The following is a 57,128-nucleotide window of genomic DNA, read 5'->3' as shown; positions in this document are numbered from 1 at the left end:
CATGACCTTGTTCTGATCCGGATCGGCAAAATAATCCTCTCCCGCGAACGCGATCTGCCCGCGTGCGCCCGACAGCAGCGGCGCAAAGGAAGCGCGGATGTCATCCAGCCCGCGAAACACATTGCCCAACCCGTCATCATAGACGGCATCAGCGGTGAAAAAGCGCATGACTGCGTCCAGATCGTGACGGTTGAACGCCTCGACAAATCCTTTGGTCAGCTCCTGCAGCTGTGTTGCACGTTGCATCATTTGGGTCCTCCAAATTCCATGGCCCATCTGTGGCCGTCATGAATGGCCATTGCGATTGGTCCCGGCGCCACGCAATCTCCGATGCGCGAGACAGACCGGACGCCTGCCGCCGCACAATCTGCCTTGCGGGCCTCCAGATCATGAAACACGTCGGAGGCGGTGTCGCGCATTGTCACCATGACGATGTCGGCCCCTTCGATCACCTTGGGTGTGCCGGTCCAGGCGTGGGCCAGCTCGATCCGTTCAGGCGAGATGCTGGTCAGGTTGTGGGTGGGCAACAGTTCGATCTCCAATTCGACCAACCGGCCCAGAACATGGCCGTATTCCTGCGCGAACTTGCTGTAGTTGGCGAATTCGGCCACCGGCGTCACCAGCGAAACGTCGCAGCCCGCCAGTTTGAGTTTTTCGGCAATCACCGACCCCATGTAATAGTGGTCATCATCGAACACCACGACCCGGCCCGAGGGGCAATTCCCCGCCATGATGTCATCAGGCGTATAGACATTCCCGGACTCCCACCCCGGCACCGGGCTGGAGTACTGCCGCCCCATGCCGTTGCGCCGCCATGGGCCGCCAGTCGCAAAGACCACGTTGGGAATGCCGAACTCCAGGATCTGTTCGGCATCCAGCGGGCTTTGCAGATAGGTGTTCACATTCGGCATCTGCGCCAGCTGACCAATCCGATACTCTGCCACCGCCCGCCAGGCCGCCAGACCCGGCAGCGCCGCCTCTTGGATCACCCGTCCCCCCAAGGCGTCGCCCGCTTCGGCCAGGGTCACATCATACCCCCGCTTGCCCAACGTCAGGGCGCATTCCAATCCCGCAGGCCCGCCGCCGACGACCAGAACACTGTCCTGCGAACGGCGCACAGGCACGGTTTCAGGGTGCCAGCCATCAACCTCTTTGCCAATGGTCGGGTTCTGAGTGCAGCGGATCGGAACCGACAGCAGCACGTTGGTGGTGCACATGTTGCAGCCGATACATTCGCGGATGTCGTCAATCTGCATGTCCCGGATCTTGTTCGGCAGGAACGGGTCGGCAATCGACGGGCGCGCGGCCCCAATCAGATCGAGCCGCCCCTTTTTGATGTCCGATACCATCCGGTCCGGGTTCACATAGCGCCCCACTCCCACAACCGGTTTGGTGGTCACCGATTTCACAAAATCGGTGTATTCACGCTGATAGTCTTCCTCGAAAAACCGCGACACGCCGGAATCGTTTGACCAATCGCTGACATTCACGTCCCACAGGTCGGGGAGCTCGGCCAGCATTTCGACCACCTCGCGGCCTTCGTTCTGCCACTCCAGCCCGCCCGGTCCCATCATCTCGTCCACAGCAAAGCGTACGGCCACGGCGCATTTGTGGCCCACGGCCTCTTTCGTGGCTTCGATCATCTGCCGGAACAGGCGCACGCGGTTTTCCAGCGACCCGCCGTATTCGTCGCTGCGCCGGTTGTAGCGCGGCAACAGAAACTGCATCGGCAGTGACAGATCATGCGCGGCATAAACATAGACAATATCCGCCCCTGCCGTCATCGCCCGCCTGGCCGCATCGGCCTGTGCCTGGATCACACGGCGAATGTCGGATTTGTCGGCGGTCTTGGCCACATAAGGTCCAAACGACCAATAATGCGTCTGCGACGGGGCCAGCGGATATTCCCGCGTCAACTTGTTGGCCGCTGATTTGCCCGCATGACACAGTTCGACCGCGAACAGCGCGTCATGCTCGTGCACCGCATCCGCCATCCGCGCCAGAAACGGGATATCCGCATCGGACGCCAGCCGCATATGCGGGGAGGGCGAATGGTCAGAATTGCTGTCGATCATGCATTCTTCGGTGGCGACAACCCCCCAACCGCCCTCGGCCTTGGTTTTCCGATAGGCAATCGCGTGCTCCGGATAGGTAAAGCCCATGCCCGTCGCATGGGGCGCCTGAAAGAACCGGTTCTTTGCCGTCACCGGGCCGATTTGGACGGGCTCGAACAAAAGCGAGTAAGGATGCCTTGAGTTGGACATGCGGCGGAACCTGTTCTTGGTTTGGCTATTTGAACCCGGCGTCTTCTTGGAAGCACTGGCGAAGACGCCGGGTGACGCGCAGGGAGAGGGCGCGCGCTGTTGGATTTCAGGGCGAACCGGCCAGCGCCGCAAAGCGACGCCGCCGGATCAGTGAAGCAGTTGTAAGGGCGCGCGTCATATGCGGCATGCGTTTTTAGTCCTTGAAATGCGGCGCAATGCGTTCTGCGCGGCGCAGCAAAGCAGGCCATTCGAAGACCGACGGAGCCGACTCCGCCTCGTCCTGGGCTGCGGTTTTTGCCGCCAGAGCCTCGCTCAGGGGCACAAAGGGACGTCCCATCGCATAAAGACTGGTCACGATGCGGCAGCAATAAATCAGCCAGTACATCCGCACAAAGGCCTCTCCCACGCTGCGCCCGGTGGTGATCAACCCGTGGTTCTTCAGGATCAGGTTGTTCTTGTTTCCCAGCGACCGCGCAATTCGGCTTTGTTCGTCCAGATCCAAAGAGACACCTTCGTAATCGTGATAGCCGATGTCTTCGTGAAAATACGCCGTCTCGCCGCAAAGCTGTGGCAAGCCGTCCTTAAGACAGGACAAGGCAACTGCCTCTGGCGTGTGCATATGCATCACGCAATCGATGTCATGGCGGGCCTGATGAACCGCACCGTGGATGACAAACCCGGCAGGCGAGGTTTCGCCCTCGCCGGCCAGTTTTTCGCCCTTCGTATCCACTTTGACTAGGTTCGATGCTGTGATTTCATCATACATCAGACCAAGCGGATTGATCAGGAACTGATCCTCGGTCCCCGGCACCCGAGCTGAAATATGGTTCCACACCAGCATGGTCCAACCGAAATGCTCAGCCAGCTGATATGCGGCCGCCAGATCTATACGTTGCTGTCGTTCCTCATCAGTCATCGGGGTTTCCTTGCGTTTCAGCCACTGTGCGCCACATAGGCGTTCACGATAAGAGAGTTGAAAAACAACACCGCTTCCTCACGGTCCGGCAGGAGGCGATTGCGCTCCAGCGCATGGGTCCGCAGGCCTTTTTGCTGCATCGAGACCGCCTCGCCATCCTCCGCAAAGGTTTCCTCCCAAAGCTCGATCCATTGCTGCACACGTTCAGGGCTCGTGCCCTTCTGTGCAAAATAATCCACGCGCTGTTCCGTGGTTTCCGGCCCCAGGGGGCGCATCTGGGACAGGATCATCAGATCGTCATGCTGAAGCATCAGCAATCCGGGGAAGATGTTGAAAGAGCGGTAGTTTCCAGCACGTAACTCGGTTTTTGACTTGCGATCTTTGGGCGGAAACTGACTGCTCATGAACGTGCCCAGAAACCGTGTGTTTACAAGTTTCGGATCAGCTTCATATGCGGCGGCAAAACTGCCGCGATGGATGTTTTCACAATGGTAGCATTCGACAAAATTGTCGTACCAGACCTTCCAATTGCTTTCGACACTGTGATTTGTGCTGTGGGTCCAGGTGTAGCTATCTTCGCTGAAGTCCATGCCAACCTTGTTTCTTTCACCGGCAATCTCGGGGTGACTGTCCAGGAAAGACGGCGCGTCCATGTCGTAGTTGACGAAAATGCCCGGGCCCCATTCAAAGACCTGAACAGGTTTCAGACCCAGTTTCTCCTCTGGGAAATCCTTTTCATCCTGACATCCGGGCGCATACATAAACGCGCCGTTCTGATGATAGGACCAAGCGTGATAGCGACAGACCAGACGGTTGCAGTTCTTCTGATCCTTGGTCGCCACGGGAAAGCCGCGATGACGGCACATGTTGACGAAACCATGCAAAACCCCTTCGTCATCGCGAATGACAACCACCGGGATGTCACCGACATGACCGATCGTCGAATTGCCGGGTTCCGCGACCTTTACAGCCGGGCAGAAGTACTGCCAGGATTTGCGAAAGATCGACCTCAGGTCCAGGTTCAGCGCATCTTCGCCGCGGTAGAAAGACAGCGGCAGGCCCCAGTTTTGTTCCAGATCGCTCTTCAGATCGACAGGCGCATAATCATTGATCGTTTTCTCATGCAGGCTCATGGGTCTGCTCCCTTTTTTTGACGCGCTTGGCAACGCCGTCCTTGTATGCCTGCAGGATCAACCGGTTGATGAAGATCGTCGGCTCCTCGCGTGAGGCCACGTATTGGAACACTTTGGCATGGGGGGACGTCATGTTGGCCTGCTGGACTTCGGCCACCTCGCCGTCTTCTTCGAAAGTCTGATGCCACACATCAATCCAGCGATCGACGCGGGCCTGGTCCGCTGTCTTTTCCTTCATGTAGAACACGGTCACATCACAAGAATCCGGCCCCGTGGGCGTCATGCGACCGAGCACCATCAGATCATCCTGCTGGATCAGCTGAAGCCCCGGAAAGATCTGATATGAGGCATAGGTCAGGCTGCGCAGCTCATCCCCCAACAACTGCTCGGTCGAGGCAAAGGAATAGGATGTCATCCCCCCTTCCAGCTCGAAGGAATAATTCCCTTCGCGTACGTCAAAAGCCTCACCGAACGATGCGGAATGAATTGTGTTGCAGTGATAGCATTCGGTGCCGTTGTCGTACCACAGCTTCCAGTTGCTCTTCTGGCGGATCGTCTTTTCGACGTATTCCTCGTAATGGTTCGGATCGGTCTGAATGCCGTTTTTCTCGGCCCAGCTTTTGATCTGCGGGTGCTCTTCGAACAGGCTGCGGGCGTTCGGGTCGGTGTTGACCATCACGATGGGACCCCATTCCGCTACCGAAATGGGGATCAACCCGTGATCGCATTTCTGGAACCCCGGTTGATCCTGGGTGTCAGGTGCGGCGCGCAGCTCTCCGTTCAGGTCATAGGCCCAGGCGTGATAACGGCAGCGGATCAGCTTTTGACCCGATGTGTTGTTTTCAACCAGTTTGAATCCACGATGGCGGCAGAAGTTCAGAAAACCGCGCAGCTCGCCATCCTGATGGCGGGTTACAAACACATTGCTGCGTCCGATCCGTCCTTCATAGATGTCACCGATGTTCGCCACTTTGGCCACCGGGCACAGGAACTGCCAAGTGCCTTCAAAGATCGTGTCGATCTCAAAATCATAGATGTTTTGATCGGTATAGGTGTGGATCGGCAAACCCCGGAACTGCGCAAAATCCTGATCGATCTGATCAAAGTCCAGGTTCAGAGCATCGATATCGTGGCTCATCGTTTTCACCCTTCAGCATCGAACAATTGGCTTTGAAAGTTTAGTCAGGTAAAACATTAGTGGAAAAATATGTCACTTCAAAATGATTTTCTCACCAAGGGAGAAATTTTTTGCCTAATGATAAAGCCGGAGAGATTCCACCCCATCAGAACACGCAACGGATCTGCCGGGAAATCAAAGCCCTGCGCAAAGCCAAGCGGCTTACCCTGCGGCAGCTGGGCGAGAGATGCGGACGCACCGCGGGATATTTGAGTCAGGTCGAAAACGGCACAGTGGTCCCGTCGATTGATTCGATCAGCCGCATCGCCGAAGCTCTGGGTGTCGAGACCAACTGGTTCTTCCCTGCCACAACCGGCGCCTCTGATGCCGAGGCCGCCATCGTCGTGCGCAACCAGGGGCGTCGCCGGATCAGCCACAGCTACAGTTTCGACACACAGGAACTGGGTTATCAGGATTTTCTGCTATCGGCTGACCTGACCCTTGATCTGATCATGGGCATGACCCGCCTGGAACCGGGCGGGAAATCGCGCGGGGTTCCAACAAAGGGGCAGGGCCATTTCTGCGGTTTCGTCAAAACTGGCCGGGTCAACCTAACCGTCGGGCAAGAACAGTTCGTTCTGGGCGAAGAAGACAGCTTTTCCTTTGACATGACCATCGCGCATGATTTCGCCAACGCCCATGACGACGTGACTGAAGTTGTCTGGACGGTAACGCCCGCGCATCTGGATTTTTAACGGCTGCGCCGCAAAAGCGTCACCCGCGCCTGAAGCCCGCCTTCCTTCGCTTGCAACACGGTTTCCCGTGTCACCAGACGCCACGCGCCTGTGTCACACAAAGCTGTGAAAGCCGCGTCAAAACCATGCTGATCCCAAAAAATCTCATTGATGGAAATGCAGGCCAGCCCGCCGATTTTGACAGGAGCCAGCGCCGGCTGCAACGCGTCAGGGCCCAAGGGTCCGAAGGTACCCACGGATATCACCGCATCATAGCTGCCATCCTGAGCCGCCAATCCCTGCAACAGGTCTTCGCTCTTGAGATCCCGGTAGGCCCCGGTTTCTCGACAGCGCGTGATCATCTTTTCCGAAAGATCGGTTCCATCCACATTCCCCGCGCCAAGCTGCGCAAGCGCCACACCGACAAGCCCGGTTCCACAGCCGATATCCAGCACCGCAGCCGCGCTAAGTTCAAGATGCTCTGACAGAACCCGGGCGGCATTGGCGGGACCGACATATCCAAAACCCTGCGTGTCCTGATCATAAGCCTCGGCCCAGACATCATAATGGTCTTGGACGGATGCGGTGTCGGTATAGTCCATCGCATAGGCTTTCTTGAGCTCGTCGGTTTTACTCATTTGTCTGTCACCTTCTGGAACGCCGCTCTGCCAGCATATTGGTCAGCCAATCCGGATCCATGTCCGGGACCGATGACAGCAGCTCTTCGGTATAGGGATGGTAAGGCGGTTCAAACAGCGCCGCCTTGTCTGAATGTTCGACCACCTTGCCGGACTTTACGACAATCACGCTGTCGGCAATCGCCTTGACCGTCGCCAGATCGTGAGTGATGAACATATAGGTCATCTTCAATTCCTGCTGCAGCTGGTCCAACAGGCGCAGGATGCCCTCGGCCACCAGCTGGTCCAGGGCGCTGGTGATCTCGTCGCAGATGATCAGCTTTGGCTCGGCCGCCAGGGCCCGCGCGATGCCCACGCGCTGCTTTTGCCCCCCCGACAGTTCGGGCGGCAGGCGATGGCCGAACTTGTCAGGCTCCAACCCGATCATATGCAGCAGCTCGTCCACCCTGTCCCTTTTTGCCTTCCCTTTCAGGCCCAGGTAAAACTCGACCGGGCGGGCCACGATGTCGCGAATGGTCTGGAACGGGTTCAGCGCCGTGTCCGCCATCTGATAGATCATCTGCACATGCCGCAGATCTTCGCGGTTGCGGTTCTTAAGCGCATTGGGCAGCACCCGCCCGTCCAGCTCGATTGATCCGGTCTTGGGCGGCAAAAGCCCGGTGATGCAGCGCGCCGTAGTCGATTTGCCCGACCCGGATTCACCCACGATGGCAACGGTTGTCCCCTCGTAGACGTCCAGGCTGATGTCATCCAGCACCGTGACGGCCCCGTAGTTCGCCGAAACATTCCTGACCGACAACAAGGGCTTGGCGTCGACCTCAGGCTGGGGTTTGGGCTGGGCCCGGAACTCTCGCACCGCCCACAGGGATTTGGTGTATTCCTCACGCGGGGTGGACAGCATCTGACGGGTCTCGGCCTCTTCGACCTCGTGGCCGTCTTTCAGCACTTTGATCCGGTCCGCCATTTGCGCCACCACTGCAAGATCATGGGTGATATAGACGGCGGCTGTGTTGAATTCGGACACGATGTCACGAATGGCGCCCAGAACCTCGATCTGGGTGGTCACATCCAGCGCCGTTGTCGGCTCGTCAAAGATGATCAGATCAGGCCGGCACGCCATCGCCATCGCGGTCATCGCGCGCTGCAACTGCCCGCCGGACACCTGATGCGGATAGCGAAACCCGATCTCGTCGGGGTCGGGCAACTGGATCTTGGCATAGAGTTCCCGCGCGTCGCGATAGGCCTCTTCCTTGGTCGCGGTTTTGCGCAGCACCGGAAATTCGGCGTATTGGTCGATCAGCCGATAGGCAGGGTTGAAACTGGCCGCAGCCGATTGCGCGACATAGGCGATGCGGCTCGACCGCAGCTTCCGCCGCACCCCGCGCGAGGCCCGGCGCAGATCGACGCCGTCAAAATTCACCTCGCCATCGGAAATGCGGCACCCGTCGCGGGTATAGCCCATCATCGCAAGACCAAGGGTCGACTTCCCTGCCCCGCTCTCGCCGATCAGCCCCAGGATCTCGCCGCGATTAACATGCAGATCGACGCCTTTGATGATCGGGTTCCAGCCCTCGGACGACTGCCCCTCGATACGCAGGTTTGTTGCCGACACCAGAAGATCGTTGTTCTCAGCCATGGCTTAATCTTTCAATCCGCTGGAGCGATGCAGCATCCAGTCAACGACAAAGTTAATCCCCACCGTCAGCAGGGCAATCGCGGCAGCAGGCAGCAGCGGCGTGACATCCCCCCATGAGATCAGCGACGCATTTTCACGTACCATGGACCCCCAGTCCGCGCTTGGCGGCTGGATCCCAAGGCCCAGAAACGACAGCGCCGCAATGTTGAGGAAGACAAAGCAGAACCGCAGCCCCAGCTCAGCCAGCAGGGGGGCGGTGGTGCTGGGCAGAACCTCGCGCCGGATGATCCAGAAAAGACCCTCGCCGCGCAGGCGGGCGGCCTCGACAAAATCCATCACCACGACGCCAAGTGCCACGGATCTCGCCAATCTGAACACACGGGTCATATCGACAACAGCAATGATGATGATCAGCGACGTGATCGAGGTGCCAAAGATCGACAGCAACAAAAGCATCAGGATAAGCGCCGGGATCGCCATGACCAGTTCGACCAACCACGACAGCACCATGTCCACCCGGCCCCCCACAGTTGCGGCAATCAGGCCAAGCCCCACTCCGCTTAGGAAGGCCAGCATGGTTGCAATCGCCGCAATCGCCAATGTGTTGCGGGCGGCAAAAAGCAATCGCGACAGCATATCCCGTCCCAGGCTGTCAGTGCCCAGCAGGAAGGTATCCGACCACGCTTCATACGCGCCGCCCACAATCTCACGCTCGCCATAAGGAGCCAGAGCAGGAGCGAAAATGGCAACAAAGATATAGGCCGCGATCACCAGCAGACCAAATTTGGCAGTCAGAGGCGCACCGCTCAGCACCGAGAGTTTAGAAGACGCCATTTCGTTACCTCGGATGCAATAGACGGGGATCCGACACGATGGTGATGACATCGGCGGCAAGATTCAAAAGGATGTAGGTGGCTGCAAAAAACAGGCAGGATGCCTGCACCACCGGAAGGTCGCGCTTGGCCACGCTATCGACCAGCAACTGCCCCAGCCCCGGGTAGACAAACACCACCTCGACCACCACGACACCAGTGACCAGATAGGCCAGGTTCAGCGCCACAACCGAGGCAATCGGCGCCGCGGCATTGGGCAGCGCATGCACCAGGATCATCCGCGCATTGCCCGCCCCTTTGAGCCGCGACATCTCGATATATGGCCGCGACAGCAGGTTCACCAGCGAGGCACGCGCCATCCGCATCATATGCGCGGTCACAACCATCGTCAGGGTCAGCGCCGGAAGGATGATCTCATAGACACGCTCGCCGAACGTCATGTTTTCGGTGACATCGGACACGGTTGGGAACCAACCCGCCGAAATGCCCAGAACAAAGATCAGGATATAGGCGATAAAGAACTCAGGCACTGAGATCGACGACAGCGTCAGGGCATTGGCCATGCGGTCAAACACGGTGTTGCGCATCAATGCGGTCAGAATGCCAAGCATCAGGGCCAGCGGCACCGCAATGGCTGCGGCGACGGCGGCCAGGAAAAAGGTGTTGCCAATCCTGACCAGGATCAGATCGGACACCGGGCGGCCACTGGTCACCGCAACCCCCAGATCCCCGGAAAAGACGCCCGTGGCCCACTCCCAATAGCGGACATATCCCGGCCTGTCCAAACCCAGCTTTTCCCGCAGTGCCGCCACGGATTCCGGCGTTGCGGCCTGTCCCAGAATGTTCTGGGCCAGATCACCCGGCAGCAGTTCAACAGAAAAGAAGATGAACAGAGAGATGATCCACAGGGTCACGAACCCACGCAGCAGGCGTTTGCCTATCAACTCAAGAATCACAAAGATGTCCCCCATGCCGTGCAGCGATCAACGCAAGAATATCGTGATCTGCAGACGTCGCACTGAATTTGACGCCCTCACCCCGTCTTGGGGGTGAGGGTCGTTTTTGGAAACGACGGCTTGCGCCAGGGCTCAGCTTTCGGCCCACCACCAGCGGCGCGCCAGGGCATGGTCATCCGCCGGGGCCAGTGCCCCCACTTCGCCATGTCCCAGCTTCGAAGATCCGGCCTGCACAAAGCTGGCAAAGGCAAGCGTGACGGTGCCGCCTTCTTCGTGCAGGATCTTCTGCGCTTCACCATAAAGCTCGGCCCGCAGGGCCTGATCTTTCTGGACTGCCGCGTCGGCCACCAGCTTGTCAAAGGTCTCACTTTGGAACGCCGTGTCATTGTAGGCGTTGTCCGAGGTGTAATAGCTCAGCTGATTGCCAATGGTTGCCGCGCCATTCCAGTAGCAGAAGCACCAGGGCACGACGCGCCAGACGTCGCTCCAATAGCCGTCACCGGGTACCGTTTTCACCTTAATGTCGATGCCGGCACTCGCCATAGACGCCTGTATCAGCTGCGCCCCGGACACCGCACCCGAGAAAGCCCCATCGCTGGATGTCAGCGTCAGACCCGAGCTGGCATCAAGACCGGATTTCTTCCAGTGGTGCATCGCCTTGTCGGGGTCATAGACGCGCTGCTCCAGGCTGTCATTGAAATAGGCGTAGCTGCTGTTGATCGGAGTATCGTTGCCCGGCGCACCAAAGCCACCCAGCACCTTGTCCACGAACTCTTGGCGTTTGACACCAAATTTGATTGCCATGCGCACATCGTTGTTATCCAGCGGCGAGCCGTTGACGCGCATTGGCGTGGTATAGTGCTGACCACCGGTTGCCACCGCAAACTCGATGCCCGGAACCGCCCGCAGACGCGATGCGGTTGCCACATCCGGCCGGTCGATCACGTCCACATCGCCGTTGCGCACCGCATTCGAGCGTGAAGCCGCATCAGCCATGTTGATCAATTCAACCTCGTCAAAGTGGCCCTCGTCTTCAGACCAGAAACCCGCGTATTTCTTGACCTTCGCGCGCACGCCCGGTTCAAAGCTGACAAGACTGTAGGGGCCGGTGCCGATCGGGTTGGCAAAGTCCGTCGCGCCTTCCTTGATCATGTAAAGACCCTGCTCCGAGACTTCGGTGTCAAAGTCGAAACGCGGACCGTTCAGTTCGAACACGATGGAATGGTCGTTTTCGACTATGATGTTGGTCACGGCCTGTGCCGCAGCCTTGGCGCCGGGACGGGTGTTGTCCTCGCCTGCAGCCCGTTTCATGGAATAGGCAACGTCTTTCGCCGTGAACGCGCTGCCATCGTGGAAGGTGACGCCCTTGCGCAGCGCAAATTTCCAGACACTGGCATCGTCATTCGTGTCCCAGGACTCTGCCAGCATCGGGACGATCTTGCCGCCCGGGGCAACATTCGTCAGCTTGTCAAAGATACAGTTGAACACCTGCGAGGCATGAACCGTTCCCAGATACTGCAACGGATCCAACGTGTCGGTGGTGGCCCCCCCAACCAATCCCATCCGCAGCACCCCGCCCTTCTTGGGCGTGTTCGCAAGGGCTTTGCCCGGGTTCAACAGCAAACCCGAAGATGCCAATGCACCAACAGCAGCCGTCTGGCTCAGAAATCTTCGGCGGCTCAAACCATCTTGGTTCGGCAGGATCAGTTTGGATGGCTTGGAGCGGTAGTTCACTTTGCTTCTCCCTTTGGAACGATGTCGTTTTCTTGTTTTTACTCACGATACCACGCAGTTCTCTTGTTGAGAAATTTTTTTCTCCAATTATGATAAAACATTTCACAAAAAGAGAAAAAACTGGCGCTATGGAGCCATTTTTTTGGAGCCATGGCCCTGGAACCAAGGCAAAGGGTCGGCCGTTTTTCTGAAATTCGGATTCTCACGACTCGTTACACCAGACTGTTTCAAACAGCGGCGGCCACCTTCAACCCTTCCAAAACGGCCTCTTCGGCCGTTCGCGGAGACAGGCAATCGCCAATCCGGTGAACGGGGCAGGTCAGCCCAGAATCAACCAGATCGGTCACGGGGTCATTGCCCCAGGCCATCACCAGGGTATCCATCTCTTCGATCATCTGGGGCGCACCGGTGACAACATGTTGGAAATAGGCCGTGTCTTCGTCCGCTCCGAACACCCGCATATATGGCACAACGGAAACGCCCGCCTCGTGCATCCGCCCCGCCAAGGCGTATCTTACATAGGGTTGCAGCAATTCGCCGGCCTTCTCGCCATTCACGCATAGCACCACTTTGTGACCGTTCGCAGCCAACATTTCGGCCACCCCTGGCCCCACCCAGTCGCAGCGCCAATCGGCCACCACAACAGAGCCGCCGACCTGCGCCGTGCCGGAAATCACATCCCAGGCCTGGACCACCTGTGCGCCCTCGAACTCTCCCACTGGCATATGCGGGCGTGCGCCGGTGGCCAGGATCACCTCATCCGGGGCAAACGCGGCAAGCTCGGCCTGCGTCACCTCGTGGTTCAGCGTCACCAATACCCCATGTTGCTCAAGCTCGGATTTCAGGTTGGTCACGATGCCGCCGAACTCGGCCCGCCCCGGCAAAGCCTGCGCCAACAGCGCCTGCCCGCCCAGCTGACGACCCTTTTCGAACAGCTGCACCTTATGTCCCCTTGCCGCACATACAGCCGCCGCTTTCATGCCGGCAGGACCACCGCCAACCACCACAACATGTTTTGCCCGCTCGGCTTTGCCCAGGCTGCCGTACTGCAATTCACGCCCGCTTTCGGGGAACTGGATGCAGGACACGCCATGCCCCTTGTTGCGGTGCCCGATACAAGCCTGGTTGCAACCGATACAGGCGCGAATGCTGTCCAGATCCCCCTCAACCACCTTGTTGGGGAAACCGGGGTCGGTCAGCAGCGCCCGCACAAAACCCACCATATCCGCCGCCTCAGAGGTGATCGCCTGCAGCGCCTGAACCGGCTGGTTGATCCGGCCCGCCACCATGATCGGCAGATTTGTGGCCTTGCGCACCGCACTGGCCTGAGCCAGCGCATCGTCGGCGTCAAAATACATCGGAGGAACAATCTTGCGCGTCCCGGCCAGCGTATGCGTACCGCCCACCGCCACACTGATGTAATCCACAAGGCCCTGCTCTGCCGCTGCCTGACAAAAGGCCAGCGTCTCGGCCATGCGCATCCCGTCCGGGTCGTCATCCTCAGGGACCACGCGAAAACCAAGCAAAGGGGCATCGCCCATCTTTTCCCGCATCGCCTTGAGCGTCTCAATGGCAAACCGGTGGCGGTTCTCGGGCGACCCGCCATATGCATCGGTGCGCACATTGATACGCGGCGACAGGAATTGCCCGTGCAAATAACCCATCCCGATCAGCAGTTCGACACCATCCGCGCCACCCGCAACCGCGCGCCCGGCCGCCGCAGCAAACAGGCCGACAAACTGTTCGATCTGATCCGTCGTCATCTCGACAGGGACGATATGAAACCGTTCATCGCGCATCACCGACGGGGCCAATGCAGGTTCGACACTGCCATCGGTGGAATGCGCCCGCGCGCGCCCCTCGTTGTAAAGCTGCACAATGCAGCGCGCGTCGTAATCCGCACAAATATCTGTCAGTTTGCGCACTTCGGCGGGGAACGCATCACTGGCCCCGTTCAGCTGCGCATAGCCCTGCCCTGTCACAGGAACGACCTGCGTTGCCTCTGTCACGATCAATGCCACACCACCGTCAAGACGGGCCTTGTAATAGGCAAGCGCCTGGTCCCCCCAGCCACCCCCCTTGGCATAGCCGGTCCCGTGCGGCGCCATGAACATACGGTTCTTGAAGCGGGTTCTCCTGATCTCAAACGGTGAAATCAGCGGATCATACGGCGACAGAGTGGCTTTGGTTGCAGCAACCATCGAAGGGCCTCCCGGAGCTTGTAGCGTATTTTGACCTTGGGTCACCAAAGTCCTGCCAAACACCGTAACTACGCCCGTGTGAAATGCCAGCTTTTTTCTTAAGGTAAAATTATTTTTTCACCTAAGGAAACTTCAGCCACATCTATTAGATCACATCGCCCGGCTTTCGCACCAGCACTGCCAGGTACCGCACAGGCGCCTCGACAACCTTTTCCGGCCCATGCGCCGTGCGCCCGTCAAAGATCAGCGCATCCCCCTCACTCAGGTCGATTTTGCGCGTCCCATAACGGTATTGCATCTTGCCCTCGAGCAAATAGAGAAACTCCGTGGCCTGATCATTGAAGCTAGCGCGATGGTCTCCGACCTCGTCCAACGTCACCAGAAACGGCTGCACCGTCTGCACCTGACCTGCATTATTTGTCAGCAGCTCATATTCGTGACCGCCATCCTTGCCCTGACGTTCGGTGATAAGCCCCTGCCCTTTTGGGATCTGAACCAGAAACCCCTCATCCTTGAAACCTTGAAACAGGAATGACACGGGAACGCCCAGGGCCTGCGCGATTGCTTCCAGAGAGCTCAGGGACGGAGAAACCTGGGCTGTCTCGATCTTTGACAGGTTGGAAACCGAAATCTTGCAGGCAGATGACAGTTCCGCAATTGTCATGCCCAAAAATCGACGACGTTCCCTGACCTGCATTCCGACAAAGTCGGACAGCTGCGTTTCGCGGTTGTTTCCTGCCATTATCTGCCCCTTGTCTATGTCAGTGCACAGCGCATCACCAGGAACGGCCGCCAATACTGCACCACGTGGAGTTCTCCAGGATGATATCTGAAGCAAGCCCCCGGCAAAATGCCAAGACTTGAACAATCGTTCGGCCAAAGCAGCAGAAGCACTAACTACAGATATGCTTACGGTATTTGAGAGCGATGCCGCAAGTGGCCGCGCGGTCCTGAACGCACTGCTCCCAGGACGGGCCGCAAAATGCACTGCACCAAACTCCGCGCAAATCCGCCCGCTCGGATGTCTGACGCCAAACCACTGCCCGTCGGCTTTCGCAAAGGCTGCCAGCCGCTCCCAAAAGCGGCTGATCCCCCCTGTCGCGGGGCCCTCTTCAAATCCTATTCGGCCATGATCAGTCGTGCGAAACCATTTTGTCCGTAGAGGCAAGCGCGACTTCGGGGTTTGTTTTGATCTCAATGAACACTGGCTCGTCGGCCTGGCTTACAACATCCGCCAAGGCTTCCAGCTGTTCTTGCGTGCGCACGATATGGGCATCGTACCCCAGCGTTTCAGCCAATGTCGCCAGATCAATATCAGGGAACTGAGCCAGCGCAATCGGCATGCCATGTTGGCGCAGGACATGCACTTCGGACCCGTAGGCGCAATCGTTCATGGCCACGATGACAAGCGGAATCCCTTCACGCAGCACCGTTTCCATCTCTCCCATGGTCATCAAAAAAGCGCCGTCACCGATCATCAGCATGGTTGTTTCATCTGGGCGCCCGGCAGCAAAACCAATGGCGTTTCCAAACCCAAGACCAATGGAATAGGTTTCCGTTGTCAGTTTGAAATCGCCGGGATGCTCAACGTCGATGTAGGGAATACACGACATATAGTTGCCGCCGTCGAACACCAGATTGCGCTTTTTCGGGAGTATCCGATTGAGGATCTGGCCAACCACGCGCGCATCCAATGTCCGCTGCGTGTTCATCGGCTCAAAATCCTTTGCCTGGTCAAAATCACGAACCAGTTGCAGGGCGCTCTCCGAATGCTGAGGCGCGTCAAGATTGTCAGAGACCTGTTCGATCAGGGCTTGAACGGTTTTCTTGGCGTCCCCGACCAAGGCGACGTCTATCGCAGTCCAGCGGCCGATAGCATGCCGGTCTGCATCCAGATGAATAACCGGAATGGCGCCGAAAACGTCGCCAAAATCCATTGTCAGAGCGTTGAGAGAGGCGCCGATCACAAGGATGCAATCGGCCTCCGCCAAAAATCGGCGCCCCAGTGAGGTCACGAATGTCCCCATGACACCCAGATTGAATGGGTGGCCCCGGAACCAGTCTTTGCCCAACACGGATGTCATCAGCATTGCCCCGGTTTTTTCAGCCAGTGCAACAATCTCGTCTTTGGCATCGGCCCGCACCGCACCGCGGCCTGCGACGATAATGGGCCGCTTTTTATCGGCAAGGATATCGGCGGCCAACCGGATCGAATGCGCTGCGGCGGCGTCCCGCGACACGGCTCCAACCGGCGTCGTTACCTGTTCCTGTTTGGATTCCACCGGCACGACGGACATATTTTGCACATCGGTCGGCATCAGGAGAACTGACAGGCGATTGCCCTGTGCAAAAGCAAAGGCTTCGCGCAGGCGCGATTGCGCACCATCGGGCGTATCCGTCACAAAGGTGCGGATGGATGCCGCATTGAGCACATCGCCTTGATTGACGCCTACTGCCTTGTAATCGGGCCCTGAAACATTTGCCTGACCTGCATTTGCAGGCGCATCGCCATACATGACCAACACCGGGTTCGCGGTCACTTTGGCATATGTCAGCCCATTGAAACCATTGGCAAAGGCAGGTCCGCGCCCGACGAGCGCTACCCCGACTTTGCCCGTTGCCGCGGCAAAACCATCGGCCATGCTGATCGCCTGGTTTTCATGGCGGGCGCCGACAAACCGAACACCGATCGCATCCAGCGTAGCGCATAGCTGGGCAGTATCGTCGCTCATAAGACCAAAGACAATTTCCACCCCTAAGCTTTTGATTTCATTTGCCAGCACTTCAAACACGGGTTTTGGATTTTGTTCGTTCATCATTTCACCGTTGCAAATAATGGGGCGTCACGGCCCATGTTGGCGCCTTCGCTTTAGTGTTCCCAGTGTTGGGCTCTGGTTCGGCCCAGCACCGGTCAACTCGCTAGCGGGCTTGGTTCGTTGGGTCTGTCTGGTTCAAGCCGCACAGATCCGGTTTCACTCACTTCGACAATTTATTCAGACCGGTCACAAGGCGTGACCGCGATGACCGGGCCAAAGGTGCGAAGGGCGCATTTTGCGGCTTGGATCGCATCCTCTACATCCTGTGGTTTTCCCAAGGACACCACCGCCGCCACCTGCTCGGTCGCGGGATTGATGACCTGGTGTTCGGCTGGCGAGGCTGGATCGGCCCATGCCCCATCAATGTAAAATTTCGTGAAAGCGTCAGACATCTTTCCCTCAATCGGCATCGCTTCCCCAAGCAGAAAGCCAAGGCAGACATTACGTCAATTCGCTATAAACGCAATTTTTTTTTCACTTCAAGATAACTTGATGCAAACCGGCCAGAAAGTTCGCCACCTGATTGTGAAACTGCTGTCTGATGAGCCCCCGTTTCGTGGTCGAAATCAAAACTTGGTTCACGGCAGGCCTGTGGCTCATCAGAACGATGACCTCTGGCGCAGCGCGCAGCTAGGCGGCATCCCGCTATATAACTCTTTGTTTTCTAGAAGGTCGCAGTTTACAGCTGCGCGCTACCACTACACAAAGAGCGGGTGGAGCTTGGCCCCGCCGCCGCCACATTGCAGTCGTTTTTCTGATATGACGTGACGCCCAAAACGGGCCAATGCCACAGCCGCATCGGCCGCTCAAATGCCGACAGTCCGCCAAAGGAGCGCCGCGGCGGGGCTGCCTCGAGCTCCCCTGCCCGGTATGCTTGCGCGACCTGTTTACGGGTCAGAACCGGCCGTGCACGCGGACCATAGGCTGCTTCGACTGGTTCTGCTTCCAGCCGCGGCAGGATCGCCTTCAGGCTACGGCGGTCCTGTGGGCGCAGCAGGCTGACCGCCTGCGGCCCGGGGTAGAAACTCTCCGCAGCGACATCATTGGAAATCAGCACCTCATGCTGCGCGGTCAACAGGTGGTAATAGCTGACCTGCTTGCGCCCCTTCGCAAAAGAGGCCAGGCCGGTTTCCTCCGCCAGATGCTTGGCGCGGACAAAAACCGTTTCCCGGCGCCCGCGATGCCGCATCAGAATGCAATGCTGCTGGGACAACAGCAGCGGCCGGCTATTGCCCAGCGACCCAGGCTTGATCCGCACCGGCACCAGATTTTGCGGCAGGTCCTCTGCGCCGCCGTCGAATGACGACGACGCCACCCAGCGCACCTGCCGGATGCCTTTGTCTGCGGTCGTCACATAGTCGCCCGGCTCAATATCCTCGACCAGGCGGCTGCCGCCGGGAGCCGCGATCCGGGTGCCTTTGGCAAAGCAGACAAAGCCCATCGACAGCAATTCCGGAACCTCGTTCACCTGAGAGGCCAACACCCCGTCCAGCGTAACGCTTTCGCCGCCGGGAAACGTCAGAATGGCATCGCCAGTGCCGTCGCCATTGGTGTCTGATACGGTGATGTCCCAAACATTGACCGCACCGCCCGGACCCGTCAGATCTGAGACATCGAACTGATCAACCGTCGTTCCATCGCCGCTGTCACTCAGATCAAACCCATAGATCGTGTCGCTGCCACCCGCGACATCCACAATCAGGTAATCGCGATCAGAATCGCTGCCCAGATCGATAAGATCATCACCTGTGCCGCCATCAATGGTGTCCGATCCGCTGTTGCCGGATATGCTGTCAGCACCCGATCCCCCGGTCAGCAGATCCGCATCTGCACCGCCGGTCAGGGTGTCATTACCGTCCCCCCCGTCCAGCGTCGCCCCTCCCGATGATGGCAGTGTCGCAAAGAACTGCGCTGGATCGGACACCCCAGCGCCATCATTGTAAAAGCGGAACGTCTGGCTGTTCCCGTTTGCATAGGTAACAGTAAAGTCGGAGACGCCCGAGCTTGCATTGGTGTTCACGATCGACGTGGGCGTTTCAGTCAGGAAGACCTGATCAATGCCCACATCGAATTTCAACGTCGTGAGATACGCCCCGTCATTGGTGTTGGAAACGGTGATCGTATCGGACACATCATCGCTGCCGGTCGTCCCCGGTGTCCCCCCAAGATCAATGGTGCCCGTGCCTGAAGTTCCCGGTGCCCATTCAAAGCTGTCCTGGCCGTATCCCCCTGATCCCCAGCCCCCGTCGTTAACAACCGTTCCGCCAACCGGAGCGGCGGCAGCTGCCGTAACGCTCAGCTGGTCATCGCCAATGCCGCCGAACAGCGTGTCGCCACTTGCTCCGTTTAGAGTATCTGCGCCGTCGCCGCCAAAGATCGCGTCATCCGCGCCGCTGCCATCCAGGCTGTCGTTGCCGGCCGTTCCTGCGATGACACTGCCCGGAATGGTTTCCACAGTGGCCGTCCCGCTGGTGATATCCCACAGGTCCGGCACGAAATAGACATTGCCGTCATCCGCCAGATGGTAGACGCCGGTGTCTGATATATTGTTGTAGAACAGCCCGTCATCTTCCAGGATCCCGGACCAGTTCCAATCCCCTGTTCCAATTTCCCCCACCGAAGTGATGGAAACCTGAGAGGCCGTGATACTGTCGCCAACATCAAGGACACCATCCCCCAGCGTCACTAGATAGCCAATTGGCATGCCGCGTCTCCGTAGTTCTTGAACCACGCATTTCGCCACCAATCACTTTATGGGGATTTAACAGGACCAGCAGCTTCCGTAAGGTCACCCGTGAAGTCTTGCTGCAAAAGCTGCTCCCCTGCGTACAGCCGCAGGGGAAACTGCCTATAGGAAACGGATCACACCCTGCCCCGCCAGCCAGGGCGCCCAGCGGGAATGCCAGGCGTGGATCAAAGAGGATATGCCGTCCCGCGACGTGTATGTCGGATAGGCCAGCATGTTGCGGATGGATGGCAGCTCCATCAGAACGTCTGCATAACGGCTTGGCGCGACCTCTGAACAATGCGTCAGAACCAGCCACGGCAGATCATGCAGCGGTGAAATCACAGCTTGTGTTTCCGGACACAACAAAGTCCGGTTGACCGGCAGGATTTCCTCCTGACGTGCGATCTGCCCGCGCACCTCCCCGGACAATGCAAAGGCACGGGGATCCGCCACTTCGGGTAATTGGAACCCTTTGTTTGCAAAAGCAATAAACCCGCTGTTATGCAGCATTTTGGCCAGCGCATTCTGCGTGTAAGGGTCCGTCGCCTGACGGCCAACATCACACAGCGCCACGGCCGGATGCGGCGCAGAAGCTTTGCCCATAGCGTCAAACACCGACAGGAAGCCATCCTTGACCGCAACATTTGCGACGCTTGGCAGCAATGTCATGAAACCGGCTGGCATCTCCAGCGCCGCCCGCGGTTCGCTGCCTCCGTCCTGCGGCCGGGAAAACAGGGAAACTGCAAAAGTTGTCTTTTCGCGCAGCGCGTTCACATCCTCCCAATACAGGGGATCGGCGACCGGCAGGGCGCGTTCGGCCACCGGCATCAATGCCGCATCCGACAAATGCGGCCCGCGGAACATCAGCCCGTCTTCCGCCATCTCCGCAGCCACCTGCAGATGCGTGAAACAAGTCCAGTCCTGACACAGGTATTCATGGCGCAGATAGGCCAGCCTGTCGCTTTCGCCGGCCCCAAAAAACTCCGACGCCGCGCCGCCATGGGCGCTTTGCATCAGATCGATCCCCTGCGACAGCGCCGTGTCCTCGGGAACGCCGCGGGCAATGGCCTCCACCATTAGGCTGCGCACCTGCGGCGCACTCAGCCGCTCCGAGGAGCCAAGATTGTAACTTGCAGCAAACAACCCGTTCTCTTTCAGGCTGTCCGCAACAACACGCCGCAGCGAACGCCGCACTTCGGGTGCAACCCAGCTGAGAATGCCATGTGCCGCAGCGAAATCCAGCGGAGGCAGCATACCCGGAACAATGTCCTCAAAGGCCGCGTTGATAAAGGTAACGTTGTTTACACCCAGATGGCGGGCAAACGCCTGGGCAGCATCCGTGTGCTCAGGCATAAAATCAATTCCATAGAAGTGCCCATGCGGCATCGCCTGGGCCAGAAAGATAACCGTCAGCCCGAAACCGCAGCCGAAATCGGCATAGGTGAACGGTTCCATCGGATCCGGAGAGGCACAGCCTCCCGCCCGTGCCGCAGCAGCGATCCGGCGGGGATCGAACTTGATATGGACGCTCTTGGTATAGGCTGAATTCGTGTAATAGCCGCGGTCTTTGATAACCGCCTCGGGAAATGCCATTTTCTTTACTCCAACGTGGTCCTGCCGCCGCAAGCCAGCACGTCCGATAAAGCCTGAAAGCTTGGCAGCGCTTTCCTGCTGCTCACTGTTCGATAGCAGCAGCTTATGGGCAATTCGCCTTTGTCTATACTCAGGCCAAGATGTGATGTGAGGAGCGCCGCAGCCCCCTCCCCGTCAGCAACCGCGCCGCCGCCGGGATTCTACCCTTTCTTGCCAAAAGGCTCCGGCCCTCGTCTTCAAATATAGTAAAATTTGATGAGCCTATCTGCCTGGCATGCGGAATCATGGCAATTGTAAGGCGGCCGCCTTTGCAGGCACGCATTCTGCCATCGCTTCCCCGCCTGCTTAAAACCAAATCCGGTTAGGAGAATCTATATGATTATGCAAATGCTGATGGGCCTGATTCAGAACATGATGCAGCAGGGCCAGATGAACAATCTGCAAGGCCAGCAGGACGGCGCCAAGGACGATCTGAAAACGCAAGGCGACGACTTCAAAGAGCAGATGGGCAAGCTCGAGAAGAAGGACGAAGAGCAGACCAAGCTTCTTGAACAGCTTCTGGCCCAAAGCGGCGCGCAGGGCGGCAACCACCAGTGCGGCGGTGCTCAGGCCGGCCAAGGCGGCGGCATGGGCGGCCAGGGCGGTCAAGGCTGCGGCGGAGGTTCCCACGCCGGTGGCGGTATGGGCGGTGCTCAGGCCGGTGGAATGAGCCCAGCCATGGGCGGCGGCCAGAACCAGAGCCCGAGCTTCGACAACATGCAGTTCAACTGATCTTGGCATGGCGGCCAGCTGCTGTCGTCTGACAGCAGCCCCTTCCCCTCGGATCACGACGCCTGCCTGGCACCAGGTTTCCAGTAGAGAGTTCACCCGGCCCCTTTTCCGAAGGGCCGGTTTTTTCTGTTCAGCAACCATGTGAACCGATCCGCCCGACCGAAACTGCTGATCCTATCGCACCCCCGGCCACTTGCGCCACTGTTGTGCTGCTGTCTTTGCCCGTTGAAATCTCGGGAGGATCAGGCCTGCTATTCTGCCGCCCTACCCTAACGAAACACCCCGTCCACAGACATCCTGCACAATCAGCGTCTGATTTCATGAGGCAAAACGAGCAGGCGACGATGGAGCGGATACCACTGCCGAAGCCGCGTCTAGATATGAGGAAGGTCAGGAAACGATCCCGGGGATCGTTTTTCCGACGATTGGATGAACTACATCAAACGCCTCGGCCAATCCCTGATGGCGAGAGACTTTGAGCGGCACGTCGCGGAAGTCCAGGTCTGCGTCGCGGCTCTCAACCGCGACACGACTCTGGGCAGACCTGTCACAGAACCCGTAAACTCTGTCTGGGGAAAGGGAAAGTGCGCTCACAAACCGATTTGTAAAACAAAGTCCAATGGGGAGCAGGTCAGTTCCATTGAGCACAAGGATAGCAGTGAAGTTTGCCCGGATTGAAGGAGCTTGTGGTTTCACAGAGCATAAGGCTTATGCGCCGCCGCGAAACAATGAGTATCCCCAAGGGGTGAATTTGATTGGAAGATGAAAGTGTTCCTCGATCCGGTCTACACCAAAGTGGAACTCTGCCGTTTCCAGGAAGCCGGGATTGGATATGTTCACGTCGGCCGCTCGAAAGTATGATCCGACATCAAAGCGAAGGATGTACAAACCACGTTCGGCCCCTATGCCTTTTGCGATCGGGTGTACAAGCAGTCCGCTTTCGTTGCATTCGCCCTTGGCGACTTCGATCTCAGAGCAGCCGTCCAACCGCAGCAATTGAACCCGAAGCCCCTCTGCCGGAACGCCTCTGGATATGTCGACGGCATGAATCGAGATGCCCCCGGGCGTGTGATCCGCATCTGTCATGTAAGCCCCCCATTTGAAATGGTCATGGCTCTGATGGTGGCATATGCCTGCATTTCAATCCATGCTGAACTCTGCAGGGTTGGCATTCTATAAATTAGCATCCATTGTCCAGGCTCCAACCCGTTTCGGGCAGCCAATCAAGCTCGTGGGTTCGCATCAAGAAGGATGGTTGTCATGGCGCTGCATCTTGTTCCCAGGTCAATTCTCTATTTTGAACATGTTGCACAGCTGGGCTCAATCCAGGCGGCGTCCCGAAAAATCGGGATATCCGCGTCGGCGATCCATCGGCAGATTGTAGCAATCGAAGAAGCCGTCGGCGAACCGCTGTTTGAACGCGAAGCCAATGGGATGACGCTCACGCCGACAGGATATCTGATGCTGGAGCTGGCTCGGGATTGGCGCATTGACAGCGCCCGGCTCTGGTCGACGATCCAGGAAGCTCGCGGTGTCGAGCAAGGAACCATCCGAATTGCCGCCATGGACGGGATGGTGAACGGGCTTGTTCCAGAGCTCGTTCACGCGCTTGCAGGGAGGTTCCCCAAGATCCAGCCCGAAATCGAGATCACAAGCCCGGATGCGGCCGTCAAGGGGCTCATCAATGGTGAGTTTGATCTTGCGGTCGTTGTGAATGTTGCCGAACAGGAAAAACTCAAAGTCCATTGGTCGCAGGATTTCCCCTTGGGCTGCATTTGTACAAAGGACCACCCTTTGGCGCAAAGGAGCGGCCCGAAACTGGCAGAGATTATTTTGCACCCAATCGTTTTCCAAAGTTCAGCGCTTGCGATCAGAAAGCTCTTGGAATTGCGGCACTCTTGGATATTCGAACGGCCAAGCGCATCGGTCGTCGTGAATTCCATTCAGTTAATGAAGCAACTTGTCGTGTCGGGCAGCCATGTCGCGATCACATCGGAACTGGATGCCGCACCAGAGATCGAGACGGGAGCCTTGATGTTCTTGCCAATCAAAAACCAGGATCTTTTCGAACAAAAGTTTTCGGTGGTCTCCAATGCGATGATACCTGAAAACGCTGCGACGACAGAAGTGCTGAGCCTGACAACAGACATCATGATCCGCCGCTATGGCTCGCTGGGGTCAGGGACCGCGGAATAGCCCCGGCATCCATTCTAATAATTGGAATGTTAGGTTCTGTTTTATTCCATAGATTGAAATAAACTTACCTCGTAACCTCGAATCAAACATCATGGATTCTGGGCATGGCTTCACTTCACGACCTGAACACAGGCGACGTAAAATCGGTTGTCCGGCTGTTAGAGCCACTGATCGAACGAGCACCTTACATTGCTGCAAAAGTTGCAGACAAGCGACCATTCCTATCTTGCGAGGACCTCATAGAGGCGATTGGTCACGAACTGCACCATCTTGATTTGGAACAAAAAATCGCGCTGTTCCAGGCCCATCCGGAACTGGCCCCCGACAATCCTCTGACCATGACAAAAGCGTCGCAGGGAGAGCAAGGGCGGCTGGGGCTGACAGACGAGACATCAAGTTTCAAACAGCAGCTGGACACTTTGAACGCTCAGTACACCAAGACGCATGGCTTTCCCTTTATCACCGCACTTGTCCGTCATCAGAATATGGAAAGCGTGTTGCAGGAATTCAAAGCCCGCCTTCAGGAAACCACTGAGGCAGAAACACGACGAGCGCTCATAGAGATTGCCACGGTCAGTTCTGAGCGCGTACGGCGCACTTTCGACGCTTCAATTCCCTCCAAATCGCCAAAGGTTGAATGACCATGTCGACCGAGCCATCAAATCTTCAAGGTCAACCTGCTCCCCCCAAAGGATCCAGCCGAGCGCAGAGTTGGGGAGGAGAGATCGGGGCTGTCGCGTTGTTTGCCTTGAGCCTGATTTTCATCTTCGGAGGGCTGAAGCTTGGGTTGGGCTCCTTTTTCCGGCTCGGCACCGGTGCATTCCCGTTTTTCAGCGGGTCAATTCTGGCGGTGCTGGCAATCTTTGTCGGCCTCCATGAATGGCGCAGCAAAGGGCTGAGCCACCCGCCGGATTGGATCAGTTTCCTGGCCATTGTTGCTGCGATTGCCATCTTCGCAAGCACAGCCGACCGTCTTGGCCTTGTTCCTGCAGTCTTTATGTCTGTCATCATCGCGAGCTTCCCGGATCGCAGTCTTTCGCTCGTGGGCAAGGCGATTTTGGGCGCTATCGTGTCTGCCGCTTGTTGGGTCTTGTTTATCCGACTGCTCAATCTGCCGTTCAAAGCATTCGTGGGGATGTAGGTATGGACATCCTTTCCAGCTTCTATTCTGGCCTGCTTGTCGTCTTAGAGCCGCATAACCTGATGTACTGCTTCATCGGGGTTTTTGTCGGCACATTCATTGGCGTTCTGCCCGGCATCGGATCAATGGCCGCAATCGCCATGATCCTGCCGCTTACGTTCTATCTGGAACCGACCAGCGCCCTGGTGATGATTGCCGGTGTCTACTATGGCGCTGAATATGGTGGCTCGATTGCATCGATCCTGATGAATATCCCGGGTACACCTGCGGCATCGATCACCGCAATTGAAGGCTATCCGATGGCCAAGAAGGGCCGTGCCGGCGTGGCGCTTTTCTCGACGGCAACAGCGTCGTTCGGTGGCGGCATGATCGGAATGATCGTCATGGCAGCCCTGTCTCCATCCCTGGCAAAACTGGCACTTTCTTTTGGCCCTGCAGACTACTTTGCCGTCATCCTATTGGGATTGATCGCAGCATCGGCTGTCAGCAACGGTGGAGCGCTAAAAGGCATCACGATGGTCGTCGCCGGGCTGATGCTGGGGACAATCGGCATCGATCTGACGACTGGCGATCTGCGGTATACCATGGGCATTCCGGAATTGCGCGACGGCGTGCATATCGTCATCGTCGCAATGGGCCTGTTCGGTGTGAGCGAAGTCATCGCATCCATCCGCACCAACAAGGGCGGGTCGATCGCGCAAAAAATCGACTACAACCACTTCTACCCGACACGCGAGGAATGGAAGTCTTTGTTTGCACCGATCATGCGCGGCGGTGCTATTGGGTCGGTGTTTGGGGCATTGCCGGGCACTGGCCAGACAATCGCAGCCGCGATTGCCTACGCCGTTGAGAAGCGCGTGAATCGGGCTAAAAACCTGTTTGGAACCGGCGTGGTGCCCGGCGTTGCCGTGCCCGAAGCGGCCAATAATTCGGCCACCCAGACCGCGTTCATCCCCACGCTCACATTGGGTGTCCCCGGCAGCCCGCCTATGGCAATCGTCATCGGTGCTCTGATGATCTACGGGATTACGCCAGGCCCGCGCCTGCTGACCGAAGAGCCCGACCTGTTCTGGGGACTCGTGGCCAGTTTCCTTGTGGGCAACGTGATGCTGATCATCCTCAACATTCCGTTGATCGGCATCTGGGTCCGGCTTCTGCAGATCCCCTACAAATACATGTACCCGACGATCATCGTGCTGATCTGCATCGGGGTCTACAGCCTCAACAACAACGTTTTCGACATATGGCTGACGCTGATCATCGGTGCTGTCGGATACTGGATGAAACTTTACAAGTTCGAACCAGCGCCCTTGTTGCTGGGCTTTGTGCTTGGCCCGCTGATGGAAGAGCAGTTGCGCCGCGCGATGCTGCTCTCTCGTGGCGACCCAATGGTCTTTCTGGAACGCCCAATCAGCGCGACGCTGATTGCGATCACCGTCGCTGTCCTGATCTACGCCTTTTACGCGGCCATCCGGGCAAAAAAAATAACAGCTTCAGCATCAAGCGAAGTACAACAGGAAGGACCAAACACATGATACGCAATTACCTAAAGTCTATTGGTGCAAGTGCGATGGCGCTGTCGCTACTCTGGGCACCTTCGGCGATGGCAGAACCCGGCGCCTGGAGCGATGAACCCGTTCGGATCGTCGTGACCTTCCCGCCAGGCGGCGCCAGCGATCTGGTCGCACGTCTGCTGGCGCAATACCTGGACACCGAGTTCGGCCAGAAGGCGGTGGTCGACAACCGCCCCGGGGCGGCGGGCACCGTCGCGGCAGACTATGTCGCGCAGCAGGACCCGGATGGCACAACGCTCATCCTGGCCAACAACGCGCCTTACACAATCGCCCCGACGCGCTTTAAGTCGATCCCCTATGATCCAGTGAACGGAGCCACACATGTGGCTTACATCGGCGCCTCTGCGCCCGGACTGTTCGTGCAGCCTTCGGCTGGGATAAAGTCGCTGGAAGACTATATCACCCACGTAAAGGACACGCCGATGACCTACGGGTCCAGCGGCGTAGGTTCGATCTCGCACATTCTGGGCGAAGCCGTCGATGCGTCTTTGGGTGTTGAATCCATCCACGTTCCCTACAAGGGAAGTTCACCGGCCATTCAGGACTTCCGCGCAGGTGTACTCGAGTCCTTCTATGACCTGGCCGTTCAGAACAGCGACATGATCGAAGACAAGGAAGCGGTTGCCATTGCCATTGCCTCATCCGTGCGCAATCCCGAGCTGCCCGATGTGCCCACGTTCAAGGAACAGGGATACGACATCGTAGTCGAGAACTGGGTGGGCCTGTCCGGACCGGCAGGCATTGATCCCGCGACCGTCAGCAAGATTAACGAAACCGTTCTGGCGGTCTTCGCCAACCCCGAAGTGCAGGACCGGCTGACAGAGCTTGGCATCACCCACCGTGCCATGGATTCACAAGGCTACACCGACTTTGTCGCCAACCAGATCGAAGTCTGGGCACCGCTGATCATTGCGACCGGCATTGCAGAGTAACCTCTCTCGTTGCTGCCCCGTCCACGGATGGGGCAGCCGCAAATTTGAAGCTCAGGAAATGGCTTTGATGCTGTAACCGCCCCCTTTCCCCAAAAAGGGAATGGGAGACGCGGCTCAGGTCTCGCTCACACCCAGGAACCGGTCTGCAATCTCTGCCGGCAGCGCGTTGATCCGCCCGGCCCAGGCATTGCTGCCCTTGTTCAGGATCACCGCCCGGTCAGCCACGGCTGACAATTCCTTCAAGGATTTATCAACCACCAGGATCGACAGCCCTGCCTCGCGCTTGAGCCGGGCAATCGCGGCCCAGATTTCCTGCCGCACCACCGGGGCCAGCCCTTCGGTTGCTTCATCCAGGATCAGCAGCCGCGGGTTGGTCATCAGCGCGCGCCCGATGGTCAGCATCTGCTGTTCGCCGCCCGACAATGACCCTGCCACCTGTGTCCGACGTTCCTCCAGCCGGGGGAACAGCCGGGCCACTTTGGCGAAATCCCACAGCCCCGGGCGGGCGGCAGCGATCAGGTTTTCCTCTACGGTCAGCGGTGCAAAGCAACGCCGCCCTTCCGGCACCAGACCAACCCCCAGCCGGGCGATCCCATGCGACGGCAGCTGCCGCAGGTCGCGGCCATCGAACCGCAGCTCCCCTTTGGAGGCTGCCAACATGCCGCAGATCGTCTTGATCGTGGTGGATTTGCCCATGCCATTGCGGCCCATCAGCGCCACCACTTCGCCTGCGCCAACCTCCAGATTGACCCCGAACAGCGCTTGCGCCGGACCGTAGGATGCTTCCACCCCTTGCAGTGACAGCAGGCTCATGCAGCGTCCTCCTCTCCCAGATAGGCACGGCGCACCTCGGCGTTGGCACGGATTTCATCCGCGGTGCCGGTGGCGATGATCTGGCCATAGACCAGCACGCTGATCCGGTCGGCAAGGGCAAAAACCGCATCCATGTCATGTTCGACCAGCAGGATCGGCGCCTCTTGCCGCAATCCATCCAGGAACCCGGTCAGCGCCCTGGAGCCTGCCGACCCAAGCCCCGCCATCGGCTCATCCATCAGGAACAATTTCGGCTCAAGCGTCAGCGCTACCGCCACCTCCAGCTGGCGGCGCTGGCCGTGGGACAGATCCGCGGTGCGGCGGTCTGCGTTCTCAGCCAGCCCGAGCCGGTCCAGCGCCCCATGCGCAGTTTCCAGCAGATCCGGATCCTTCATCACATTGCGGAAAAAGCGGAACGGGCTGCCCCTGCCCCCCAATGCACCCAGCACCGCATTCTGCAGCACCGTGTATTCCATTGCCAAGGCAGAGATCTGAAACGTCCGCCCCAGCCCCATCCGCGCCCGCGCCACAGTGTCCAGTGCGGTCACATCCCGCCCCAGAAGCTCCACCGTGCCGCTGTCCGGCACCAAATTGCCGGCAATCTGTTTGATCAGGGTGGATTTCCCCGCCCCATTGGGTCCGATCAGCGCGTGGATTTCCCCCGCGCGCAAATCCAGCGACACATCGCGGCTGGCCTGCAATGCACCAAAGCTTTTGCTCAGGCCATGGGTTTTCAGAACCACCTCAGCCATGTGCCTTCTCCCGTCCGGCAAGCGCCCCGATCAACCCGCCACGGGCAAACAGCACGATCAGAAGCAGCAGAACACCCAGGAAGATCTGCCAGTAGTCGCTGATGCCCCCCAGAAGATGCTCCAGCAAGATATAGAGCGCGGCGCCGACCACTGGCCCGTAGAGCCGCCCCACGCCACCAAGGATCACAAAGATCATGATTTCGCCGCTGGTGTGCCAGCTGAGCATAGTGGGGCTGACAAAGCGGTTGAGGTCGGCAAACAGGGCGCCCGCCAGCCCGGTGATGGCCCCGGAAATCACAAATGCCGTCAGTCGCAGCGTAAAGGGGGTGAGACCAACCGCCTCGACCCTGTCTGCGTTCTGCCGCGCCGCCGCCAGCGCCAGCCCAAAGGGCGCGCGCGCCAGCCGGGCGGCAAAAAACAGCGCCAGGCACAGAATTACATAGGCAATGGCAAAGAACTGGATCGGGTCCAGCGTGTTCAGGCCCGGGAAGTCATTGCGCACCCAGATCGACAGCCCGTCCTCGCCGCCATAGGCGCTCCAGCTGATGGCAAAATAGTACAGCATCTGGCCGAAGGCGAGCGTGATCATAATGAAATAGACGCCTGAGGTGCGCAAGGAAAGCGCCCCGATCACCAGCGCAGCACAAGCGCTGCAGACAATCGCCACCAGCCAGATCAGCGGCATCTGATTGCTGCCCTCAAACAGGAACGGCCATTCGAACAGTGGTTCATAGTTCTGGGCATGGGCCGCCAGGATGCCCATGGCATAGCCGCCGATGCCGAAAAACGCCGCATGGCCCAGGCTGATCAGCCCGCCAAGGCCAAGCGCGATGTTCAGCCCCACCCCCGCCAGCGCCAGGATCGCCGCCTTGGTTGCCAGCGTGATGATAAAGGGTTCATCCAGGCTCCAGGCCGCCAGAGGCACGATCAGCAAGGCTGCAATCATTGCCCAATTGAGAAAGCTCTCGCGGGTCGGCATCATGTGCTCCCTCCATACAGGCCCGAAGGGCGCACCAGCAGGATCGCCGCCATCAGAATGTAGATCAGCATCGACGCCAGCGACGCGCCGGCAGAGGCCGCGCTGGCAGGTTCCATGAACAGGGTGAAAAGCCGCGGCAGGAACACACCGCCCAGCGTGTCGGTCATCCCAACCAGCAGCGCACCGGCCAAGGCGCCCTTGATTGATCCGATACCGCCGATGACGATCACCACAAAGGCCAGGATCAGCACCGGCTCCCCCATGCCGACCTGCACCGACTGGATCGCCCCCACCAGCGCGCCCGCCAGCCCGGCCAGCGCCGCGCCAAGGGCGAAGACCAGCGTGTAGAGCCTGGAAATATCGACGCCAAGCGCCGCAATCATCTCGCGGTCGGCCTCCCCTGCGCGGATCTGGATACCGATGCGGGTGCGGGCAATCAGCAGGAACAGCCCGACCGCGATTGCCAGGCCAATCAGGATGATTGTCAGCCGATACAGCGGGTATTCAATGCCACCCGGCAGGCTGACCGGCCCGGACAGGTAGGATGGCACGTCCAGAAACAGCGGGAACGAGCCGAACAGCCAGCGGGTGCCTTCGGAAAAGATCAGGATCAGCGCAAAGGTCGCCAGCACCTGGTCCAGATGGTCACGCCGATAAAGCCGCCGGATCACCACCAGCTCCATCAGCGCGCCAGCGGCGGCGGCGGCGGCAAGACTGGCCATCAGCGCCAGCAGGAACGATCCGGTCCAACCCGCAACAGCGGCAGCCGCAAAGGCACCAACCATATAGAGCGCGCCATGCGCCAGGTTGATCAGCCCCATCACCCCGAACACCAGCGTCAGCCCGGCGGCCATCAGGAACAGCATGACACCAAGCTGCAGCCCGTTCAGGATTTGCTCCAGAACTAGAATATAGGTCATTTCATTTTCCGCAGGAGACGTGTTGCCGCGACGGAGGCGCCGGGCGCCTCCGTCCTGAGCCGGGTTTTACATCTTGCACGCGCCCGCATAGGCGTCGGCATGATCGCTCAGTCCGGTGGCGATGATCTTGTTGGTGAAAACGTCACCTTCCTTGATCACTTCGCGCACATAGATGTCCTGCACCGGATGGTGGTTCGGACCGAACTTGAAATCGCCGCGGACCGAGGCAAACTCTGCCGCCTTCAGCGCCGCGCGGAACGCGTCCTGATCCGAAACCTCAGCCTTGTCCAAGGCGCTCAGGATCAGGTTGGCCGTGTCATAGCCCTGGCTGGCATAGAGCGACGGCAGACGGCCGTATTTGTCCTGAAAAGCCGCGACAAAGGCTGCATTGGCCGGATTGTCGATGTCCTTGTTCCACTGCGACGTGTTCTTCACACCCAAGGCTGCCTCGCCCACGGCCTGCAGGATGCCCTGATCAAAGGAGAACGCCGGGCCGACCACCGGCAGATCCACACCGCTGCCCGCATATTGCTTGAGAAAGGAAATCCCCATGCCGCCGGGCAGGAAGAAATAGACCGAGTCGGCCCCCGAGGCCCGGATCTGGGCGATTTCGGCGGCATAGTCTGTCTGGCCCAGTTTGGTGTAGATCTCCCCGGCCAGGTCACCGCCGTACATGCGTTTGTAACCGGTCAGCGCATCCTTGCCTGCCGGATAGTTCGGCGCCAGGATGAAGCTGTTCGTCAGCCCCGCCTCATTGGCATAGGCGCCTGCGGCCTCGTGCAGGTTGTCGTTCTGCCAGGCAACATTGAAGTAATTTTTGTGGCAGCGTTTGCCTGCCAGAGCCGAAGGACCGGCATTCGGCGACAGGTAGAACACATCCTGTGCGGTCGCCGCAGGCACCACCGCCATCGCCAGATTCGACCAGATGATGCCGGTCAGAATGTCCACTTTCTCGGACTGGATCATCCGGTCGGCAATCTGCACCGCCGCATCGGGTTTGCGCTGATCGTCTTCGATCACCACCTCGACTCCCGCGCGGCCATCCTGTTCGATCGCCAGCATGAAGCCGTCGCGCACATCCACGCCCAGCCCTGCCCCACCGCCGGAAAGGGTTGTGATCATGCCGATTTTAGTGTCGGCCTGGGCCGCAGCCGCCAGCGCCGGAATGGCTGCCGCCATGGCGAGCATCCGAATGGTTTTCATAACGTCATGTCCTCCCAGAATATCCCGGCCCGCCGGCCGGGTCTCTTGTTCAAATGCCTGCGACTTTAGCGCCGCCCCGGCAGAAGCCAAGACCCGCTGCACCGCATGGCCCTGTGGCTGATCTTGTGCCAGCCTTCACCGCAAGCCTACGCAGGCTTGGATATATATTTCAAGATTAAAATACTTGGGGCGATTTTGTTGCTCTCATTGCGGCACCTGCATCCCCGGGACTGTTGCAAGACATACGAGGGGCCAGCCCCTCGTGCTCCCCGGAGTATTTCGGGAAAGATGAAAACAGTCTGGCACCCCTGCCGCGGCGGCCTGCTTCAGCGCTGCCCGAAACAGCCGGCCAGATGATCAATCAGCGCCCGGATCCGGGCGGTCAGGTGACGGCTGGAGGGGTAGACTGCATAAAGTGCCATCGGGTCCGTTTCCTGTTGTTCAAAAAGCACTTGCAGCCTGCCGTCCCGCAGAAACGGCAGCGCGGTATAATGCGGGCAGCGGGCAATGCCGAGACCGCTGGCCGCCATATGCGCCACGGCCCGTGGTGAATTGGCGCGAAAGCTGCCGCCAATTGTGACAGTCCTTTGTGCAGCGCCCTTACCAAAGACCCAGGCATCCGGCTGCGGCGCGGTCATCTGTAGCAGGCAGTTGTGGGTTGCCAGTGCCTCTGGCTCTGCCGGTTCCCCTTCTGCCGCCAGATAATCTGGAGACGCCACCACCACCAGACGCATATTGCAGAGCTTGCGCGCCACCAGTGTCGAATCCTTCAGGGCGCCGAAACGGACCGCAAGATCCACTCCTTCCTCCAGCATTGGCAAGTGGCGGTCGGACAGCACCAGCTCCACCGCAACCTTGGGATGCGCCTGCTGGAACGGCTGCAGCGCCTCCACCAGTTCGCGGCTGCCAAACCCTGTGGGCGCGGTGATGCGTATGGGGCCGGCCAGCTCCTGCTGGCGCAGCTGCACCACGTCCTCCAGTTCATCGAACTGATCCAGCAAAGGCAGGCAGCGCTCCAGATATGCGCGGCCTGTATCACTCAGCGTTACCTTGCGGGTGGTGCGATTGAGCAGCTGGGCGCCCAGCTGCTCCTCGAGCCGGGCAACGTATTTGCTGGCCAGTTTGGTGCTGATCCCCAGCTGTCTCGCTCCGGAGGTAAAGGAGCTTTGCGCCGCCACCGCAGCAAAGGCACGCATACAGTCCAGTTTATCCATGGCGGGGGGCTCCGTTTTTATGAACACTGCATACATAATTATTCCATGATTTGGAATATTATCGCCCAACCAAGGGGGGCCTATATTGCCAGTGTCTTAGAAAACCCAACGGCCCCGGCCGCAGCACAAGGACCCCAGCCCATGGCAAACCCGATCCGTATTCACAGCTTCCCTCTTTCCGGCCACGCCCACCGGGTGGAGCTATTTGCCAGTCTCACCGGTATCGCCCATGAAGTGGTGAACGTCGATCTCGCCGGCGGTGAACATAAACAGCCGGCCTTTCTGGCGCTGAACCCGGCAGGCCAGGTGCCGGTGATCGAGGACGGCGCCGCGGTGATCAGCGATTCCAATGCCATTCTGGTTTATCTGGCCCGCAAATATGCCCCCTCCTGGCTGCCGTCAGATCCGCTGCAGGAGGCCGAAGTGCAGAAGTTCCTGACCCTGGCGGCGGGAGAGATTGCCTTTGGCCCGGCGGCGGCACGCCTGATCACCGTGTTCAACGCCCCTCTGAACGCAGAGTTCTGCGCCACCGTCGCGGCCCGCGTGCTGGGCAAGATCGACGCCCATATGAAAGGCCGCGGCTTTCTGGTCGGGGATGCCCCCACTATCGCGGATGTAGCTGTTTATTCCTACATCGCCCATGCGCCAGAAGGTGGTATTTCACTGGACCCCTACCCCAATGTCCGCGCCCTGCTGGCCAGTATTGAGGGCTTGAAGGGCTTCAAACCGATGCCCGCCACCAAGGCCGGCCTTGCCGCCTGATCCCAGCTGCGGCGGCGTCAATCGCCGCCGCCTCTCTCCAGACACAGGAGGGTCCAATGGCCCATGATGCAGCACCCCCATCCCCCTTTCATCCCGGCGAACAGGACATGCAGCGCCGCGCCGGCAAGCGCGAGATGGCAGAGACCCTGGGCCGCAGGATGATCCGCCCCTTTATGCCGGATGAGCATCGGGCGTTCTTCGCCCAGCTGCCGTTCCTTGCCGTCGGTGCCGTGGACGCGGATGGCTGGCCCTGGGCCAGCCTGCTGAGCGGCCCGCCCGGCTTTGCAACCTCACCCGATCCGCAGCACCTGCAGGTGTCGCACAGCGGCCCCGCACGGGATCCGGTCCGCGCTGCCATCCACACAGGGGCTGCTCTGGGCCTTCTGGGGATCGAGCTGCACAGCCGCCGCCGCAACCGGCTGAATGGGCGGGTCACTGCGGCAGATCCCCGGGGCTTCACCCTGGCCGTGGACCAATCCTTTGGCAATTGCCCGCAATACATTCAGGAACGCGGCCTGATCATGGTTGCGGATAGCCCCCCGGCAGAACCGCAGGTTTTTTCCCAGCTCTCAGCCGCGCATGCTGCGCTGATCGCCCAGGCCGATACATTCTTTGTTGCCAGCCACAACCCTGCCGCCAGCGATCCCCGGCATGCAGGCGCGGATGTTTCCCATCGCGGCGGGCGGCCCGGCTTTGTCCGGGTAGACGGCAATGCCCTCACCATCCCGGATTTCCGCGGCAACAACCATTTCAACACGCTGGGGAATTTCCTGCTGAACCCGCGCGCCGGGCTGGCCTTTGTGGATTTTGCATCCGGCAGCCTGCTGCTCTTGACCGGCACTGTGGAGCTGCTGGAGGAAGACCATCCGGATGTGACGATCTTTGCGGGCGCGCAGCGCGGCTGGCGCTTTGTCCTGCGCCAGGGCCAGTGGCTGGAAGCCGCCCTGCCCTGGCGGAGCGGAGCGGGCAGTTTTGCACCGCAGACCCTGCGCACGGACACCTGGAGCGAAGCCCAGACCCGTGCTGCTGAACCGGACGCCTAAAACGTCCCATGCACTGTCTTGCAAAATTTCTCTGGACAAGACTGTACAGGATTGGCAATGGATTGGACAGAAATGTCCAAAGGGCGGTTTCGGGGAGCCACCCCACCAGCCCTGAGGCAGCTGACAGGGAGCAAGACCATGAAGTCGCACTATCGTGCTGTTGTCATCGGGGGCGGCGTTGTCGGCGCCTCTGTCCTCTATCATCTGGCGAAATTCGGCTGGACCGATGTCTGCCTGATCGAACGCTCGGTTCTGACGGCTGGCTCCAGCTGGCATGCCGCGGGTGGTTTTCACGCTCTGAACGCCGACCCCAACATTGCCTCGCTGCAGGCCTATACCATCGACCTTTTGTCTGAGATCGAAAAGGAATCCGGCCAATCCGTCGGCATGCATATGACCGGCGGCATGACGCTGGCAGGCACCCCGGACCGCTGGGAATGGCTGCAGTCGGCCTATCGCACATTCCAGTCGATCGGCATCGACGACTGCCGCCTGATCACCCCGCAAGAGGCGGGCGAGCTGTGCCCGATCATGTCCACGGATGGCGTCCTGGGCGGCATGTGGGCCGACCGCGAGGGCTATGTCGACACCACCGGCACCGTGCACGCCTATGCCGGGGCGGCCAAGAAACGCGGCGCAGAAGTGATTGAACACAACCGCGTGCTGGAGCTGCACCAGGTGGAGGGCGGCTGGCAGGTTGTCACCGAAAAGGGCACCATCCACGCCGAACATGTGGTCAATGCTGCCGGTCTCTGGGCCAAACAGGTGGGCCGCATGGCGGGCATCGAACTGCCTGTGTCGCCGCTCAATCACCACTATCTGATCTCCGACACCATCCCGGAACTGGAGCAGCTGGATTTCGAAGTGCCGATGACCGTCGACCTCGAAGGGTTCACCTATATGCGCCAGGACCAAAAGGGCATCCTGCTGGGCATCTATGAAATCGACCACCAGCACTGGATGATGGACGGCGCGCCCTGGGAATACGGGTTCGAGCTGCAGCAGGAAGACCCCGACCGGATTGAACGCGAACTGACGCTGGGCTTTGAACGCTACCCGGCGCTGCAAACCACCGGCGTCAAGACCTGGGTCAACGGCGCCTTCACCTTTGCCCCCGACGGCAACCCGCTGGTCGGTCCGGTGCGCGGCAAGCCCGGCTACTGGTGCGCCTGCGGCGTGATGGCAGGCTTCCTGCAGGGCGGTGGCGTCGGCAAATCGCTGGCCGAATGGATGATCCATGGCGAACCGGAAGCAGATGTGTTCGGCATGGATGTGGCGCGGTTCGGCGACTACGCACAAAACAAGCGCTTCATCAAGGAAACCACCGGCCAGTTCTACACCCGCCGTTTCGTGATGACCTACCCGAACGAACAGCTGCCCGCAGGCCGCCCGCTGAAAAAGGCACCGGCCTATGACGGGATGACAGCCGCAGGCTGCCGCTGGGGGGCCAGCTACGGGCTGGAAGTCCCGCTTTACTTTGCCCCCTCCGAGGATTTCACCGAAACCCCGACCCTGAAACGCTCCAACGCCTTTGACGTCGTCGCAGAGGAATGCAAGGCAGTGCGCGCGGACGTCGGCCTGCTGGATATCTCCGCCTTTTCCCGGTTCGAGGTTTCCGGCGCCGGTGCCGAAGCCTGGCTAGACCGCATCATGGCCTCGAAGCTGCCCAAGCCAGGCCGCGCCAAACTGGCGCCGATGCTGTCCTCCGAAGGGCGGCTTAAGGGCGACCTCACCGTGTTTAACTGGGGCGACGGAACCTGGTGGATCATGGGCAGCTATTACCTGCGCGAATGGCACCTGCGCTGGTTCCAGGACCACATGGGCGAAGGCGTCGCGCTGCGCGACGTGACCGATGCCGTCACCGGCTTCAGCCTCTCTGGCCCGAACAGCCGCAAGGTATTGGAGAAACTGACAGACGGTCCCATTGCCGATCTGCCTTTCATGGGCTGCGGCACCTTCGACATCGGCCTGCTGCGTCTCAAGGTTGGCCGCCTCTCGGTCACGGGGGAGCTGGGCTATGAACTCCATTGTTCCGCCGCTGAGCACATCACCCTTCGCGAACTCCTGAAGGAGGCAGGCGCTGATCTGGGGCTGCGCGAAATCGGTTTCAACGCGCTGCTGAGCCTGCGGCTGGAAAAGAGCTTTGGCATCTGGAGCGCCGAGTTCACCCAAGGTTACACAGCCGCGCAAACCGGCATGGACCGCTGGATCGACTGGAACAAGGACTTTATCGGCCGCGCCGCCGCGCTGAAGGAACGCGAGTCAGGCGGTCCCGCGCAAATGGTGGTGACGCTGGAAGTCGCAGCCACGGACGCCGATGCCAGCGGTTACGAACCGGTTTGGCAGGACGGCAAACGCGTCGGTTTTGTCACCTCCGGCGGCTTCGGCCATACCACGGGCAAGTCCCTGGCCATGGCGATGCTGGACCGCGATGCAGCGGCAGAGGGTACGGAACTGACCCTGCATATTGTCGGTCAGGAACGCACCGCACGGGTGATTGCGCCCTCCCCCTATGACCCCGCTGGCACAGCGATGAGAGGTTAAGGCCATGACCATCGAAAACACCGGCGGACGCAGGCGGCGAGGACGCGGGGGCAACGCTGCCCCCACCCCGCAGCGCAATACAAACTACCGCCAGCTGAAAAACCCCTTCCCGCAGATGGAGGTCTTCCCGGCGCATCAGATTGCGGACATGCATGAAACCGCGCTGAAGATGCTGGAAGAGCTGGGCATGAAAGTGCTGCTGCCCGAGGCCCGGCGTATCTATGCCAAAGGCGGTGCTCGCGTCGATGAAGACAATGAAATGGTCTATATCGGCCGCGACATGGTTGAGGCCGCGCTGGCAACAGCCCCCCGCTCAATCACTTGCCGGGCCGGCGCCCGTGACCGCGACATCACGCTGGAACTTGGCAGCCTGGTCTTCCAGGCCGGCGCAGGCGCGCCCAATGCCACCGATCTGGAGCGCGGCCGCCGTCCGGGCTCGGCGCAGGACTATCTGGAATACCTGCAGCTCACCCATCATTTCGACGTCTTCCAGATGATCTCGCCCCAGGTGGAACCGCAGGACGTCCCCATCCATCTGCGCCACTATTTCACCACCGAAGCGCAGATGACCCGGACTGACAAGTTCCCCTTCATCTTCTCGCGCGGGACGCCGCAGGTGATGGATTGTTTTGAGATGATCCGCGATTTCCGCGGCCTGTCGGATACAGAATTCCAGGCGGAACCGCACTGCTACACCATCATCAATACCAACAGCCCGCGCACGCTGGACATTCCGATGGCGCAGGGGCTGATCGACTTTGCACGGCACGGCCAGGTCTCGATCATCACGCCGTTCACCCTGATGGGGGCAATGGCGCCGATCACCGTGGCAGGCGCCATCACTCTCAGCCATGCAGAAGTGCTGGCAGCCCTGACGCTGACCCAGCTGGCAAACCCCGGCGCGCCAGTGTGTTACGGCACTTTCACCTCGAATGTGGACATGAAATCCGGCGCCCCGGCCTTTGGCACGCCGCCGCATTTCCAGGCCTCCTTGGCGGCAGGCCAGCTGGCGCGCTTCCTGGGTCTTCCGTGGCGGTCGGCGGCCGGGTCGGCCTCAAACTGCAATGACGTGCAGGCGGCCAACGAGAACCAGATGGGGCTGTGGGGCTGCCTGATGGCGGGTGCCACGGTAATCATCCACTCAGCCGGCTGGCTGGAAGGCGGGCTGTCCGTTTCCTACGAAAAGCTGGTCACCGACGCCGAAGTTCTGAACATGATTGCCGAGCTGTGCGCAGGCGCGCAGGCAGGCACGGACGAGATCGGCTATGACACCGCACTCAAGGAGGTGGCGCCAAGCGGCCATTTCTTTGCCAGCCCGCAGACCATGGCGCGGTACAATACTGAATTCTACGAACCCGTGGTGCATGATTATGCCAATTTCGGCACCTGGAGCGAGCGCGGCGCTCTGGACACCAACCAGCGCGCCACACAGGTCTGGAAGGATATCCTGGCCCGTGATAACCGCCCGGCAACGGATGAAACCCGCGCTGAGGCCCTGCGAGGCTTTATCGCCAAACGCACCGCAGATGGCGGCGCCCCGCCGGAGAGCTGACATGGCCAGACGCGCCGCCCCGGTGCTGCACCGGGACAACCCTGACAAGGAACCGCTCAGCGGCCATGTGAAAGTGACGCCGGAGGATTGGCTGAACGTGGCGCGGGATCTGCTGATCAGCGAAGGGGTGGCCGGGGTCAAGGTGCTGGCCATCAGCGAGCGTCTCGGCGTCTCGCGTTCCAGCTTTTACTGGTATTTCAAAAGCCGAAAACACCTGCTGCAGGCGCTGCTGGACGATTGGGAAGCGCGCAACACAGAGCCGGTCCTGGCCCATTGCCGACTGCCTGCGGAGAATATCACCTGGGCGGTCTGCAATTTCTTTCGTTGTTTTGTCGATCCGGACCTGTTTGACGCCAGCCTGGATTTTGCAGTCCGGGAATGGTCACGCCATGACGGCCCGGTGCGCAGCCGGATTGACGCCGCGGACACGCAACGGCTGGCAGCGGTGACGGCGATGTTTGCACACCATGGTTACGAAACCTATGAGGCAGAGGCCCGCGCCCGGATCCTTTACTTTATGCAATGCGGCTATCACGCGCTGGAAGTGCGCGAGCCGATGCAGGCCCGCACCGCCCGGCTGGAAGGCTATCTGCTGGGTTTCACCGGAACGGAACCGGACCCAGTGGCAGTGGCCGCCGCACGCAGTTTTGCCGAAAGCAGGATGCCCGCCTGAACCGCCATCGGCAGCGGCCAGGACAAGAGACCAGGGCGAGGGGCCGGCCCCTCGCGCTCCCCGGGGTATTTGCCACCAGAAAGAAGCAGCAAGCGCCGGTTCAGCGGCGGTTGTGGAAAATGAAGCCGAGGAAATTCAGCAACAGCTGCGCCGCCAGAATCTGGGTGCTTTCCGACGGATCATAAGCCGGAGCCACTTCCACCAGATCGATGCCAGCCACGCTGCCGCGTTTGCTGAGCCCCTGCAGGATCTCCAGCACGTCATAATACTGAAAGCCGCCATGGCTTGGCGTACCGGTGCCCGGCGCGATTGAGGGGCAGAAGGCGTCAATGTCGATGGTGACATAGTAGCGTGCGCCTTTGGGAATGCGCGCCAGCACTGCTTCGGTGCCCAGCTTGCGCACCTGCCGCACCGACAGGATGTCTGAACCGCGGGCGCGGGCGTCCTCATAGCCTTCTTTTGCGGTCGAGGAGACATTGCGGATGCCCAGCTGGGTCATGCCGCTGACATAGTCCTTTTCTATGGCCCGCCGCATCGGGTTGCCGTGGCCTTCGGTGACACCATGGCGCGCATCGACGAAGTCAAGATGTGCGTCGATCTGCACCACATGCAGCGGCCCGGATTTGGAGCAATCCTCCTTAAAGGCGCGGATGCAGGGGATGTTGATGGAATGATCGCCGCCAATCACCACCGGCAGCGCGCCCGCCTGCAGGATCTTGCGCACCCCATATTCGATATTGGCGTGGCTGGCCTTGGTTTTGGTGTGGATGATGTCGGCGTCCCCCAGATCAACGATCCGCACATCCTGCTGCAAATAGGTGGCATCATCCTCGTGATCATAGGCGCCGGCATGGCCAAAGCTGAACAGGGTGGATGCCTCCCGCACCGCCCGCGGACCGAACCGCGCGCCGGACCGATATTGGCAGCCGGCATCATAAGGCGCGCCCAGAATGGCAACATCCGCATCGATGGCGTCCCAATCCGCCGCGTAAGCGGTCCTGCCAAAAGTGGCAATTCCGGTGAACGGCAGGTTCAGGCGGCCGGTTTCATACCCGTGTCCGGACATTTGCGTCTCCTTCTGCAAGATCTCTGCACAAGGGAGCACGGCGCAAAACATGAAAAAATATTGCACTGGTTATCTTCACATAATCTAGTTTCATATGAATGCTGTCGCCGCAGAACAGGAGATGCACCATGAAACTGTTGCGCAACCCGCTTTTGGAAACCTTTGTCACTGTCGCCGACTGCGGCGGGTTTTCTGAGGCGCAATATGCGCTTGGCATCACCCAATCCGCCATCAGCATCCGTATCCGCGATCTGGAAACCTCACTGGGGTACCGGCTGTGCGAGCGCGGGCGCGGCGGCTTCCGGCTGACGGAGCGCGGTGAAATCGCCCTGGGCAAGGCCCGCGAGATGCTGCGCTGCGCCCGCGACTTTGACGCCGAACTGCTGGAGCTGCGCGATACTGTCACCGGCGACCTGCGCATCGGCACGGCAGATGCTGTCAGCAGTCTGCCCGGCCTGAACCTGGCGCAGGCTCTGCAACGGTTCCTGGCACGTGGCCATGATGTCCGACTGGAGATCACCATTGCCTCTCCAGCCGAGCTGACGCAGCAACTGGTTTCCGGGGCGCTGCATGCGGCGGTTGCTCCGTTCCGCAACCGGCTGTCCGACCTGGTCTATGAACCGCTGTGCCACGAGGCGCACCAGCTGTATTGCGGCCGGGAGCATCCGCTGTTTGCCCTGCCCCCCAGCCAGGTCTGCCCCGAGCTGTTGCCGCAGTACCCCGTGTGCCAGCGGTCTTATGACATGCCATTGCTGCCTTCCTGGAAGGGCCCCGGCGCCGCAGCCTTTGCTGACAACATGGAGGCACTGGCGATGCTGATCGAAACCGGCCACTATCTTGGCCCGCTGCCGGTGCATTTTGCTGAAAGCCGTGTGGCAGCAGGCCGGTTGCGCGCGCTTGAGCATCCGCAGCTGCGCTGGCACTCCGAATTTGCGCTGGCCACCCGGCGGACACAGGTTCAGCCCCGTGCAGTTGAGCTGTTTTCGAACGATCTGCGTCACGGCTGCCAGTCCGCGCCTGACGCCCTGCACGAAACCTGCACAAAAGCCCCCTGAAACCTGCGGACATGGCGCGCCAAAGCTGCAAGCCACACAGGCATCCTGCCGGGCAATGAAAACTGCTGGCAGGAGACAGGACATGAGGCAGGAACTGATCATTCACGGCATACCGGACAGCCTCCGGCTTGACGCCTGGTGGCTGGAGGCCGCGGGCGAGCCGCCGCAGGCGCAGCCCCGCCGCCAGCCGGGCCGCGGACCGCTCTTGGTTTCAATGCGGGCACGTCATGCAATCCCGCTGCTGGCATCGCTGGTTGCAATTGCGGATTGGCTGTTCTGGGACCAGCCGGCAGGCATTTCGGTGGCTGTCTTTGCGCTGATCCTCTCTGCTGCCGTCATGGCGATGAAGCCCCGGCGGCCCACGATCCGGGAATGGGCAGGCGCCGCGGGTTTTGCCCTGCTCAGCAACCTGCCGGCCGCCATTGACCTGCAGGTCCTGTCCGTCCTGTTCAGCCTTGGCGGCCTGATCTGCCTGACGGCCTGGGCGGTGTACGGCCCGGTGCTCAGTGAACGGCTGGCACTGCGCACCGCCCTGCGTCTGCCAACATTTGGCGCCGCGCTGCTGCTGCGCAATGCCCTGTGCGCCATGCCCGCCTCGGACCTCAGCTCGGGCCTCCGCCGCCATGCGGCCTCGCTGGCGCTGCCACTGCTGATGGGTTCGGTCTTCCTGATGCTGCTGGCCTCTGCCAACCCGGTGCTGGAGGAGGCTCTCGCAGAGCTGGACCCGGGTCGGCTGTTCGAACTGGAGTTCTGGCTGCGGCTTCTGTTCTGGACCGTGGCGGCTGCGTTGCTGTGGCCCTGCCTGAACCTGAGCGAGACCTGGTTAGGCAGCACCGCGCCTGCCGCCAATGTACAAAAGGCCGGCCCCAGCAGGGCCGCCTTTCTGATCAATCCGGTGTCGGTGCGCAATTCACTGGTGCTGTTCAACCTGCTGTTTCTGGCCCAAACGATGATGGACCTTGGCATCCTGACCGGCGGCGTCGCCCTGCCGGACGGGATGAGCTATGCCGCTTACGCCCACCGGGGCGCCTATCCGCTGGTGGTGACAGCCCTGCTGGCTGGTGTGTTCACACTGGTGACGCGCAGCATGACTGGCACCGACAGAACCCTGCGTGCTCTGGTCTATCTGTGGCTGGCGCAGAACATGATCCTGGTGCTGACCGCTGCCATCCGGCTTCAGCATTACGTTGCCGCCTACGCACTGACGTACCTGCGAATTGCCGCCTTTGTCTGGATGGCGCTGGTGCTGGCAGGGCTGGTGCTGACCGTGGTGCAGATCCATCGCGGCCACGGCACGGCCTGGCTGCTGCGCCGCTGTTTCGCAGCGCTTGTCGCCGCTCTCTATATCTGCAGTTTCGTAAACTTTGCCGATGTCATCGCCCGCTACAACCTGACCCATGGCAGCACGCTGGTGACGCAGGACACGTCTTACATCTGCAGCCTTGGTGCTGCGGCCTATCCTGCGGTCCATGCCTTCGAGACCGCAACAGGGCAACAGGTCTGCGGCAGCGCGATACACTCTGATCTGAACCGGACCACCATCACCAACTGGCGCGAATGGGGCTTTCGGAGATGGCGGATCCAAGCCTATTATCAGCAGCAGACTTAAAGGACCCCATTTGATGCCAGCCCGCATTCTTGTTGTCGATGACGACCCCGACATCCTTGAAATCACAAGGTTCGCGGTGGAAAAGGCGGGGTTTGAGACCCTCTTTGCCAGCGACGGGCTTGCGGCGCTGAACATCAGTCGGCAGGAACACCCAGACCTGATCGTGCTGGACATCGGCCTGCCCGAAATGGACGGGCTCGAGGTCTGCCGGGAAATCCGCAAATCCTCTGAGGTGCCGATCCTGTTCCTCACAGCCCGCGATGACGAGATTGACCGTATTGTCGGGCTGGAGCTGGGGGCCGATGACTATCTGACCAAGCCCTTTTCACCGCGCGAACTGGTGGCCCGGATCAAGGCCATCCTGAAACGCAGCGCTTCTGCTCCGGCACAGCCAGAAACGGTCCTGACGCAGGGCAGCCTGCAGCTCGATGCGGACCGCCACCTGTGCCGCTTTGCTGCCGCGCCGGTGGCCCTGACCGGGTCAGAATTCCGGCTGCTGGCCATACTGATGTCCCGCCCGGACCGGGTGCTGTCGCGGGCGCAGCTGGTGGATGCGCTTTACGGTTACAACATCCATGTGTCCGATCGCACCATCGACAGCCATATCCGCAACATCCGCGCCAAGCTGGCCCTGGCCGGTTGCGCCGAAGGGATCGTGACCGTGCACGGCGTCGGGCTCAGGATGGGCGCATGCACGCCGGGCTGAACCGCAAATGGCGGCCGCGGCTCTGGGCCGTGGTTCTTCTGGTGCTGGCGCTGGTCCTGTGCCTGCCTTTTGCCGGGCTGATCCTGTTTCGCTTTTATGACAGCCAGCTGGTGCAGCAGACCGAGGAAAGCCTGCTGACCCAGGCTGCGGTGATGTCAGCCGCCTATGCGGAGCTTTACGCCGGCGCCGCCAAAAGCACGCCGCCTGACTGGGGGCCTGTTACGGGTGAACGCGCGGTGTTTCCGTCGCTGTCGGTCAACAGCGCAACGGTTCTGCCGCCGCGCCCGGATGCAAAACCGCTCTCCGGTCCTGCCGGTGTCCCCCATCGCAAGATCGCAACCCGGTTGACCCGCATCGCCAATGCCGCGCAGATCCAGACGCTGGCAGGCTACCGCTTTCTTGATGCCCGCGGCAACGTGTTTGCAGGCACCGCCGAAACCGGCACGTTTCTGGGCCATGTGACAGAGATCCAGAGCGCATTGGCAGGCAAGACCACCTCTGTCGCGCGCACCCGGGTCCGCGAGGACACACCGCCTGCGCTCTATACGCTCAGCCGGGGCGCCCGTGTGCGTGTGTTTGTAGCGATGCCGGTATTTGCCGATCAGACCCTGATCGGCGCGGTTTACCTCAGCCGCACCCCGAACCACATCTTCCGCTTCCTCTATGGCGAGCGCTTCAACCTTGCCAAGGCCGCCGCCTTTGTGGCCCTGTCTACAGCGCTGATCGGCTATGTGTTCTGGCGCTTCATCACCCGGCCGATCCGCCTGCTGATCCAGCGCAGCCAGATGGCGGGCCACGGCGGCCAGGCGTGGGAACCGCCGGACCAGCTGGGCACGCGGGAAATCGAGGATCTGAGCCACAGTTTCCAGTCGCTCACCGCGCGGCTGCAGAACAAACAGGACGCGCTCAAGACCTACACCGCCCATGTCACCCATGAATTGAAATCACCGCTGACCGCGCTGAAAGGCGCAGCAGAGCTGTTGCGCGACGGTGATCTTCCTCCGGCGCAACGGCAGCGCCTGCTGGACACCATCGACAAGGGCGGCAAACGGATGGAGGATTTGCTGGCCAACATGCGCGCCTTCAGCCTGGCAGACCAAAGCGCGATGACCGGGACCAGCTGTCTGGACGCCATCACACCTCAGATGTCGCAGGCCTTTCCCGCCCTTGCAATCAAGACCGAGAACGGCGCCCTGCCGCTGCCGGTGGCCGCCCCCACCCTGCAGATCATCCTGACCCATCTGCTGGAAAACGCCCATCAGCACGGCGCGCAGGAGGTGGGTCTGACAGCCTATCAGGACGGTGCGGCAACCTGCCTCCGGATTGCGGATGATGGCCCCGGCATCAGCGCAGGCAATGCAGATAAGATCCTGCAGCCCTTCTTCACCACCCGGCGGGACAGTGGCGGCACCGGCATGGGGCTCAACATCGTCAAGGCAACGGTTGAAGCCATCGGCGGCAGCTTCAGCCTCGTCGCTTCCAGCCGGGGCGCCTGCTTTCTGCTCACTTTCAGCTGAAACGTCTTTGGGCCGCCCTGCATCGGGCGGCCCGCGTCAGACCGGACGCAAAGATCACACCTGCCCCGGCAGCCACAGCACGATGGCCGGAAAGGCCACCAGCAGGGCGATGGTCACCGCATCGGCAATGAAGAACGGGGTCACCCCCTTGAACACGTCCTGCACGCTCAGGTCATCGCGCACGCCGGCGACCACAAAGCAGTTCAATCCGATGGGCGGGGTGATCAGGCAGAACTCAGCCATTTTCACCACCAGAATGCCGAACCAGATCGCGCACATCGGGCCGGACATGCCAAAGGTGCTGTCCGCAGCCGAAACCGCCTCGCCACCATTCAGCGCCATCACCGCCGGGTAAACCACCGGCAAGGTCAGCAGCAGCATGCCAATTGCGTCCATGAACATGCCCAGCACCGCATAGGCCAAGAGGATGCAGATCAGGATCAGCATGGGTGGCATCTCCAGCGCGGTGATCCAATCCGCGAAGGCGCCGGGCAAATCCGCAAAGCCCAGGAACCGCACATAGATCAGCACCCCCCAGATGATGGTGAAAATCATCACGCTCAGCTTGGCGGTTTCCAGCAACGCGTCCTTGAACTCGCGCCAGCGCATGCCGTGGAACAGGGCCATCAGAAAGACAACAAACGCACCTATGGCGCCGCCTTCGGTCGGGGTGCCCCAGGCATCGCCGCCAAAAGGGTTGTAGACAAAGAAGATAATGGTCACGACAACAAACACGATGGGCAGCGCAGGCGGCAGGGCCGCAAACCGCTGGCGCCAGCTAAAGCCGGTGACACGCGGCCCGAAGTCTTTGATCGTGACGGCCATACCGACAATCAGCAGCCCATAGATCACTGCCGAAAACGCTCCGGGAATGAACCCTGCCAACAGCAGCTTGCCCACGTCCTGTTCAACAATAATGGCATAGATCACCAGAATAGCCGAGGGCGGGATCAGCGAGGCCAATGTGCCGCCCGCCGCCACCACGCCTGCGGCAAAGCGCTTGTCATAGCCGATCTTCAGCATCTCCGGGATGGCGATGCGGGCAAAGACAGCTGAAGTGGCCACCGAGGCGCCAGAGACGGCAGCAAAACCTGCAGTGGCAAAGACCGTAGAGACCGCCAGCCCGCCCGGCACCCAGGCCAGCCAGCGTTTGGCGGCCTCGAACAAGGCCTTGGTCAATCCAGCGTAATAGGCCAGATAACCAATCAGGATGAAGGTCGGAATAAGGCTCAGCGCCTGGCTGGAGACTTTGGAATGGGGCACCTGCCCCGCGATCTTGATCGACACTGTCAGCGCCTTGCCGAACCGCGCCGGATCATATCCGAACTTGGCCCAGAAAATCCAGATCAGGCCGATCAGCCCAGCCAGACCGGCGGCAAAGGCCACCCGCATGCCCAGCACCACCAGCACCAGCATCCCGGCCGAGACGGTCAGGCCGATTTCAATAGGTTCCATGTCAGAAAGTCCTCAGCTGTCTTGACCAGAGACGTGATCCGCCTCCATCGCCGCCTGGGTGGCGGCATCGGCGATCATCGGCACGGCAACCGGGCTGTCCGTACCGCTGCGCAAAGCACGCCCATAGGCCCAAAGCTGCAGCGACAGGCGCAGGCACAGCACGCTGAAGGCCACCGGCGCCAGCAGTTTGGCAGGCCAAAGCGGCAGCGAAATATCCATCGAACTGTCCGCACTCCACCACGGCGCGGCAAAATCGAAACTGCGCTGGAAATGCGCCCAGCTGCCCCAGACCATCAGCAACATCAGGATCAGCACAGCGGCGGTGGTCAGAAACTCGGCAAAGTAAAGCGCGCGACCCTTCAGGGCGCCGACCAGCATGTCCATGCGGATATGGCCGCCGTCGCGCTGGGTAAAGGAAATGCCCATGAAGGCAATCAGCGGCATGGCCTGTTCAATCCAATCCACATAGCCGGGCAGCGGGGTATTGAAGAGATTGCGACCTCCGACTGAGATCACCGCCAGCAGCATCAGGGAAAACACGGCAAGGCCGCTGAGCAGGGCAAGAGGTTTTTCGATACGGTAAAGCGACTGATCAACCGCGCTGAGGCGGCTGCCGTCTGTCAGTACCAGGGATGAGCCGGCCATGGCGGGCCTCCAACAGTTTTACGGGGAAATCGGGACAGCCCCGCAGCCGACAGCTGCGGGGCGCGGCAGGCTTAGCTGCCATCCGCAATCAAGCCGGTCACCAGATCATACAGCTCCTGCGCAGGGAGACCGCGCGCAGTGTTCTCCTCGATCCATGCAGCAGCAGCGGGTGCCGCAGCCGCATCCTTGAAGGCCGCTATTTCCGCATCCGGGAACGTCACCAGTTCAATACGGGCGGTGTCCAGCGCAGGTTCCCAGGCGTCCAATGCGTTGAACTTGTAGAAGTCCACGTAATGGGCCAGCGCCTCATCCACCGAACCCAGCAGCGCCGCGCGGTGGTCCTCGGACAGGCTGTCCAGCGCATCGGTATTGACCACCACTGGGCAGTTTACGGTGCCGGGGTTCAGGTTGGTGGTCCACCAGGTGCCGTTTTCGATGGTGCCAAAGGCCATATGTGCATGCGGCGCAAACGCCACTGCCTTGACGATGCCGCTGTCCATCGCCTGACGCACTTCGGTGGCCGACATAGAGGTCGGCACGGCGCCGACCGCTTCCATTGCCTTGCCGATGCCGCCGGTCGCCCGCACGCTTAGGCCTTCGAAATCCTTCAGCGAGGACGGCTTGTCACCGGTGCCGACGATATTGTACTGCGGCAGCGGCGAGGGCATCAAAAGCGTCGCGCCCCAGCGCGCCAGATCCTTCTGCACCGCCGGGTGCTGATAGACGGCCTGCGAGACGGCGATTTCCTGCTCCAGCGAGGTCACGCCCAGAAACGGCAGTTCCAAGACGGTGATCGAGGGGTTCTTGTCGCGGTGATACCCGGCGCAGAACTGCGCCATTTCAAAGGCGCCGATGGAAATCCCGTCGAGGTTCTCCTTGTTCTTGGACAGCCCGCCATAGCTGATGTTCAGCGTGAACTCGCCGCCGGTCTTTTCACTGACCAGCTCAGCCAGTTTCTCGACGTGTTCAGTAAAGGCGCGGCGTTTGCCCCACAGCGAGACATTCCATTCGGTTGCCATGGCTTCGGTCGCAAAAGTTGCGGTGAGGGCGGCAAGGGCTGCCCCTTTGAGATACGTGCGCATGAAAGCTCCTCCCAGATGCATGCGGATGTGATTGGGGGAGTATCCGGGATGGCAGCAGCCCTGCCTATGAAGGAAAATGCGCGCACAATCCGGGCAGCCCTGCGGATTTCCGCAGGGTGAATTTACAGCAAAGCGTCCTTGTCGAGGCCCAGTTTGACGATCTTTTCGTTCAATGTACGGCGGCCGATCCCCAGCGCCTCGGCAGCGGCGTCCATGCGGCCCTCATGGGCCTTCACCGCCTTGCCGATCAGCTCGCGTTCAAAGGCTGCCACGGCTTCACGCAGGGTGTCCGGCACATCCTCCAGCTGCTGATCCATGCGGATTGCCGCTGCCATGGTACCGGCACCGCGGCGCGCCGCCAGCACCCTGCGTTCGCAGACACTGCGCAATTCACGCACATTCCCCGGCCAGCTGTGCGCCATCAATGCGGTCAAATCGTCCTGGGACATCTCCGGCACGGCGGTTTCATAAAGCTGTGCGAACTGCGACAGGAAATGCGCCGCCAGAAGCGTCAGGTCATCGCGACGCTGGCGCAGGGGCGGCAGGCTCAGCACCATCGTATTCAGCCGGAACAGCAGATCCTTGCGCAGGCGGTTTTCCTGCACTGCAAGTTCTGCATCCTCGTTGGTGGCCGAAACCACACGAAAGCTGACCGGCACCGGCAGCTGGCCGCCCGCAGGCAGGATCTGCTTGTCTTCGATCACCCGCAGCAGTTTGGCCTGAACCTCCGGCGGGCAGGAGCAGATTTCGTCCAGAAACAGGGTGCCACCCGACGCCGCCAACAGCCGCCCGCCAGACCTGCCGTCTGTTCCAAACATTTCTGCTTCAAAAGTGGCAGGCGACAGGGCAGCGCAGTTCAGCGCCAGAAACGGCGCGTCGGCGTTTGGCCCCAGATCATGCAAGGCCCGTGCCGCCAGCTCCTTGCCGGTGCCGGTCTCCCCTTCAATCAGGACGGCCGCGCCAGTGTCAGCCAGATCCAGAATCTCCTGCCGCAGCTGTACCACCGGCGCGGTTTGCCCCAGCAGCACCCGGTCCAGCCCCGAAAGCGCATAGAGCCGGGCCTTCAGCCGCGCGTTGCTTTGCTGCATCCGGTGCTGTTCTGCCGCGTGGCGCAGAATGGCCAGCAGACGGCGCGGCTCATAGGGTTTTTCAACAAAGCTGTAGGCCCCGTCCTGCATCGCCTTCACCGCCATCGGAATATCACCATGGGCCGAGATCAGCACCAACGGCGGCGCCGAGGCAGGATCCAGCCCGGCCAGCAGGTCGAGCCCGGACATGCCGGGCATCCGCACATCGGACAGGATGGCATCCGGTGCAAGCTCCGCCAGCCGCTCCAACCCGACCGCCGCCCGCGCCACAGCAACGGTCTGCCAGCCGGCGGCCTCCAGCAGGTCACAGACGGACTGGCGCATGGATTTGTCATCGTCGATGACCAGAATGCTGAAAGGTTTGGCTCCGCTCATGGCTGATCTTCTTCCATTTCCTGACCCGCAACGGGAAAGCCGACCCGAAACAGCGCCCCGCCGGCGGCGGTGTTGCGGGCGGTCATGGTGCCGCCGTGGTCCTGTACGATACCCGCTGAAATCGCCAGCCCCAAGCCCATACCGCGGCCGCTTTCGCGGGTGGTCACAAAGGGTTCCTGCAATTCGGCAAGCGTCGACTGGCCCAGGCCGTGGCCGTTGTCTTCTATTTCGGCCCAGACCTCGCCGTCGCTGACCCCGGTCCGGACGGTGACCAGCGGATCGGCGCTGTCTTCGCAGGCATCCACCGCGTTGCGCAGCAGATTGGTCATCACCTGTTCGATCCTCAGGCGGCTGCCGGTGACCGCTGCCAGCTCGGCGCTCAGCTCAAGCCGCAGTCTGGCGCCTGCCTCGGCAAGATTGGGTTCAATCAGCGCAGCCGCCGCGCGCAATGCCCCATTCAGGTCCACGTCGGCAAACGTGTCTGCCCCGGAGACCGCAAAAAACTTGAGCTGACGGGTAATAGCTTCCATCCGGTCCACCAGCGCGCTGATCCTGCCCGACAGTGGGCCGCGCCCGCCGGGGTCAATTTCAGCGGCGACCAGATGGTTGCGCATGGCGGTGATCGGCTGGCCCAGCTCATGCGTCACCGACGCCGCCAGCCGCCCCAGCGCAGCCAGCCGACTGGCGCGTTCCAATTCGTCCTGGGTCCGCTTCAGGCGCCGTTCGGCGGTCTTGCGGTCCTCGATTTCTATGGCCAGCAGTTCATTGGCCCGGCGCAGCTTGGCTTCCTCATGCTCAGAGCGTGCCAGGGCGGCGCTGATCCGGCGCCCGCGCTGAACCTGGATCAGAACCAGAACCAGCCCGGCGGCAAAGCCGACCAGCAACGTCACCAGCCAGCTGCGGGCCGTGGCCCGGTCATCGCTGGCAAAGTAATGCAAGGTCCAGCCGTGCGGCGGGATCGCAGCCGTCAGGTGGATTTGCTCCTGCCCGGAAATCACTGCGCGCGGCCCGTCACCCGCCTGCCATTTCAGCAGCTCCAGCGGCTGGCCCGGAAACTGCCGGGCGTCCTTGATCCGCTGCCGCTGCCCCTCTGACAGCGGCGCCAGCACGCGGTATCGCCATGCCGGATCAGAGGCCAGCAGCACAACGCCGTCCTCATTGGCCAGAAACACCTGCTCACCCGAGCTGCGCCAGCTTTGCTCCAGCTGCTGAAAGCCGATTTTGATGGCAATGACCCCGGCGATCTCTCCGTCAGCGCTGCGCACCGCGTCGGCAATGAAATACCCCGGCAGCCCAGTGGTCGTCCCTATGGCATAGAATCTTCCCTGCCCACCCTGCAGGGGCTGCTGGAAATAGGGGCGGAACGCATAACTCTGCCCGACAAAACTGCCGGGCTGGCTGAAGTTCGACGCCGAAATGGCAACGCCGGCCCGATCCATCAGATAAATCGCGTCCAGCCCCGCCTTGGCCGCAAAATCCTCCAGCCGCCGGTTCAGAACCCCAGTGTCCCGCCCGCTGGCCGTGTCAATGACAGCGGCGTCCCGGGCCAGCACATGAGTCAGATGCGAAAACCGTTCCAGTTCCGCAATGACAGCGCTTTGGTGGAGCGACAGCGGCCCCTCGGCCTTGGCCACTTCTTCCGACCGGAAATAGGCGCCGGAGATCTTGAACACGCCAGCCGCGACGGCAATCGTCAGCACGGCGGATATCAGAAACGGGATCAGGCGCATTCCCGTCGATAGGACGGAAAAACCGGCAAAGGCAAGGTTTTACTGGTCGCCGTCTGCCCGCTGTCTTCGGCAGGCTGGACAACTTCTGCCTCCCTGCCGCAGTATCTATAAATCCTGCACCGCACAGAACCGGCCAGCCCGGCGGCGCACGGCCCGGCCACAGAGGAGCAACAGACCCCATGACCCAGATATCCAGCACCGTCCTGGCGCTGCTCGAAATCCTGTCTTACGCCTTCATCTTTGCCATCGGTGCGGGTCTTCTGTGGCTGATCGCGGTCTACATCAGCGATAAGACCCAGACCGCCAGCACCCTACGCCGCAATTACCCGGTGATCGCCCGCTTCCGCTATCTGTTTGAACATCTGGGCGAATTCTTCCGACAGTATTTCTTTGCGCTCGACCGCGAGGAAATGCCGTTCAACCGGGCAGAACGCTCCTGGATCTACCGGGCCGCCAAAAACGTGGATTCCACCGTTGCCTTCGGCTCTACCCGTGATCTGCGTCCGGCAGGAACCGTCTATTTCGCCAACGCGCCCTTTCCGGACCTCGAACAGGGCACCATCCCGCCCGCCGCTGTCACCATCGGCCCCTATGCCCGCACGCCCTACACCACAGCGTCGATTTTCAACATTTCCGGCATGAGCTTTGGCGCCATTTCCGTACCCGCGGTGCGGGCCCTGTCACATGGCGCCGCCAAGGCCGGGATCTGGCTGAACACCGGCGAAGGCGGGCTGTCTCCCTACCACCTTGAGGGCGGCTGCGACGTCGTGTTCCAGATCGGCACCGGCAAATTCGGCGTCCGCAAGCCCGAGGGCGGCTTTGACGAGACGAAACTGCGCGCTGCCGCCGCCCATGAAACCGTCCGCATGTTCGAACTAAAGCTCAGCCAGGGCGCCAAACCCGGCAAGGGCGGCATCCTGCCCGGCGCCAAGGTGACAGAGGAAATCGCCGCCATACGCGGGTTGACCCCGGGCGAGGACGCCATCAGCCCCAACCGTCACCCAGAGGCCTCAAACGCGGGTGAGCTGTTGGACATGATCGCCTATGTGCGCGAAGTCACTGGCAAGCCCGTGGGTTTCAAAGCGGTCCTCGGCGCCCATGGCTTCCTGGACGGGCTGTGCCGGGAGATCCTGTCGCGCGGTGCGGAAAGCGCCCCGGATTTCATCACCATCGACAGCGCCGACGGCGGCACCGGCGCCGCCCCGATGAGCCTAATCGACAACATGGGCATGCCGCTGCGCGAAAGCCTGCCCAAAGCGGTGGATGTCCTTTCTGGCCATGGGCTGCGGGACCGGATCAAGGTTTGCGCCAGCGGCAAGCTGGTCAACCCGTCAGAAGTCGCCTGGGCCTTTTGCGCCGGGGCGGACTTTGTGGTTTCCGCCCGCGGTTTCATGTTTGCGCTCGGCTGTATCCAGGCGCTGCAATGCAACAAGAACACCTGCCCCACCGGCATCACCACCCATAACCCCAAGCTGCAGTTCGGCCTGGACCCTACCGACAAAGCCGTGCGTGTCGCCTCTTATGCCAAGAACATGATCAAGGAGGTCACCACCCTTGCCCATAGCTGTGGCGTGACGGATCCGCGGCAGCTGCAGCGCTGCCACGCGCGGATCGTGCAGGACAACGGCCGCTCGGTTTCAATGGCAGAGCTATACCCGGACCAGGCCCGGCAGCACGCCGCGCAATAAATTTCTGCCCACCGCTGCACATCCTGTCACAAACACGCGTCCTGATCCGTCTTCCCTTCAGACCCTGCGTTCTGGAGGTATCAATGCAAAGGATCATTTTGGCGGCGGCGGGCGGATTTGCCCTGATCAACGCCGCCTATATGTGGGCGGCCACGCCGCACTGGTATGCCACCCTGCCGGGTGTGCAGATGACCGGCCCGCTGAACATTCACTTCGCCCGCGATGTGGCGCTGGCCTTCCTGTCCAGCGGGCTGGCACTGGCCTGGGCGGCGCTGAAGACCGACCGCAGCGCCGCTGTCTGCGGCTCTGCCTGGCTGGTGTTTCACGCGCTGTTCCACATCTGGATCTGGAGCCACCGCGGCTTTCCCGCAGATCTGATCGCGTTGACCAACTTTACCGGCATCCAGCTGCCTGCCGCCGCCGTGCTCTGGGCCGCCTTCACCCTGCCCCGTCGGGCGCTTCCCCTGACCCCGCACAAGGCCTGAGCGATGATCAAATTCCTTCTCAATCTTGCCATCCAAAGCTTTGCCACCCGCTACAGCTATGATGCCGCCTATATGCAGCATGTTACCAAAACCTCAGCCTCGGCGGGGCTGCGGCTGGCCATCGCCCTGCCACTGTTCACCCAGTACAACGGCCCCAAAGCCGCGCTGGAGGTCCGCTGGGGGGCGCAGCTCGGCTCTACCCTGGACGGTGACTGCGGCCCCTGCGCCCAGCTGGTCACCAATATGGCGCTGGAGGCCGGGGTGCCTGCCGACATGCTGACGCTGTGTCTGCAAGGCCAGGCCGCCAGCGCTGGCAACCTCGGGCTGGGCTTTCGTTTTGCCCAAGCCGCAATTGCCGATGCAGCGGATCTGGACGACCTGCGCCAGGAGATCGCCCTGCGCTTTGGCGAAGTTGCGGTCACCGCAGCCGCCTGCGCAGCCTCCAGCGGCCGGATCTATCCGGTCTTGAAACGGGGCCTTGGCTTTGCCAAGACTTGCAGCCAGGTCAACGTCGGACATGATACGATCAAGGTGCAGCTGCGGACATGAACATGCTGACAGATGTGTTTGAAGCGGAGCGACCGAAACTGGTGTCGATCTGCTACCGGATGCTGGGCGAAGTATCCGGCGCCGAGGACGCGGTGCAGGACACCTGGCTGAAATGGGCCGCAGCGGACCGCGATCAGATCACCAACCCAACCGCCTGGCTGCGCCGGGTTGCCACAAATATCGCCATCGACACGCTGCGGCTGGCCCGGACCCGGCGTGAAACCTATGTGGGCCCCTGGCTGCCAGAGCCGCTGCTGCACGCGGCTGAACAGGCACCTGTGCCGCATTTCGAACTGGCACAGGAATGCGAGCTGGCGCTTTTGTGGGCCATGGAGCGGCTGAACGAACGCGAACGCGCCGCTTTCATCCTGCGCGAAGCCTTCGACGCCAGCTATGGCGAGATTGCCAAAGTGCTGGGCACCACCCAGGCCGCCTGCCGCCAGCTGGTCAGCCGGGCGCAGAAAAAGCTGCAGGACAGCGGCCCCCGCTTTGACGCCCCGCCCGAAGAGGTCGCCGCCCTGTGCCAGCGGTTCTTCGGCGCGGTGATGGCAGAAAACTACGATACCGCCCTGGCCATGCTGACGCCGGACAGCGTGGCGCTGTCTGACGGCGGTGCAAACCGGCGCGCCGCCCGTCGCCCACTCTGCGGCGGAGCAGAGATCATGCAGGTGTTCCAGGCGCTGCACCAGCGGGCCAAGACGGAACCAGGCTGGACCCTGCGCACCGCCGTTGCCAACGGCAAAGCGGCTTTCCTGCGCTACAGGCACGGGCAGCTCGACTCGATCACCACCTTGGCGCCGGACCATACCGGCCGGATCGCCTGGATTTACATCCTGCGCAACCCGGACAAGCTGGGCACCGCCCTGCCCGGTTCCCTCTGAACAGCCCCTGGCCCTTTCCCCCGGCTGCGTCGGCCGTTATGACCGTGGCAGCTCATCACAGAAAAGGCACTTGATCCATGACCATCACCCGCATCGGCACCACCGCCCGCTCCAGCAAGATCGTCAAGCACAACGGCACTGTCTATCTCAGCGGCCAGGTGTCCGAGGCAGACACCGCCGCCGAACAGACCCGCGAGATCCTGGCCAAGGTCGACGCCCTGCTGGCCGAAGCCGGAAGTGACAAGACCCGCCTGCTGCAGACCGTGATCTGGCTGTCTGACATGTCCTATTTCGCGGAACTGAACGAAGTTTGGAACGCCTGGGTTCCCGAAGGCCACGCCCCGGCCCGCGCCTGCGGCGAAGCCAAGCTGGCGCGCGAGATCCTGAAGGTGGAAATCATCGTCACCGCGGCCTGCGACTGATCCGCGACCCATCAATTGCGCCGGGCCAGCCTTGGCCCGGACTGCTCTGTTTCCGCAGCTCTCTCCCCTAGACCAGCCCCATGGCAACAGCAGACTGCGGCGTGATCGCCAGATCAGCAAACCCTGGAAGCTTCGGGGCTGCGGTATTGTCCTGCCGCATCGGCGTTGTTGCACAAAGGCCGTAGAGGATTCACTTTGCGAATCCCGTAGGTTAGATCGGCGGCATGCCGAAGCCTGCCTCTTCCCGCTATCGAACAACGAACTGGTCCAACTATAACGCATCACTTCGAAAGCGCGGCTCTCTGCTGGTCTGGTTTGACCGCGACATGACCTGGTTCGCCGAGCGATGCGGCAAACGCGGACGACCGGAGACCTTCTCCGATGCGGCCATCCAGTTCTGCCTTAGT

At 60.6% G+C, this 57,128-nt stretch carries 51 protein-coding genes and 1 pseudogene (1 of these 52 running past the window's edge); 23 read left to right on the top strand and 29 right to left on the bottom strand.

All coding sequences use genetic code 11. The features are described 5' to 3' along the window. From ACP151_RS10355 to ACP151_RS10335, 5 genes are all read right to left on the bottom strand, one after another. Positions 1–249, bottom strand: the 5' portion of a protein-coding gene (locus tag ACP151_RS10355; RefSeq protein ID WP_424978826.1) for a nuclear transport factor 2 family protein. 141 nt of this gene lie to the left of the window's left edge; the window shows 249 of its 390 coding nt (coding positions 1–249); its start codon is at positions 247–249; its stop codon lies beyond the left edge, outside the window. Then, positions 246–2,264, bottom strand: coding sequence for an FAD-dependent oxidoreductase (locus ACP151_RS10350; protein ID WP_424978825.1), 2,019 nt, complete (start codon positions 2,262–2,264; stop codon positions 246–248). Before ACP151_RS10350 ends, ACP151_RS10355 begins: the two co-directional genes overlap by 4 nt. Before the next feature lie 193 nt (positions 2,265–2,457). After that, complete coding sequence (locus tag ACP151_RS10345; protein ID WP_424978845.1) at positions 2,458–3,201, bottom strand: class II aldolase/adducin family protein; 744 nt, start codon at positions 3,199–3,201, stop codon at positions 2,458–2,460. Next, a complete protein-coding gene (locus tag ACP151_RS10340; protein ID WP_424978824.1) occupies positions 3,198–4,313 on the bottom strand; it encodes an aromatic ring-hydroxylating oxygenase subunit alpha in 1,116 nt (371 codons plus the stop codon). The genes ACP151_RS10345 and ACP151_RS10340 overlap by 4 nt, the downstream gene beginning before the upstream one ends. Next, positions 4,300–5,451, bottom strand: a complete 1,152-nt coding sequence (locus tag ACP151_RS10335) for an aromatic ring-hydroxylating oxygenase subunit alpha (protein WP_424978823.1) — start codon at positions 5,449–5,451, stop codon at positions 4,300–4,302. Before ACP151_RS10335 ends, ACP151_RS10340 begins: the two co-directional genes overlap by 14 nt. Before the next feature lie 110 nt (positions 5,452–5,561). Between ACP151_RS10335 and ACP151_RS10330 the strand changes: the two genes are divergently transcribed. Next, positions 5,562–6,185, top strand: a complete 624-nt coding sequence (locus tag ACP151_RS10330) for a helix-turn-helix domain-containing protein (protein WP_424978822.1) — start codon at positions 5,562–5,564, stop codon at positions 6,183–6,185. Here the strand turns inward: ACP151_RS10330 and ACP151_RS10325 are convergent. The 11 genes from ACP151_RS10325 to ACP151_RS10275 all read right to left on the bottom strand — a co-directional run bounded on the left by ACP151_RS10325 (position 6,182) and on the right by ACP151_RS10275 (position 21,299). After that, complete coding sequence (locus ACP151_RS10325) at positions 6,182–6,802, bottom strand: class I SAM-dependent DNA methyltransferase (RefSeq protein WP_424978821.1); 621 nt, start codon at positions 6,800–6,802, stop codon at positions 6,182–6,184. The genes ACP151_RS10330 and ACP151_RS10325 overlap by 4 nt on opposite strands. A 7-nt stretch (positions 6,803–6,809) precedes the next feature. Continuing rightward, the gene (locus ACP151_RS10320; protein ID WP_424978820.1) at positions 6,810–8,438 is read right to left on the bottom strand and encodes an ABC transporter ATP-binding protein; all 1,629 of its coding nucleotides are present in this window, start codon (positions 8,436–8,438) and stop codon (positions 6,810–6,812) included. A gap of 3 nt (positions 8,439–8,441) precedes the next feature. Continuing rightward, positions 8,442–9,272 carry an ABC transporter permease gene (locus ACP151_RS10315; RefSeq protein WP_424978819.1) on the bottom strand — a complete coding sequence of 277 codons (831 nt, stop codon included), beginning with the start codon at positions 9,270–9,272 and terminating at the stop codon, positions 8,442–8,444. A gap of 4 nt (positions 9,273–9,276) precedes the next feature. Then, the gene (locus ACP151_RS10310; RefSeq protein ID WP_424978818.1) at positions 9,277–10,242 is read right to left on the bottom strand and encodes an ABC transporter permease; all 966 of its coding nucleotides are present in this window, start codon (positions 10,240–10,242) and stop codon (positions 9,277–9,279) included. A gap of 117 nt (positions 10,243–10,359) precedes the next feature. After that, positions 10,360–11,961 carry an ABC transporter substrate-binding protein gene (locus tag ACP151_RS10305; RefSeq protein WP_424978817.1) on the bottom strand — a complete coding sequence of 534 codons (1,602 nt, stop codon included), beginning with the start codon at positions 11,959–11,961 and terminating at the stop codon, positions 10,360–10,362. 227 nt (positions 11,962–12,188) lie between these two features. Continuing rightward, the gene (locus ACP151_RS10300) at positions 12,189–14,162 is read right to left on the bottom strand and encodes an FAD-dependent oxidoreductase (protein ID WP_424978816.1); all 1,974 of its coding nucleotides are present in this window, start codon (positions 14,160–14,162) and stop codon (positions 12,189–12,191) included. A gap of 145 nt (positions 14,163–14,307) precedes the next feature. Continuing rightward, the gene (locus tag ACP151_RS10295) at positions 14,308–14,904 is read right to left on the bottom strand and encodes a helix-turn-helix domain-containing protein (protein ID WP_424978815.1); all 597 of its coding nucleotides are present in this window, start codon (positions 14,902–14,904) and stop codon (positions 14,308–14,310) included. Between the two features lie 391 nt (positions 14,905–15,295). Continuing rightward, positions 15,296–16,981: a thiamine pyrophosphate-binding protein gene (locus tag ACP151_RS10290; protein WP_424978814.1), complete on the bottom strand. Its 1,686-nt coding sequence runs from the start codon at positions 16,979–16,981 to the stop codon at positions 15,296–15,298. Between the two features lie 170 nt (positions 16,982–17,151). Then, positions 17,152–17,370 (bottom strand): hypothetical protein, encoded by a 219-nt coding sequence (locus ACP151_RS10285; RefSeq protein WP_424978813.1) that lies wholly within the window; start codon positions 17,368–17,370, stop codon positions 17,152–17,154. Between the two features lie 287 nt (positions 17,371–17,657). Then, positions 17,658–19,682 (bottom strand): Hint domain-containing protein, encoded by a 2,025-nt coding sequence (locus ACP151_RS10280; RefSeq protein ID WP_424978812.1) that lies wholly within the window; start codon positions 19,680–19,682, stop codon positions 17,658–17,660. A 144-nt stretch (positions 19,683–19,826) separates the two neighbouring features. Further along, a complete protein-coding gene (locus ACP151_RS10275) occupies positions 19,827–21,299 on the bottom strand; it encodes a methyltransferase (protein WP_424978811.1) in 1,473 nt (490 codons plus the stop codon). Positions 21,300–21,674: 375 nt separating this feature from the next. Between ACP151_RS10275 and ACP151_RS10270 the strand changes: the two genes are divergently transcribed. Together ACP151_RS10270 and ACP151_RS10265 are read left to right on the top strand one after the other, a co-directional pair. Next, positions 21,675–22,070: a hypothetical protein gene (locus ACP151_RS10270; RefSeq protein WP_424978810.1), complete on the top strand. Its 396-nt coding sequence runs from the start codon at positions 21,675–21,677 to the stop codon at positions 22,068–22,070. 429 nt (positions 22,071–22,499) lie between these two features. Next, positions 22,500–22,748 (top strand): annotated as a pseudogene (locus ACP151_RS10265) (hypothetical protein); the annotation flags it as partial. 30 nt (positions 22,749–22,778) lie between these two features. Here ACP151_RS10265 and ACP151_RS10260 read toward each other — a convergent pair. Next, a complete protein-coding gene (locus tag ACP151_RS10260; protein ID WP_424978809.1) occupies positions 22,779–23,156 on the bottom strand; it encodes a hydroxyisourate hydrolase in 378 nt (125 codons plus the stop codon). 174 nt (positions 23,157–23,330) lie between these two features. On the opposite strand from ACP151_RS10260, the gene ACP151_RS10255 reads away from it, so the two are divergent. From ACP151_RS10255 to ACP151_RS10235, 5 genes are all read left to right on the top strand, one after another. Further along, positions 23,331–24,266 carry a LysR family transcriptional regulator gene (locus ACP151_RS10255; protein ID WP_424978808.1) on the top strand — a complete coding sequence of 312 codons (936 nt, stop codon included), beginning with the start codon at positions 23,331–23,333 and terminating at the stop codon, positions 24,264–24,266. Positions 24,267–24,370: 104 nt separating this feature from the next. After that, positions 24,371–24,907 carry a 2-oxo-4-hydroxy-4-carboxy-5-ureidoimidazoline decarboxylase gene (uraD, locus tag ACP151_RS10250; protein WP_424978807.1) on the top strand — a complete coding sequence of 179 codons (537 nt, stop codon included), beginning with the start codon at positions 24,371–24,373 and terminating at the stop codon, positions 24,905–24,907. After that, positions 24,904–25,407: a tripartite tricarboxylate transporter TctB family protein gene (locus ACP151_RS10245; protein ID WP_424978806.1), complete on the top strand. Its 504-nt coding sequence runs from the start codon at positions 24,904–24,906 to the stop codon at positions 25,405–25,407. Before uraD ends, ACP151_RS10245 begins: the two co-directional genes overlap by 4 nt. Then, the gene (locus tag ACP151_RS10240) at positions 25,347–26,942 is read left to right on the top strand and encodes a tripartite tricarboxylate transporter permease (protein WP_424978805.1); all 1,596 of its coding nucleotides are present in this window, start codon (positions 25,347–25,349) and stop codon (positions 26,940–26,942) included. The genes ACP151_RS10245 and ACP151_RS10240 overlap by 61 nt, the downstream gene beginning before the upstream one ends. Then, on the top strand, positions 26,939–27,913 hold the full coding sequence (locus tag ACP151_RS10235; protein WP_424978804.1) for a Bug family tripartite tricarboxylate transporter substrate binding protein: 975 nt from the start codon (positions 26,939–26,941) through the stop codon (positions 27,911–27,913). Before ACP151_RS10240 ends, ACP151_RS10235 begins: the two co-directional genes overlap by 4 nt. Before the next feature lie 114 nt (positions 27,914–28,027). Here ACP151_RS10235 and ACP151_RS10230 read toward each other — a convergent pair whose 3' ends face one another. The 6 genes from ACP151_RS10230 to ACP151_RS10205 form a co-directional block, all read right to left on the bottom strand. Next, the gene (locus ACP151_RS10230) at positions 28,028–28,726 is read right to left on the bottom strand and encodes an ABC transporter ATP-binding protein (protein ID WP_424978803.1); all 699 of its coding nucleotides are present in this window, start codon (positions 28,724–28,726) and stop codon (positions 28,028–28,030) included. Next, entirely contained in the window at positions 28,723–29,478 is a 756-nt protein-coding gene (locus ACP151_RS10225; RefSeq protein WP_424978802.1) for an ABC transporter ATP-binding protein, read from the bottom strand. The genes ACP151_RS10230 and ACP151_RS10225 overlap by 4 nt, the downstream gene beginning before the upstream one ends. Next, positions 29,471–30,460, bottom strand: coding sequence for a branched-chain amino acid ABC transporter permease (locus tag ACP151_RS10220; protein ID WP_424978801.1), 990 nt, complete (start codon positions 30,458–30,460; stop codon positions 29,471–29,473). Before ACP151_RS10220 ends, ACP151_RS10225 begins: the two co-directional genes overlap by 8 nt. Continuing rightward, the gene (locus ACP151_RS10215) at positions 30,457–31,377 is read right to left on the bottom strand and encodes a branched-chain amino acid ABC transporter permease (RefSeq protein WP_424978800.1); all 921 of its coding nucleotides are present in this window, start codon (positions 31,375–31,377) and stop codon (positions 30,457–30,459) included. Before ACP151_RS10215 ends, ACP151_RS10220 begins: the two co-directional genes overlap by 4 nt. Positions 31,378–31,443: 66 nt before the next feature. Then, positions 31,444–32,580 carry an ABC transporter substrate-binding protein gene (locus tag ACP151_RS10210; protein WP_424978799.1) on the bottom strand — a complete coding sequence of 379 codons (1,137 nt, stop codon included), beginning with the start codon at positions 32,578–32,580 and terminating at the stop codon, positions 31,444–31,446. A 326-nt stretch (positions 32,581–32,906) separates the two neighbouring features. Continuing rightward, positions 32,907–33,794 carry a LysR family transcriptional regulator gene (locus ACP151_RS10205; protein WP_424978798.1) on the bottom strand — a complete coding sequence of 296 codons (888 nt, stop codon included), beginning with the start codon at positions 33,792–33,794 and terminating at the stop codon, positions 32,907–32,909. 141 nt (positions 33,795–33,935) lie between these two features. On the opposite strand from ACP151_RS10205, the gene ACP151_RS10200 reads away from it, so the two are divergent. The 5 genes from ACP151_RS10200 to ACP151_RS10180 all read left to right on the top strand — a co-directional run bounded on the left by ACP151_RS10200 (position 33,936) and on the right by ACP151_RS10180 (position 40,368). Then, positions 33,936–34,556, top strand: coding sequence for a glutathione S-transferase family protein (locus tag ACP151_RS10200; RefSeq protein ID WP_424978797.1), 621 nt, complete (start codon positions 33,936–33,938; stop codon positions 34,554–34,556). A gap of 56 nt (positions 34,557–34,612) precedes the next feature. Next, a complete protein-coding gene (locus ACP151_RS10195; protein ID WP_424978796.1) occupies positions 34,613–35,599 on the top strand; it encodes a pyridoxamine 5'-phosphate oxidase family protein in 987 nt (328 codons plus the stop codon). A 138-nt stretch (positions 35,600–35,737) separates the two neighbouring features. After that, the gene (locus ACP151_RS10190) at positions 35,738–38,143 is read left to right on the top strand and encodes a GcvT family protein (protein WP_424978795.1); all 2,406 of its coding nucleotides are present in this window, start codon (positions 35,738–35,740) and stop codon (positions 38,141–38,143) included. Between the two features lie 4 nt (positions 38,144–38,147). Then, positions 38,148–39,695, top strand: a complete 1,548-nt coding sequence (locus tag ACP151_RS10185) for a trimethylamine methyltransferase family protein (protein ID WP_424978794.1) — start codon at positions 38,148–38,150, stop codon at positions 39,693–39,695. 1 nt (position 39,696) lies between these two features. Next, positions 39,697–40,368, top strand: a complete 672-nt coding sequence (locus tag ACP151_RS10180; protein WP_424978793.1) for a TetR/AcrR family transcriptional regulator — start codon at positions 39,697–39,699, stop codon at positions 40,366–40,368. A 100-nt stretch (positions 40,369–40,468) separates the two neighbouring features. On the opposite strand, the gene speB is transcribed toward ACP151_RS10180, so the two are convergent. After that, positions 40,469–41,434 (bottom strand): agmatinase, encoded by a 966-nt coding sequence (gene speB / locus ACP151_RS10175; RefSeq protein WP_424978792.1) that lies wholly within the window; start codon positions 41,432–41,434, stop codon positions 40,469–40,471. A 128-nt stretch (positions 41,435–41,562) separates the two neighbouring features. Between speB and ACP151_RS10170 the strand changes: the two genes are divergently transcribed. The 4 genes from ACP151_RS10170 to ACP151_RS10155 all read left to right on the top strand — a co-directional run bounded on the left by ACP151_RS10170 (position 41,563) and on the right by ACP151_RS10155 (position 46,321). Then, positions 41,563–42,489 (top strand): LysR family transcriptional regulator, encoded by a 927-nt coding sequence (locus ACP151_RS10170; RefSeq protein ID WP_424978791.1) that lies wholly within the window; start codon positions 41,563–41,565, stop codon positions 42,487–42,489. 82 nt (positions 42,490–42,571) lie between these two features. After that, entirely contained in the window at positions 42,572–44,098 is a 1,527-nt protein-coding gene (locus ACP151_RS10165) for a DUF4153 domain-containing protein (protein ID WP_424978790.1), read from the top strand. A gap of 13 nt (positions 44,099–44,111) precedes the next feature. Continuing rightward, positions 44,112–44,804: a response regulator transcription factor gene (locus tag ACP151_RS10160; protein WP_424978789.1), complete on the top strand. Its 693-nt coding sequence runs from the start codon at positions 44,112–44,114 to the stop codon at positions 44,802–44,804. Continuing rightward, positions 44,789–46,321, top strand: coding sequence for a sensor histidine kinase (locus ACP151_RS10155; RefSeq protein WP_424978788.1), 1,533 nt, complete (start codon positions 44,789–44,791; stop codon positions 46,319–46,321). Before ACP151_RS10160 ends, ACP151_RS10155 begins: the two co-directional genes overlap by 16 nt. Before the next feature lie 54 nt (positions 46,322–46,375). Here the strand turns inward: ACP151_RS10155 and ACP151_RS10150 are convergent, their stop codons facing one another. From ACP151_RS10150 to ACP151_RS10130, 5 genes are all read right to left on the bottom strand, one after another. Further along, entirely contained in the window at positions 46,376–47,776 is a 1,401-nt protein-coding gene (locus tag ACP151_RS10150; RefSeq protein ID WP_424978787.1) for a TRAP transporter large permease, read from the bottom strand. Between the two features lie 12 nt (positions 47,777–47,788). After that, positions 47,789–48,421, bottom strand: a complete 633-nt coding sequence (locus ACP151_RS10145) for a TRAP transporter small permease subunit (RefSeq protein WP_424978786.1) — start codon at positions 48,419–48,421, stop codon at positions 47,789–47,791. 71 nt (positions 48,422–48,492) lie between these two features. After that, entirely contained in the window at positions 48,493–49,503 is a 1,011-nt protein-coding gene (locus tag ACP151_RS10140) for a C4-dicarboxylate TRAP transporter substrate-binding protein (protein WP_424978784.1), read from the bottom strand. A gap of 122 nt (positions 49,504–49,625) precedes the next feature. Further along, the gene (locus ACP151_RS10135) at positions 49,626–50,966 is read right to left on the bottom strand and encodes a sigma-54-dependent transcriptional regulator (protein WP_424978783.1); all 1,341 of its coding nucleotides are present in this window, start codon (positions 50,964–50,966) and stop codon (positions 49,626–49,628) included. Then, positions 50,963–52,696: a sensor histidine kinase gene (locus ACP151_RS10130; RefSeq protein ID WP_424978782.1), complete on the bottom strand. Its 1,734-nt coding sequence runs from the start codon at positions 52,694–52,696 to the stop codon at positions 50,963–50,965. Before ACP151_RS10130 ends, ACP151_RS10135 begins: the two co-directional genes overlap by 4 nt. 179 nt (positions 52,697–52,875) lie before the next feature. Between ACP151_RS10130 and ACP151_RS10125 the strand changes: the two genes are divergently transcribed. The 6 genes from ACP151_RS10125 to ACP151_RS10100 form a co-directional block, all read left to right on the top strand. Next, entirely contained in the window at positions 52,876–54,384 is a 1,509-nt protein-coding gene (locus tag ACP151_RS10125) for an FMN-binding glutamate synthase family protein (protein WP_424978781.1), read from the top strand. Between the two features lie 83 nt (positions 54,385–54,467). Continuing rightward, complete coding sequence (locus tag ACP151_RS10120; RefSeq protein ID WP_424978780.1) at positions 54,468–54,869, top strand: hypothetical protein; 402 nt, start codon at positions 54,468–54,470, stop codon at positions 54,867–54,869. Between the two features lie 3 nt (positions 54,870–54,872). Next, on the top strand, positions 54,873–55,418 hold the full coding sequence (locus ACP151_RS10115) for a hypothetical protein (protein ID WP_424978779.1): 546 nt from the start codon (positions 54,873–54,875) through the stop codon (positions 55,416–55,418). Further along, a complete protein-coding gene (gene sigJ / locus ACP151_RS10110) occupies positions 55,415–56,299 on the top strand; it encodes an RNA polymerase sigma factor SigJ (RefSeq protein ID WP_424978778.1) in 885 nt (294 codons plus the stop codon). The genes ACP151_RS10115 and sigJ overlap by 4 nt, the downstream gene beginning before the upstream one ends. Before the next feature lie 77 nt (positions 56,300–56,376). Then, positions 56,377–56,721: a RidA family protein gene (locus ACP151_RS10105; protein ID WP_424978777.1), complete on the top strand. Its 345-nt coding sequence runs from the start codon at positions 56,377–56,379 to the stop codon at positions 56,719–56,721. 224 nt (positions 56,722–56,945) lie between these two features. After that, a partial coding sequence (locus ACP151_RS10100) for a transposase (RefSeq protein WP_424976771.1) occupies positions 56,946–57,128 on the top strand: 183 nt, incomplete at its 3' end.

Origin of the sequence: Leisingera sp. S232 (assembly GCF_049800895.1) — a bacterium.
Classification (GTDB): Bacteria; Pseudomonadota; Alphaproteobacteria; order Rhodobacterales; family Rhodobacteraceae; genus Leisingera.
The sequence above is the reverse complement of the archived record's forward strand: the minus strand, read 5'-3'. Positions and strand labels throughout refer to the sequence as shown.

Excerpts from the sequence above, each read along its gene's own strand:
- ACP151_RS10190 (WP_424978795.1), top strand. The coding sequence starts at position 35,738 with ATGAAGTCGCACTATCGTGCTGTTGTCATCGGGGGCGGCGTTGTCGGC.
- ACP151_RS10325 (WP_424978821.1), bottom strand. The coding sequence starts at position 6,802 with ATGAGTAAAACCGACGAGCTCAAGAAAGCCTATGCGATGGACTATACC.
- ACP151_RS10290 (WP_424978814.1), bottom strand. The coding sequence starts at position 16,981 with ATGATGAACGAACAAAATCCAAAACCCGTGTTTGAAGTGCTGGCAAAT.
- ACP151_RS10310 (WP_424978818.1), bottom strand. The coding sequence starts at position 10,242 with ATGGGGGACATCTTTGTGATTCTTGAGTTGATAGGCAAACGCCTGCTG.
- ACP151_RS10295 (WP_424978815.1), bottom strand. The coding sequence starts at position 14,904 with ATGGCAGGAAACAACCGCGAAACGCAGCTGTCCGACTTTGTCGGAATG.
- ACP151_RS10185 (WP_424978794.1), top strand. The coding sequence starts at position 38,148 with ATGACCATCGAAAACACCGGCGGACGCAGGCGGCGAGGACGCGGGGGC.
- ACP151_RS10255 (WP_424978808.1), top strand. The coding sequence starts at position 23,331 with ATGGCGCTGCATCTTGTTCCCAGGTCAATTCTCTATTTTGAACATGTT.
- ACP151_RS10140 (WP_424978784.1), bottom strand. The coding sequence starts at position 49,503 with ATGCGCACGTATCTCAAAGGGGCAGCCCTTGCCGCCCTCACCGCAACT.
- ACP151_RS10135 (WP_424978783.1), bottom strand. The coding sequence starts at position 50,966 with ATGAGCGGAGCCAAACCTTTCAGCATTCTGGTCATCGACGATGACAAA.
- ACP151_RS10210 (WP_424978799.1), bottom strand. The coding sequence starts at position 32,580 with ATGAAAACCATTCGGATGCTCGCCATGGCGGCAGCCATTCCGGCGCTG.
- ACP151_RS10150 (WP_424978787.1), bottom strand. The coding sequence starts at position 47,776 with ATGGAACCTATTGAAATCGGCCTGACCGTCTCGGCCGGGATGCTGGTG.
- ACP151_RS10180 (WP_424978793.1), top strand. The coding sequence starts at position 39,697 with ATGGCCAGACGCGCCGCCCCGGTGCTGCACCGGGACAACCCTGACAAG.
- ACP151_RS10155 (WP_424978788.1), top strand. The coding sequence starts at position 44,789 with ATGCACGCCGGGCTGAACCGCAAATGGCGGCCGCGGCTCTGGGCCGTG.
- ACP151_RS10220 (WP_424978801.1), bottom strand. The coding sequence starts at position 30,460 with ATGATGCCGACCCGCGAGAGCTTTCTCAATTGGGCAATGATTGCAGCC.
- ACP151_RS10260 (WP_424978809.1), bottom strand. The coding sequence starts at position 23,156 with ATGACAGATGCGGATCACACGCCCGGGGGCATCTCGATTCATGCCGTC.
- ACP151_RS10125 (WP_424978781.1), top strand. The coding sequence starts at position 52,876 with ATGACCCAGATATCCAGCACCGTCCTGGCGCTGCTCGAAATCCTGTCT.
- ACP151_RS10280 (WP_424978812.1), bottom strand. The coding sequence starts at position 19,682 with ATGCCAATTGGCTATCTAGTGACGCTGGGGGATGGTGTCCTTGATGTT.
- ACP151_RS10225 (WP_424978802.1), bottom strand. The coding sequence starts at position 29,478 with ATGGCTGAGGTGGTTCTGAAAACCCATGGCCTGAGCAAAAGCTTTGGT.
- ACP151_RS10245 (WP_424978806.1), top strand. The coding sequence starts at position 24,904 with ATGACCATGTCGACCGAGCCATCAAATCTTCAAGGTCAACCTGCTCCC.
- ACP151_RS10230 (WP_424978803.1), bottom strand. The coding sequence starts at position 28,726 with ATGAGCCTGCTGTCACTGCAAGGGGTGGAAGCATCCTACGGTCCGGCG.
- sigJ (WP_424978778.1), top strand. The coding sequence starts at position 55,415 with ATGAACATGCTGACAGATGTGTTTGAAGCGGAGCGACCGAAACTGGTG.
- ACP151_RS10335 (WP_424978823.1), bottom strand. The coding sequence starts at position 5,451 with ATGAGCCACGATATCGATGCTCTGAACCTGGACTTTGATCAGATCGAT.
- ACP151_RS10300 (WP_424978816.1), bottom strand. The coding sequence starts at position 14,162 with ATGGTTGCTGCAACCAAAGCCACTCTGTCGCCGTATGATCCGCTGATT.
- speB (WP_424978792.1), bottom strand. The coding sequence starts at position 41,434 with ATGTCCGGACACGGGTATGAAACCGGCCGCCTGAACCTGCCGTTCACC.
- ACP151_RS10270 (WP_424978810.1), top strand. The coding sequence starts at position 21,675 with ATGATTATGCAAATGCTGATGGGCCTGATTCAGAACATGATGCAGCAG.
- ACP151_RS10275 (WP_424978811.1), bottom strand. The coding sequence starts at position 21,299 with ATGGCATTTCCCGAGGCGGTTATCAAAGACCGCGGCTATTACACGAAT.
- ACP151_RS10235 (WP_424978804.1), top strand. The coding sequence starts at position 26,939 with ATGATACGCAATTACCTAAAGTCTATTGGTGCAAGTGCGATGGCGCTG.
- ACP151_RS10105 (WP_424978777.1), top strand. The coding sequence starts at position 56,377 with ATGACCATCACCCGCATCGGCACCACCGCCCGCTCCAGCAAGATCGTC.
- ACP151_RS10350 (WP_424978825.1), bottom strand. The coding sequence starts at position 2,264 with ATGTCCAACTCAAGGCATCCTTACTCGCTTTTGTTCGAGCCCGTCCAA.
- ACP151_RS10145 (WP_424978786.1), bottom strand. The coding sequence starts at position 48,421 with ATGGCCGGCTCATCCCTGGTACTGACAGACGGCAGCCGCCTCAGCGCG.
- ACP151_RS10205 (WP_424978798.1), bottom strand. The coding sequence starts at position 33,794 with ATGGATAAACTGGACTGTATGCGTGCCTTTGCTGCGGTGGCGGCGCAA.
- ACP151_RS10130 (WP_424978782.1), bottom strand. The coding sequence starts at position 52,696 with ATGCGCCTGATCCCGTTTCTGATATCCGCCGTGCTGACGATTGCCGTC.
- ACP151_RS10200 (WP_424978797.1), top strand. The coding sequence starts at position 33,936 with ATGGCAAACCCGATCCGTATTCACAGCTTCCCTCTTTCCGGCCACGCC.
- ACP151_RS10285 (WP_424978813.1), bottom strand. The coding sequence starts at position 17,370 with ATGTCTGACGCTTTCACGAAATTTTACATTGATGGGGCATGGGCCGAT.
- ACP151_RS10120 (WP_424978780.1), top strand. The coding sequence starts at position 54,468 with ATGCAAAGGATCATTTTGGCGGCGGCGGGCGGATTTGCCCTGATCAAC.
- ACP151_RS10160 (WP_424978789.1), top strand. The coding sequence starts at position 44,112 with ATGCCAGCCCGCATTCTTGTTGTCGATGACGACCCCGACATCCTTGAA.
- uraD (WP_424978807.1), top strand. The coding sequence starts at position 24,371 with ATGGCTTCACTTCACGACCTGAACACAGGCGACGTAAAATCGGTTGTC.
- ACP151_RS10170 (WP_424978791.1), top strand. The coding sequence starts at position 41,563 with ATGAAACTGTTGCGCAACCCGCTTTTGGAAACCTTTGTCACTGTCGCC.
- ACP151_RS10320 (WP_424978820.1), bottom strand. The coding sequence starts at position 8,438 with ATGGCTGAGAACAACGATCTTCTGGTGTCGGCAACAAACCTGCGTATC.
- ACP151_RS10115 (WP_424978779.1), top strand. The coding sequence starts at position 54,873 with ATGATCAAATTCCTTCTCAATCTTGCCATCCAAAGCTTTGCCACCCGC.
- ACP151_RS10340 (WP_424978824.1), bottom strand. The coding sequence starts at position 4,313 with ATGAGCCTGCATGAGAAAACGATCAATGATTATGCGCCTGTCGATCTG.
- ACP151_RS10165 (WP_424978790.1), top strand. The coding sequence starts at position 42,572 with ATGAGGCAGGAACTGATCATTCACGGCATACCGGACAGCCTCCGGCTT.
- ACP151_RS10215 (WP_424978800.1), bottom strand. The coding sequence starts at position 31,377 with ATGACCTATATTCTAGTTCTGGAGCAAATCCTGAACGGGCTGCAGCTT.
- ACP151_RS10315 (WP_424978819.1), bottom strand. The coding sequence starts at position 9,272 with ATGGCGTCTTCTAAACTCTCGGTGCTGAGCGGTGCGCCTCTGACTGCC.
- ACP151_RS10195 (WP_424978796.1), top strand. The coding sequence starts at position 34,613 with ATGGCCCATGATGCAGCACCCCCATCCCCCTTTCATCCCGGCGAACAG.